Here is a 41149-nt window from a genome sequence, read left to right as displayed (position 1 = left end):
ACTAGGCGATAACGCAGCATAAATGCCAAACATGTGCTGCCCTTCGGGTTCTGCCTAGGGGCGATAAACTCTTTGTTGCCTACATGGATGTGGGTAAGGGGCGTGATCAGGACGCGGAAGCTTTACTCGATTTTTACTTATTCTTACAGGGATGTAAGTCATTAGAATAACGCAGGAGCAGTTATCGAGCCCACTAGGTTACAAACCTCGCGCCGCGATTTAATCGCCCCTAGATTGAACAAATTTCAATCCGCAAAGTGCAACACGCCCTAATTTGGCCTTTTTGTTTTTTCAAAAAAACCGACAACTTACCTTGAATTTGCAGCTATTCGACACAAGATTGCAACTCGAGCGATCTAAACGTCTATAGCGGGCGTAAACTGTCATTTTAGTTGTTAACAACTTAGAATAACTTAGACAGTTTTTATCTTTGCACACAGGTAGTGCCTTCTATATTATGCGCTCCTTTGAAAAATCAATAGTCAGCAGCCCTTAAGGGAATCAACATCATGTTAAAGCAATTATCAGCCAAAAAAGTAGCACTTAGCCTGGCCGTTACCTCTGCGCTTGGCGCGTCTTATTCTCCTGCATTTGCTGCAGAACAAGACACTCAAGCACAAGAAAGTATTGAAGTGATTTCGGTTACCGGTACCCGCAGAAGCCTGCGCAGTATTGCCGAAAGTACCGTACCTGTAGATATTATTACCAGTGGTGATATGCAAAGCACGGGTCAGCTAGAAATTAGCCAAATACTGGCAAACCAAGTACCTAGCTTTAACTACCCAAGCGCCACCATGGGTGATGGTACAGACCACGCTAAACCTGCTGTATTACGTGGTTTAGCACCCGATCACACCCTAGTGCTTATTAATGGCAAACGCCGCCATGCTGGCGCGCTATTAAACTTAGCGGGTGTTGTTGGCCGTGGTTCTACCGCTGTTGACTTAAACATGATCCCAACTTCAGCCATTAAACGCGTAGAAGTACTACGTGATGGCGCAGCAGCGCAGTACGGCTCAGACGCCATTGCCGGTGTAATTAACATTGTACTTAAAGATGCCTCAGAAGGGGGCAGCGTAAGCGTAACCTACGGCGAGTACGACACCCAAATGGCTGGCGTACCTCAGCTAGAAAGCACCTACGCAGATGCCGATGGCAACCTTGCCTTTAATACCGGCGCCGACCGCGAAGTAAACGACGGTGCAAGTCGTACAATTAGCGCAAACTCTGGTTTTGAGCTTTTAGATAACGGCTTTGTAAACGTATCAATTGAGTATCGTGATAACGACTCTACGCAGCGCTCAGGCTTTGACCCGCGCGAGCAATACGACCGCCTAGAAGATGGCAGCCTAGACCCACGCGAATTTACCATCGACCGTTACAACCACCGCTTTGGTAAAGCAGAGCTTGAAGACTACGCACTGTTTTACAACATGGGTTACGACTTTGATAACGGCTATAACCTGTACTCGTTTGGTAGCTACTCAAAACGCGAAGGTAACTCAGGTGGTTTTTACCGCCGTGCAAAAGACAGCCGCAACGTGTTAGAAGTGTACCCAGACGGCTTTTTACCGCAAATTGAAACCGACGTACAAGATTACTCATTTGCCCTAGGCCTGCAAGGCGAAACAGGCGAATGGACCTGGGATGTAAGTACCAACTACGGCCGTAACGACTTTGGTTTCGGCGTTGTAAATAGTATAAATACATCTCTAGGTGCCGACAGCCCAACCGAATTTGACAACGGGGCATTGGTTTACGATCAGTTTTTAGTAAACGCTACGGCAAATACAGTGCTAGATTTTGGCTTGCCAGATGACGTATTTTTCACTGTAGGTGCAGAATACCGCCACGAAAGCTACAAAATTGAGCAAGGCGAAGAAGCCTCTTACATTACCGCTTTAGATAGCGATGGCAATCCAATTGCTGCCGGTGGCGCACAAGTATTAGCTGGTTTTGGCCCAGAAAGCGTAACCGACGAAAGCCGCCATAACGTAGCGGTATTTGTTGAGTTTGATACTTACCTAACAGAAGACTGGAACCTTGTTTTAGCGGGTCGCTACGAAGATTACACCGACTTTGGCGATACGTTTACATCAAAGCTTGCGTCGCGTTACAGCATTAACGAAAACCTATCATTGCGTGGTGCAATTAGCACAGGTTTCCGTGCTCCATCACTTGCGCAAAGCTCGTACCGCCAAATCTCTACCGTGCTTGAGAACAACCAACCGTTTGAAGTAGGTTTATTCCCTACCGATTCAGCGGCAGCGCAAGCGCTAGGTGCTGAACAACTAGATGCCGAAGAGTCAGTCAACGTAACGGCTGGCTTTATGTACACACAAGGCAGCTTTAGCCTAACTGTAGATGCCTACCGTATTGATATTGATGACCGTATTGTATTGTCTGAAAACCTAGAGGGCGATGCCGTAGTAGAAATACTGCAAAATGCCGGCGAGCTAAACACAGAAAGCGTACGTTACTTTACTAACGCTATCGACTCGCGCACGCAAGGTGTTGATATTGTTGCTACCTACAACTTAGATTTAAGCGATTTAGGTGACTTACGCTTAAACGTAGCGGCTAACTTTAACGATACCGAAGTAACGCACGTAGACGACAACCCAAGCGAGCTAAATTCACTAGGCGATGACTATGTTGTATTTGCACGCCGCGAAGTAGGCCGATTTGAAGAAGGCACGCCAGATAGCAAATGGAACCTATCAGCAGTGTGGAACTTTAACGAATGGCAAACCACCCTTCGTGCAACGCGCTACGGTGAAGTGGCTGATATTTCAACTACCGCCGATCGCGATGAGTACATAGACCCTAAATGGATCACCGACCTAGAAGTAGCCTACCGCCCAGATGAATACTGGAAATTTGCAGTAGGTGCAAACAACTTGTTTGATCAGTACCCGCAAGCAACGGTAGATAACATTGGTTACTCTGACTTTGGCCAAATATTTCCGTACACGCCATATGCACCGTACGGATTAGACGGGCGTTTCCTATACGGTAATATTACTTACAGCTTTTAATAAATAACCTAAAAGCAAAGACTTAAAAAGGATGCCATGTGCATCCTTTTTTAATTACTTCTTAGTGTATTTAACCACTTATTAGTAAATCCACTTTTCATAAACACATCCCACCCCAATAAAATCAATAACTTACAGTTGGTCTTGTTTTTGCTCTACTACGCTTATACAAAACAAGCATAAATAACAAACACAAAGGACTAAACATGAGTTCATCAACTGTATCAGGCATTACAAAACCACTTTCACTTATTGGCGGCATTTTATTATTAAGCGGCTGTGTGTTTCATATATCGCCAAGCGTTGCCTCAGTAAAACAAACTCAGCAGTTATCACTGCCAAGTAATAACCTAGAATACTTAAACGTATTAAGCGGTGCAGGCTCTCTTGAAATAAAAGGCTCGCCCAATGCCACCAGCATAAGTGTAGATGCCACAATTTTTACCGCCGACATTGAAGACGAATACACACTCACCCTTGAGCAAAATGGCAAACAAGCTACCCTAGTTGCAAACAACAATACTGCCAGCGGTATGCGTTTTTACAGCGGCCAATCGCCACACATTGATTTAGTGGTTACTGTGCCAAGTAATTTAATGCTCGATATTGATGATGGCTCTGGCGACATTGCAATAAGCGCCATGCAAAATAACATTAACGTAGAAGACGGCTCTGGCAGCTTATCTATCAACAGTGCTAAAAACCTTACTATTGAAGATGGCTCAGGCGATATTACTCTTGAAAACATCACCGGTAACTTAGCGCTTACCGATGGTTCTGGCAGCGTAAATATTAATAATGTTAGCGGCAACGCCGTAGTTGATGATGGTTCGGGCGATATGCGCATTAGTAATGTGCGCGGCACCTTAACTGTTGAAGACGGCTCAGGCAGCATTGCTATTAACAATATTAATGGCGCAGTAGATGTAGACGATAACTCTGGCGATTTAGTCATTGAGCACGTGCAAGCAAGCGTAACCATTGAAGATGGCTCGGGCAATATTCGTGTAAACCACGCTAAGGGGCTTACCATTACCGAATCGGGCTCTGGCGATGTAAGCATTGATAACATTAACGGCCCTGTAAAAGTAGCCGATTAATTATGACTAAATGATCCATTTTCAGCCACATGACCCATTGTATTTTTAAAGCCACTAAGCCATGCTAAAAGCCTTGATACTATTAGGATATACGCGTGTTAGAAATAGCTTTAATTTACTTAGCGGCGGCCATAGTGGCTGTACCTATTGCCAAGCGAGTGGGACTTGGCTCGGTACTTGGTTATTTAATTGCGGGCATACTAATTGGCCCTTACGCCCTGGGTATTGTGGGCGATCAAACAGATGTAATGCACTTCGCCGAATTTGGCGTAGTGATGATGCTGTTTTTAGTTGGCCTTGAGCTACAACCAGCCCGTTTATGGAAGCTTCGCCATTCAATATTAGGGCTTGGCGGCTTACAGGTCGTACTTACCGCCGCGGCTATTTTTGCGTTTTGTTATTGGGTTTTTACCATGCATTGGCAAACCGCCCTCGCCATTGGCTTAATGCTGGCGCTGTCATCAACCGCTATTGTACTGCAAAGCCTTGAAGAAAAAGGCTGGCTAAAGCAAGAAGCCGGGCAAAACGCATTCTCGGTTTTGCTGTTTCAAGACATCGCCATTATTCCTATTTTAGCGCTCCTGCCACTACTGGCTTTTGCACCGCAAAGTAGCTCCAAAGAAATTAGCGACTCCATTATTGCAAGCTGGCCGGTATGGCAACAAGTTGGCGTATCGGTAGCGGTTATCGCCGCTATTATTGCCGGCGGAAAATATGTGTCGGCCCCGTTATTTAGATACATAGCGCAAACCCACATGCGTGAAATATTTACTATTTTTGCGCTATTTTTAGTGGTGGCTATTGCCCTTGTAATGCAAAGTATTGGCTTATCACCGGCACTCGGTACATTTTTAGCCGGTGTAGTCCTTGCCGAAAGCGAGTTTAGACACGAGCTAGAAGCCGATATAGAACCCTTTAAAGGCCTACTGTTAGGGCTGTTTTTTATCACTGTTGGTGCATCAATCAACTTTGAATTATTAGCGGATGAATTTACAACCGTTATTGCACTCGTTGCGCTGCTTATTGTAGTAAAAGCCTGCATTTTGTTTGCCCTTGCAATCACCTTTAATATTAGTAAAAAGCAGCGTTTACTGTTTGCACTAGCGCTGGCACAAGGCGGCGAATTTGCCTTTGTACTTTTAAGCGTAACCACTACATTAAGCATATTAACGCCAGAGCAAACAAGCTTAGTCACGTTAGTGGTGGCTGTTTCAATGTTGGTTGCGCCACTGTTATTAATGGCTTACGAGCAGCTACAAAAACGTACCAGTAACAGCGCGCCCGAGTTTGATAAGCCCGAGCAAATTAGCAGCGCTAAACACGTTATAATTGCAGGCTACGGTCGCTTTGGGCAAATTATGGGTCGCTTATTACACGCCCAAGGCTACGAAATTACTGTACTTGATCACAGCCCAAGCCAAATAGAACTCCTACGCCGCTTTGGCAATACCGTATTTTATGGTGATGCTGCCCGCCAAGAGCTGCTAGAAGCCGCAGGCGCGCACACCGCGCAAATGCTAATTGTGGCAATAGATGATGCAGACAAAACCCTCGAAATTATTAAGCTTGCACATAAAAACTACCCGCAGCTCAAAATTGTTGCCCGCGCTATCGACCGCCGCCACGCGTATCAATTACTTAATTTAAAAGTAGATGCCTTTAACCGCGAAACGGTCGACTCGGCCATTAACCTAGCGGTAGATGCATTAGAGTTATTAGGAAACAATAAAGAAGATGCCCAGCGCGCCGGAAAACTATTTAGAGACCACGACCGCGCTGCTGTATTGCAACTTGCCGAACTGTGGGGCGACGACGCCAGCTACGGCGTAGCCGTGCGCCAACGTATGGAAGATTTAAAACAAGTACTGCAACAAGACAAGCAGGCACAAAGTGATTTAAATACCTGCGACAGCGGCGACTGTGAAGACGGCCTAACAGAGCTAGCTGATAGACCTAAAAAGCCTGATGATTCTCATCTTGAGTAGTGTCAAATAGTTAGAATTAAGATAATAGCAGATCACGGTATTGCCTCGCTAAGGGGCAATAAGATGAGCAGCATAAAATATAGCTAACTGTTTTGTTAAGTTTAAAGATTTTGTTAAATGTCAAACATATCATTTTGTGGAGGTTTTAAAATGGATATATCTGATTCAGTGACACATTTAATAGCATGCCCATATAAACTAAAGTTACTTATTTCGAGCGGAGGAACATTCATAAAACTAGATCGGTTATTAGATTTAATTTGATCTCTTAGTTGCATCAATAATCTACCTAATGCATTTACACCTACATAAATACCCCTTTCCACAGGCTTTGCTCCCCAAAAATCATCTTTATCAGAAAGCTCAACTATTGGCATATTGTTACTTTCAATTAAGACTGAAGAGAAACGATTCCAATTTTGCGCAAGTTTTACACGTAAAGACCACTTCATAATTAAAATTTTCACCTCATCCCAGTCAGCACGAGAACTTTCTCGATAGGGCTTACTAACCATTTTTGCTGTCATAGGGCTGCCTTGAGATAGTATTTTTTCTTGTACATCAGGTAGATGAGGAAAACGACAAGCTTGGTATAATGCCTCAATACTTTTTATTGGAACTCCATTAACAGCAACAGGGAATCCACCAGCCATATTTGATAGCTCGCCCCATTTCTCTCTCGTTCTTTTAAATGCAGCGCAATGTTTAATATCATATTGCCTGCTTTCATAGCTCATAGCTTATCCATATGTTTTTCTTTGCATTAATGGGTACCACTTTGAAAATGGATGAAAAGGTGACGCAGTAGGATCACCCTACCAAAAGGCGAGAGGGTTGTTATTTGGACAATTTCTGAAACTAAAAACAGTTGAGCCAAATCCTAACCCTCGATAAATATCATACCCCAGAGGCTTTACAACAGAGCTATTTTGTACGGAAAACGAAAGTATTTTCAAACCATATTTCAGCATTATTTTCTCATACTCCTCACGACGAGAACGAGAAAATACTGGGTTTTCAACTCCTACAGGAGCCCTGTATGGGAAATCGCAGTTTTGTCTCTGTAAGAACTCGATCGCTTCAGGTAACTCTTTGATAATAGAAGTAGGCCAAAAGACTGTCGAATAATCCTTCCGATACAATCTATTTTCCAGCCTGTATTTACTAAATGAAGCAAATACTAAATGAATATCTTTTCCTAAACTTTTAGCAAAAGCTTTTAACCTTTTCTCTGTTTTGTATTGTCCATAAACATACCAACCGATAGTAATGACACACACCCTAGCTTTTAGCGGGGCGTCATTACGAATCCAAGACTCCATATCTGAAGTTAAACGGTTGCCTGAAAAAATAAAGTCATCTAGATAAATATACTCTTCTGATTGCTGACCTATTATATTGGGCATACCATATAATAGGTTAAGTTTACCTTGAAGAATTGCATTTAACTCCTTTTGACTATTCCCGTTCGCTTGGATATCAAGCAGAGATACTCTATTCCAATACGAATCCTTGTTCTCAACATATATATCTGGTGACTGGATAAGAGTGTCAATAAACTCTAAAAACAAGTTATAGCTTATAAAGTTTTTCTTTAAAATTCGATTTGTTTCTTCCAAAACAATTTGTTTTTCAAAATCTTCAAATTGCGATATCCAACGACTAACATGCACGGCATCATATTCGCCAAACTCTTTATTTCTATAACCATTAATTACATTAGAAATACTTTGGCAAAGTTCTTCATTCGTCACTTATCTACTCCAACTGACATTAATATCACGGGCATTTAACAGCTCTATCAGAGGACACTTCCATCTTTCTACACAATGTCCCTATAGTATGAACATCTATTAATATCAAATAGAGTAAATTATTACCAACTATAAATAATTTTACGTTGATGATCTGCTTTATAAAAATGGGAAAGTGTTTGCGGTATTGCTTGGGCGGGAATGGCTTAAATTAATCTACTTTTTGAATACTAGCTTGTAGCTCATAGCCTGTCATTCTTCCAGCTATGAGCTACTACATTTAAAAACGCTAAAATCTAGTGATGGTGCCCACCTTGAATCGCTTTACCTTGCTGGTTATAAAACCCCGTTGCGCTGTGCTCTATAAAACCAAGATTGATCATTTTTGCTAAAAACGGGTCGTTTTCGTTATCGCCAATGTCGGCGTAGTCGGTGGTTTGAAAGCGATCCCACTTGGCAAACTGTGCGGTTATTTCTGCTTTATTACTGTTTACCTCGTTAAGGCTTAGCAAAGTATGGGTATCGCTTTTTTTATTGGTTACGCTAAAGCTTTTAACCAAGTTTGATTTGGTAAATAAAGCGAGTTTAAATTGATTGTCGCCCTCAGAAAGTGTGTAGTTTTTTACCTCATCGCAGCCGTTGCCTTGGGTGTTAACTAGGGTCATTTTTTCGATTAAATGCGTATCCACCAGCTGATTTTTAGCGCTCCAACTTTGTACACCGCGTACCTCAGATGGCTGATACTCAATACCGCGTTGCTGAGCATTAAAATAACGAATTGGGCGAATTTGCTTATTAGCTAAGTGCTGCCAAAGCTCGGTAATAACCTCACGTTGGTGCGCAACTTGTGAGTTGTTTCGCCAAAGCGTAAGTGACTGCGTGCTTTGCTCGTTTTTATGAGTATTGGTAATTTTATAGTCGGCTTTTAAATGCGCGCTATCAATATTACATTGCTGCGCTAGGGTGCTGGTACTGGCAAGTGTTGCCATTAAAAATAATGCTAGTTTCATTAAATTATCTCTTATTTAAACGTCACTGTAATAGGCATTACCATACCCATTTACAGTGGCATTTTTATGACATAAAAAAACAACTCGCACAGCGTACGAGTTGTTTTTAAATACCTCATTTTTAATACGTACTTTATGTGCTGAGCGTACGTATTAAATTACTTATGGCGTTACTTTTTTATCAGCGGTAGTTACTAAGTCTGCTGCAAAGTCCATTACATGGAATAAAAAGCTTTGCTCGTTAGTGCCTGTCACTAAGTGAGCGCCTGGGCCCATTGCGTATACGCCAACATCTTCACCTGCGTGAGTTTCTGAGCCAAGTGGTACAAGTGCCTCTTGGTGAAAGCCCGGTGCAGTTGTTTCAACATCGGTTAAATCTACACGCCCTGTAACAGGTGCAAATGCATAACCTGCATCGGCATCGGTTTCATCGCCTAAATCTCTAAAGCCGCCACCGTTGGTGTAGCCAACTGTGGTGTATGGCATATCGTCGGCAGCTAGGCTTGGCTCGGTTTCGCCTACGGCAACAACTTTACCTAATATTGGGTTACCACGTTTAGGGTAGCCTGCAATAGTAAATACGTGACTGTGATCGGCAGTTACTACTATTAGCGTTTCTTCTGGGTTAGTGTTTTCCATTGCCACTTGCACAGCTTTTGCAAATTCTACTGTGTCGTTTAGGGCATTGTAGGCATTACCCGCATGGTGCGCGTGGTCAATACGCCCTGCTTCTACCGATAAGAAAAAGCCATTGTCGTTGTTATCTAGTACGTTAATTGCTTTTTCGGTCATTTCGCTAAGCGAAGGCTCGCCCGCTACATCGTTTGCGCGGTCGGCTTCGTATTGCATGTGCGATTCGTTAAATAAACCAAATACTTTAGTGGCATCGTCGCTGATTGCATCAAAACCGGTTTGGTCCATAACGTAAGTGCCGCTTGGGTAAGTTGTTTGCCACTCGGTTACTAGGTTGCGGCCATCAGTACGGTCGCCTTCTACGGCGCTTACTGCATCGGCTGAGTTTGCTGCTTCATCTTTTGGTAAAAAGTGACGACGTCCGCCGCCCATTACAACATCAATGCCATCTACATCAATACCTGCATAACGCGACTCTAAGTTGGCTTCAAAGTTTACTAGTTGCGATGCAATATCTTCACAGGCTTCAGTGCCCTCTGGCATATCTGAGTTATCTTCCCAGTTACGGTCAGCCGATTTAGCATACGTTGCTGCAGGTGTTGCATGGGTAATACGTGCGGTTGAAATAAGGCCGGTTGCTTTACCCGCTATTTCAGCAAGCTCTAACGAGGTAACCAGTTCGTTGCCTGTTACCGTGGCACAGTCGCCGCGTTCAATGTCTTCATCTACGCCAATTACGCCCACATCGGTTTTAACACCTGATACCATTGCCGTCATTGTGCCTGCTGAATCCGGCGTTTGTGCATCTACGTTGTAAGTTTTAACAAAACCTGAGTACGGCATTTTTTCAAAGCTTAACTGGTAGTCTTCACCTAAACCGCCTTCAAGCTGGCCTGCTAAAATACGTGCAGCTGTTACGGTAGAAATACCCATGCCGTCGCCAACAAATAATATAACGTTTTTCGCTTTGCCAGATTCAGTAACCACTTCGCTATTAGCTTGCTGTGTTGCCGCAAGCTTTGTTTGTGCATCGCCATACCATGCGTTAGTCGTTAGGGTGGCAAGTTGCTCGCTGGTAAGTGACGTAGCTGGTGCATTACACACTAAGTTAGAAGAGGTAACTTCGTCGCTATCTAGCACGCCGTTGCCGTTTGTATCTACGCCAGTTTGGGTTTCTACGCCGCCATTAACACATTGCTCAGAGCCTACTGCAATGGTGTTATCTACCGCGAGAATATTATTTTCGTCTTTGTCGTCGTCACTACAACCTGCTAGCGCGACCATTACTGCTAAAGAAAGTACTGTTAATTTGTTCATGTTAGCCGCCATTATTGCTGAGTTAGTTCAAGAGCTTGATTAATTAAATGAAATACTACGTTTTGCTCAATTACGCCTTGAGCTAGCTGTGCGCCAGGGCCTTTTGCATGCAGCGAAATATCTTCACCAGCATGAGTTTCTGAGCCAAGAGGGACAGTGGTTTCTTGGTGAAAGCCAACATTGGTAGTATCAACGCCTGTTAGCTCTACACGTCCAGCAACTGGGCCAGTTGTATACGCTGCATCGGCATCTGTTTCATCAACTAAGTTTCTAAACCCTAAACCATTTGCATAGCCTACTGTGGTGTAAGGCATATCGTCGGCAGCAAGGCTTGGTGTGGTTTCACCTACGGCAACTACTTGGCCTAAAATTGGGTTACCGCGTTTAGGGTAGCCAGCAATAGTGAATACGTGGCTGTGATCGGCGGTTACTAAAATAAGGGTTTCTTCTGGGTTGGTATTATCTACCGCAGCTTGCACGGCTTTAGCAAATTCAATGGTGTCGTTAAGTGCGTTGTAGGCATTACCCGCGTGGTGTGCGTGGTCAATACGGCCCGACTCAACGGTTAAGAAAAAGCCGTTTTCGTTTTTACCTAATACATCAATTGCTTTGCTGGTCATTTCGCTCAGCGATGGCTCGCCGGCAATATCGTTTGCGCGGTCTGCTTCGTATTGCATGTGCGATTCGTTAAATAAGCCAAACACTTTAGTGGCATCATCAGCAATGGCATCAAAGCCTGCTTGGTCCATAACATAAGTACCTTGTGGGTATTGTGTTTGCCACTCAGTAACTAAGTTACGCTCATCAGTACGATCGCCCTCTACAGCGCTAAGTGCATCTGCTGAGTTAGCTGCTTCATCTTTTGGTAAAAAGTGACGACGTCCGCCACCCATTACAAAATCAAGACCGTCTACGTCGGTACCTACAAAACGTGCTTCTAGGTTTTTCTCAAAATTAACTAATTGCGAGGCAATGTCTTCACATGCAGTTTCGGTTTCTGGCATGTCTGAGATATCTTCCCAGTTACGGTCTGCCGATTTTGCATAGGTTGCCGCTGGCGTTGCATGGGTAATACGCGCTGTTGAAATAACACCGGTTGCTAGGCCTTTAATTTCAGCCAGTTCTGTTGCTGTTAAAAGCTCATTACCCGATACAGTTGAACACACACCGCGTTCTATGTCTTCGTCTACACCAATAACGCCTACATCGGTTTTAACCCCTGAGATCATCGCGGTCATTGTGCCTGCAGAATCTGGTGTTTGAGCATCTACGTTGTATGTTTTTACTTGTGCTGAGTACGGGAACTCTTCAAAGCTTAAATAACCTTCTTCACCTAAATCGCCCGCTCTTTGTCCTTTTAAGATACGTGCTGCGGTAAGGGTAGATACACCCATGCCGTCGCCTACAAACAAAATAACGTTTTTAGCTTTTGTTGTTTGCTGGCTTTGTGCAAGCGCAGTTTTTGTGGCGAGTGTGGTTTGGGCATTTGTATACCAGTCATTGTCTGTTTGGCTTTGTGGTAATACATCGGCATGACTTGCAGCACTTAACATAAACGTTAAGCCAACTGCCGCAGCAACTTTTTTAATTTTCATCCTTTATTATTCCCATTGTGTAGTGGTTATTTTTTGCTTGAAGCGTAAACCTCAAATAAGTAACCGCTGCACTATAGAAAATAGATGTGACCTCTAAGAGTACTTTTAATTAAAAAACAATGACTAAACCATGACAAAATTAAGACACAAAAAAGCGCAGCGGTTAAACGCTGCGCTTAGCACAATTTTCACAGGGATGTATTTATAAAATTAAAAACGCGCCTTAAACGATACGCCAAAGTAGCGCTCTGCATCACGCGGAATTTGGTAACGGAAGTTGTCGCCACTGTAGGTGGTTACGTAGCTTTCGTCGGTTAAGTTTTTAGCAATAAGCGATACTCTAAATGCATCATCTTTAAACGATAAACCCACACTTGCGTTTAAAATACCGTAATCTGGCAGTAACGCTGCTGGGTTAAACTCGCCTACATTGTTTGGTAGGTCTGAGTATTGCTCGTCGGTGTAAATGTAAGAGCCGTTTATATGAATATTAAAGTCGTGCTCTGTTTCAATAAAGTAATCAGCACTTAGTGAGTATTTTAAATCTGGCGAAAACGGGACATCTAAGCCAGAGCGGTCAGTACATGAGCCTGCTTCTACTTCTGCCGGACAATTAAACTCGTCAATTTCGGCCTGAATGTACGCAATACCACCGGTTAAAGTAAGTGAGTCGGTAGCCGCCCACATAAAGTCAACCTCAGCACCTTGTGTACTTACATCACCGGCATTGGTTAAACGGGTAATACAGGTACCGTCTGAACAGTCAAAGTTATTGGCTTGAAAGCCTTCAATTTCGGTTCTAAATACGGCAAAGTTAAATACAAAGTCGCGGCTTGCGTATTTGTAGCCTAACTCGTATGCGTCTGACTCTTCTGGCGATATTTCGCGGCTATCGTTATCTGGATTAAAGTTGTAGTACACGTTAAAACCAGGGCCTTTATAGCCTTGCGAGTAAGTACCGTAAACCATTTGGCCATCGCCTAGGTCGTATTGCATACCTAAACGACCCGACACATTGGTTTCTTCTGCACTGCCTGATTCGTCAGTATTTAGTGCTGCTGAGCGTACACCTACACCGGTGCGGCCAAATTCGTCATTGCTTACGCGGCGGTGTGTGTACGACACTTCATCGTCGGTATAACGAATACCAAACAGTACACGTAAGTCTTCAGATAAATCGTAAGTACCATCGGCAAAGGCTGCCCAGTTGTTAAACTCGGTGCTCATGTACGCGGTTGCCGATACAATATCGTTAGCATTACAGCTTACACCTAAGCTTTGTGTGTAGCCGTCTAAGTCCGCCAATGCGGCATCAAGCTCTGCACCGGTTAAGTTATTTTGTGCGTAATACGCCATTGCAGCGTCTAGTTGGCCACCGTTATTTTGACAACTTGCGTCACGGGTAAAGTTACGTTGCGAGTCCATGTTCCAGTAAAATAAGCCAGCCACATAGTTAAACGGACCCGCTAGGTTTGAAGTAACTCTAAATTCTTGCGAAAACTGATCCCACTGCTGAGCACCTAAATCGTGTAATTGAAAGGGCGCGCCAAATACAGGTTCGTTACTGTCGCCAGCAATTGAGGTAAAGTCGCCTTCGCGGTATTCGGTGTTATCCCACGAGCGCTGCGCAGTAATAGAGGTGTATGTGTAGTCGCCAATAGTTTTATCAACCTGTACCGAAAACGCGCTGTGTTCGTCAATAGTGCGCGACTCATAGTCGTGATCAACTTTGCGCTGGTCTAGGTCAATATCGGCCACACCATCAACAATACCGTTGCTGTTAGGGGCTGCGTCTGAATCTGGGTTACGGCCACTTGGCAGGGCTTCTAAATCGGCACAACAGTCGTCGTCGGCGTTATAAAATTCGGCAATAAATTTAACGTTTAAGTCATCGCTTGGCTCGTATTTAAATACAGCACGTGCGCCTTCACGGTCGTAACCGTTTACTTTTTCGTTGTTGTAAACGTTATCAATGTAGCCATCAAACTTACCTTTAAACACGGTTAAGCTTGCTGCTAAGTCGTCGGTTAAGCCGCCGCTTACCACGCCCTTAAAGCGGTATTCGTTGTCTTGATAAAACGAGGTTTCTACGCTGCCGGTGGTATCGTACGAAGGATCTTTGGTTGTAATGTTTACCACACCCGCCGAAGCATTTTTACCAAATAGTGTACCTTGTGGGCCGCGTAGTACTTCAATGCGAGATACATCGTATAAATCGGCAAAGGCTTGACCAGAGCGACCTAGCACCACGCCATCAACTACGGTTGCCACACTTGGCTCAGCAGCAATACTAAACGAAATAGTACCAATACCACGCACTGTTAGCGCTGAGTTACGGGTTGTGGTGCCTTTTCTAAAACTCACCGAAGGTACAAGTGACTGCAGGCCTTCCATATTATTAGCAAACGCCGAATCAATCTGGTCGCTATTAAGCACAGACACCGCAAGCGGTACTTCGTTTAGGCTTTGCGTTCGTTTTTGTGAGGTAACAACAATTTTTTCAAACTGGTCGTTATTGTTTTGCTCTGCTTGTTGCTCCGTTTGCTCTTGCTGCGCATGTGCTTGCGTGCTTAGTGCTAAACCCGTTGTCATTGCTAACGTGACTGCCAAGCTTAAGACGGACTTTTTAGCTCTCATGTCATTCTCCAAATTGTGCGTGTGTGCTGTTAAATTACCGCGCTAGCAAGTGTGTGGGTTGCTAAAAAGCGGTGCCAGAGTGTTGTAGTTATTTTCCTTATATCTCTTATGTCTTATATAAGAGATATAAACTTAAACAAACTTATGTTCTATTGCAAACATTATGTGAATAAAATGTGATTTAAAATTTGTATAAAGAATATAACGCCGCGTTATACGACCTTAGCAACGCCAATATGCGCCAAGCTACTTGTATAGCGTGTATGCCATCGGCGTACGCTCCACCAGCTAAGCACAAAGGCGCTAGTCCAAACAGCAATTAAGCTTGGTACAAAGTACACGCTGGTGCCACCCACCAATCCAAGCGGAGAAAACAGTATGTACAAGCTTATAATTAAGCTCACTAATACAATCGCGCAAGGCAGTGCGTATTTCCATGGGCTTAGGTTTACCTCGGCTTTGCGGGTAAAGTTCCATGGTGTGGCAAGAGGTTTGTAGTAGCCAATACCTAACATAATGGCCAGCTCAATAAAGAATAATATGGCGTAAATATGGATAAAGTTAATATCTACATCCCACACAAATTTAAGCAAAGTGTAGGCAATAACATGAAAAACAATAGCCACTTTAGCGCCCAGTGCAGGCACTTTGCGAGTAAATAACCCCACGAGCACAATTGTGATGACCGGAATGTTGTAAAATCCGGTAAATACACGAATTATGTGCCATAAACCTTCTGGCGCAAACATCAGTAATGGCGCGGTAATAAACGATAAAACAGCAATTACAATACTGGTAATTTTGGCCACTTTAATCAGCTTTTCGTCGCTTACTTTGTCTTTTTTCATGGGTTTGTATACATCTAAACAAAACAACGTGGCGGCACTATTTAACAGCGAATTAAACGAGCTAAATACCGCACCTAATAACACCGCTAAAAAGAACCCAGATAAGTACTGAGGCAGTACATCTTTAACTAAATGTGGGTAAGCTAAATCTATGGTTTGTAAGCTTTCGTGCTTATAAAGGTGATACGCAATTACGCCTGGGATCATCATCATAAAGGGCACTAGCACTTTAAAGTACCCTGAAAACAACACGCCCTTTTGGCCTTCTACTAAGTTTTTAGCGCCCAGTGTACGCTGGATCACGTACTGATTGGTGCCCCAATAAAATAAATTAGCGAGGATCATACCGGTAAAAATGGTGCCAAATGGCACGGGTTCGTCACTGCTACCAATGGCGTTGAGCTTTTCGGTATCGGTGTTTACCAGTGTGCTTAGTCCATCGGCAAAATTGCCATCGCCAAGGGCAATTAGGCCAAGGGTAGGCACTAAAATACCAATAATTAATAACCCAACACCGTTAATGGTATCTGATACTGCAACTGCCTTTAAACCGCCGAATACCGCGTAAATAGCGCCCACAGAGCCCACAATAATAATGGTGACAATTAAGCTTGCTTGATAGCTTAAGTTTAATAAGGTGGGCACATCAAACAGACTAAGAACGGCGATTGATCCTGAGTACAAAACAGAAGGGATCGTTATAAAACAATACCCTACCATAAATAAGATCACCGTCATGCGGCGTACGGTATCGTCAAAACGATCCCGTAAAAATTCAGGCAAGGTAGAAAACGCGCCGGCTAAATACCGAGGTAAAAAGATCAACGCCATTATAATGGTTGATATCCCAGCTGTTACTTCCCACGCCATTGAACTTAGGTTGTAACCATACGCTGAGCCATTTAGGCCAATAAGTTGCTCGGCCGATAAGTTAGTGAGGATCATCGACCCCGCTATAAATGTACCTGTTAAACCACGCCCTGCTAAAAAGTAGCCGTCTTGGGTGTTAACTTCCCCTTTGGTTTTTTGGTACGAGATATATCCTACCAACGCCATAAACGCCAAGCACGATAGCAGTGTCATGGTAATGTTCATACCTTCCATCTTGCGCCCCTTTTAGCTTACTTTACTCGGTAAAAAGTAAGCTAATATCTTTATTATTGTGTGTGTTACGTGTGTTGTGTGTGTGTTTGCTATTAACCGAGTTTTATTTTGGCCATGCTGTTAGCTGGCTCATGTCTTGCTCTGTGTGTTGAACCTCTGGGCCTAGCTTGAGCGTATCGCCTTTACGAACAAATACGGCCATTTGTGTAAGCTCAAGTGTTTCTTCGTAATACTTGCCGCCTTGGTACGCCTGCCCATCAGGGAATCGCACCCACTCGCCTTGTGGTAAATAAAATTTAACTTTACCGTTTGGTACAACACATGGCACAACAAGGAGTTTTTCGCCGCACATAAATTGCTGATCAAAACTATGTGCCAGTACGTCATCAGGAAACGCCAGTGCCATAGCACGCTGAATAGGCAGCCCTGTTTGCTGCGCTTGCTCTGCACATTCTTGTAAGTACGGAATTAACTGATAGCGTAATTTAAGCGCTGCAAATACTGCGTCACTTGCTTGCTCGGTGTATGACCACGGTTCGCGTGGGCCAATGCCATGTAAACGCATGTGCGCACTAAATACCGACGCTTGCGCCCAGCGAACATAAAGCTCTGCATCGCGCGTATCTTTATAAAAACCACCAATGTCGGTTGCAAAAAATGGCCCGCCCGACATGCCCCACGCTAAGCTGCCGCGAATACTCGCCGCTAAGCCTTGCCAATCGGCTTGTGGGTCGCCACCCCATTGTGCAGGGAAGCGTTGGCTGCCAGTCCATGCTGAGCGGCTAAACAAAAATGGCCCTGTTTTACAGTATTTTTCGGCGGCTTCATAAACGCAGCGGTTATACAGCATGCTATAAACATTGTGTAGTCTTATGCCGCTGTCGCCACTGTGCGATACCATGTTTTCGTCTTCTAGCTGTTCGCCAAAGTCTGCTTTTATCATATCTACGCCAAGCTCAAACAATGGCTTGTGCGACTCCAGCCAGTATTCGTAAGCATCGGGGTGAGTAAAATCTAAAATACCCGACTCTGGTAATGGCGTAAGTACTTCGCCAAAGGGGCTTAAATCCCACTCGTATTGATACGCTTTACCTGTGCGTTTGTCTTTTATTAGCCAGCCGTTCTCGGCCGCTTTAGCAAATAATGGGTTGTTTACCGAGATCATTGGGTATTCCCACACGCAAATTTTAAAATCCATGGCTTTTAGTTCATCAAGCACAGGTTTTGGGTCGGCGTAACGTGTTGGGTCCCATTCAAAGGCAAAGCGGGTGTCGGTGTCTTGCCATGCGCGGCCATCAAGGGTAATTACATCACACGGCATGTTTTTAGCGCGTACTTCGCGGGCGACACTTAATAGCTCGTCGGCATCTTTGTAGTACGCTTTTGATAAAATAACACCCAAGCTCCACTGCGGTGGCACCGGTGCAAAACCAGTTAGCTCGCAGTAGCGATTTATACTTTGTGCAGGCGTTTGCTCTTGGTATAAAAATACATCTAATGCGTCGTCTTCTACTAAACACACATAAGCACGTTGCGACCAAAGTGCGTAGCCTACGCCATGTGTAACGGGCGCCGGCGTGTGTACAAATAAATTCCAGCCCTCTGGGCTCCAAGCGTATGGCGTATTTTTATAAGACTTTTCGGCGTTTACGCCCAGCGCATCGTGGTTGTATGAGCGAATAAGCTGGCCGCGTTTATCAAGCTTGCCCCATTTTTCGCCAAGGCCGTATACGGCTTCGTCATAATTAAGCTCTAAGCTTAAAATCCAGCCGTTATCGGTTTTCGCCAGTGGCGGTAAGCGGTGCTGGCGCACAAAGTGGCCATCAGTTGCTGATTGCTGTACTAATTTATCGTTTTTATAAAGCTTAAAGTAAAACGGGTCGCTGTAAAATTCTAAGCGGTACTCACCGGCGGTGGCTGCAAAGCCTTGGTCTAATTTATTAAGTGATAGCGGTAAGTTTGAAGGGGTGGTGGTTAATATTTTAAACGTCTCGTCATGCGTGGAGCCTGCATTTAAACGTAAACCAAACTGGCTTATGGTAACGCTGACCTCGCCAAATTGAGTTGGTAAAACTAGCACATGGCCTTGTAATTTAGGCTCTGCAGTTAAGCGTGCTGGCTCTATTGCGTTCCAGTCTGGCTCACGTAATTCAAATGCATTCATGGGAGTTCCTTAACCAATTATTAGTCTTGTATAAGATACAAGTTAAATAATTGTAATCCCCATGTCAATGTAAATAACCCTAAGATGAATTATTTACATCGATACTTTTAAAATATGCCCGGTGCCGATGTTGCCACCAGCGAAACGCCGCTTAGGCCAAGCAATGCAATTGCTATTATACGAATCCATTTTGCATCAACGTAAGGCGTTAATTTACGAGCAAATTGCGTTACTAATAATACCAGCGGTATGGCCGCTGCAATTAAAAACATAATGTCGAGCTCGGGTAAGGTGCCAAATAAGGCAATACCAACACGGACTAAGCCACCAATGGTAAATACCGCAAGTAAAGTGCTACGAATGGCCTCAATAGACCAAGCTTGTTTATAGCACTGAAACACCAGCGGCGGCCCCGACGTTGAAAACAGCCCGCCCAGCAAGCCACTTACGCCGCCGGCAATTAAAAACGAGCCACGCCCGCTTTGCTTATTTGCTCTATCACGGCCAATTAGCATTAAGCCACAACATAGCAAAATACTAATGCCTAAAATAAAGTTTAAGAACTGCGTTAAATGCGCCGACATATATTCAAGCAATATAAAACCTAACAGCATTAGCGGAATACCGGTATACAACATAAGTTTAAGCTCGGGCACTTTTACTGTACTGCGATTTTTAACCACCACAGTGGTTGAGTTAACTAAACCCAATAAACTCACTAAAAAGGTGGTGGCAGTGAGCGGTAAAACATCTAGCAACGTAAAGCTTGCAACCACCAGCAACCCAAAGCCAAACCCGCTAAGCGTTTGCATTATGGTGGCAAGGCTTAGGCACAATGCCATAAGCAAGATGAGTTCTAACGAAATACTGAGCACTTTAAATATCCTACGTGTGCGCTATTGTAGTGTAACGATTTGTTTTTAGGCATAATGTAAAAACAAACTACACGGCAATAGTTCACAATTAATTGAGCTTGCGCAAAACTGCGCAAAAAGTTTCACCTATGATATAAATACAGGTGGATTAAATTTAATGGTAAATAACAATGAGTAACTCTATGTTTGATCACAAATTAAGTGGCCCAAGCTTGGCTTTTCAACCACTTTACTTACAAGTGGCTGATTATATTAAACAGCTCATTGTTGAAAGACGCTGGGTACCTGGCGAAGTATTACCGAGCGAGTTTCGCCTTGCTGAAGAGTTTAACGTAAGCCAAGGCACTGTGCGTAAAGCGCTTAATTTATTAACCGACGATAAAATAGTTACTCGCCGCCAAGGTGTTGGTACGTTTGTATCTGAGCATACCGCGCAAGATGCCCTGTTTAGGTTTTTTCCGCTACAGGCCGACGGTAAAGGCGCCGACCTACCTAAAGCCGAGCTATTGTCGGTTGAGCTTTGCCCTGCACCACAAGATGTTATTGATGCGCTGCAACTTAATAAAAAAGACAAAGTCACTAAGCTTGTACGCAGACGCATTCTCGATAACGAATTTTGTATGAGCGAAACTATATATCTACCACAAAGTTTCTTTCCTGATATACATCAAAGTAGTGATATTCCGCACACATTGTATCATTACTACCAAACCAAATTTAACCAAACCGTGCATAAAACCCAAGACAGCATTAAAGCCGTTTTAGCAGATGAAACCGACGCTAAAATGCTCGCTATTAAAGCCGGTGACCCTTTATTGTTGGTATCGCGCATTACCGAATCAATCGAAGGTAAACGCATTGAATACCGTTTAAGCAAATGCCGTAGCGATCATTACCACTACCAAATAGAACTTGATTAATTAACCGCGCTTTAGCCGCGAGTAAGTTATATTAGCGCATACTTATTAAATATTTTTTAAAGGCAGCAAACGCTGCCTTTTTGCTGCCTGTAGGTTTTTTAACACCTTTCATTTATTGCCTTGCGGTTAACACAGTGTTGACACTGTTAGATTCGTATAATAACTTATGTCTTATACAAGACCAAAGTCATTATGCAATTTTAACAGGAATTCCCAATGAGTTCATTAAATAACATCCCGCCAGTCGGGTTCGGTTTATGGAAAGTAGCACAAGAAGATTGCGCGCAAACGGTGTACCAAGCTATTAAAGCAGGTTACCGCCATCTTGATTGCGCATCAGACTACGGTAACGAAGAACAAGTAGGCGATGGCATTGCTCAAGCAATAAAAGACGGCCTATGTACCCGCGAAGAATTATGGGTAACATCAAAACTATGGAACACCTTTCATGCGCCAGAGCATGTAGAGCTTGCCATTGATAAAACCTTGAGCGATTTAAAGCTCGACTACCTCGACTTATACTTAATTCACTTTCCGATTGCGCAAACGTTTGTACCAATCGAAACGCGCTACCCACCAGAGTGGTTTGTAGACCCAGATGCACAAAACCCACAAATGGAGCTGGCAAAAGTGCCACTGCACTTAACGTGGCAAGCAATGGAAGAGCAAGTACATAACAACAAAGCAAAACGCATTGGTGTGTGTAACTACTCAAGCGCGCTTATTCACGATTTAATGACCTACGCCACAATTAAACCCGCCATGCTGCAAATTGAGTCGCACCCTTATTTAACTCAAGAGCGACTAGTAAGGCTTGCCAAACAGTACGATATTCCGGTTACGGCGTTTTCGCCGCTCGGTGCACTTTCGTACCTTGAGCTTGAAATGGCCGATCAAACTGAGTCGGTGCTTGAGCAAAGCGTAGTAAAAGCTGCAGCGCAAAATCATGGCAAAACACCAGCACAAGTTGTACTGCGCTGGGGTGTGCAACGCGGCACCGCCATTATTCCTAAAACCTCTAAATTTGAACGCATGAAAGAAAACCTCGCACTGTTCGACTTTGAATTAACAGAGCAAGAAATGGCGCAAATTTCTGCGCTTAATAGCAACCGCCGTTTTAACGACCCTGGGCACTTTTGTGAAGCTGCCTTTAACCGTTTTCACCCTATTTACGATTAGGATAATAAAATGTCAGCTACCGAACTTAACTATGCCCAAGTGCCTACTCAATTAACGTTTGATGACTCGGTTTTTCCGTGCATTGTAGTTAATAACAATAACGCCAGCACCGTTGAAGAAGCGGTAGCTTTTATTCGCGCTAACAAAAGCGAGTTGGCTAAAAAACTACGCAGCTCAGGCGCTGTATTGTTTAGAGGCTTTCCTGTTGATAGCGCCGAAACCTTTGATACGTTTTCAGCGGGGTTTGATTACGACAACTTTACGTACCAAGAGTCGCTATCTAACGCGGTACGTATTAACTTTACCGAGCGTGTATTTACCGCTAACGAAGCCCCCAAAGATGTTGAAATTTACCTTCATCACGAAATGGCACAAACGCCTATTTCGCCAAGTAAGCTGTTCTTTTTTTGTAAATCGGCAGCTGAGGAAGGCGGCGCGACACCGCTTTGCCGCTCAGATAAATTATTTAGCGCATTAAAGCAGTTTGATAGCCAATTAGCCGATGACTTTGAGCAAAAAGGCTTAAAGTACACCACTTACATGCCCGCAGCCGACGATGCGACATCGGGTCAAGGTCGCAGCTGGAAAAGCACCCTAAGCGTTGAAACCAAAGAAGAAGCACACAGCAAACTTACCGAGCTAGGTTACGAGTGGGAGTGGCTAGAAGATGGCTCTTTAAAAGCAATTACTCCGGTTTTACCTGCGGTAGTTACGCTTGAAAACGGCGTACAGGTTTTTTATAACCAACTTATTGCCGCTTACATGGGCTGGAAAGGCGTTCGCGAAAACCCATCGGTTGCTATTACCTTTGGCGATGGTAGTGCCATTCCTAAACAAGGGCTTGAAAAAATTGTTGAGCTATCAAAAGAATTTACTTTTGATTTAGCGTGGCAAGATGGCGATGTAGCCTTAGTTGATAACGAAATGGCTATGCATGGCCGCCGCCCATTTACTGGCGAGCGTAAACGCCAAGTGCTTGTTGCACTGACAGCAGCTAACGCCTAATGCAAAGCTTAACCGGTGCACTAAAGGTAAAAGTTTCCCCGTTATGGCAAGGGGCCAGCATTGCTGCAATGACTGGTCTTGCTGCCTTATTTTTAAGTGAACACTATGGCGCGCCCGCTATGTTGTTTGCTTTATTATTGGGGATGGCGGTGTCGTTTTTATATCAAAGCGACAGCCCGTGCGCTAAAGGCATAGACTTTACCGGTACCACGGTTTTACGTGTAGGCATTGTTTTACTTGGCACCCGTATAGCGCTGGGCGATTTAATTACACTGGGCTGGCAAACAGCGCTAATGTTAGCTGGCGCTATATTTACCACCATTATTTTAGGCGTTGTACTTGCCCGAGTATTTGGGTTACAAAAACGCTTTGGCGCACTCACCGGTGGCTCAGTTGCTATTTGTGGTGCATCGGCAGCACTAGCTATTTCATCTATTATGCCAAACAGCGAGCATAAAGAGCGCGATACCTTACTTACCGTAATTGGCGTAACGGCCATGTCGACCATTGCAATGATTTTATACCCTATTGTGGTTAACTACCTTGAATTTGATGCACATAACGCCGGGGTATTTTTAGGTGGCACCATACACGATGTAGCCCAAGTAGTGGGTGCCGGTTATTCGGTATCACCCGAAACTGGCGATATAGCAACACTTACCAAACTAGTACGCGTGGCTATGCTGTTGCCTGTAGTACTTATTATGATGGTGGTTATTAATCGCTCAAATAAAGGTAACCATGGCGAGTTGCCAAAAGTACCGGGGTTTTTAATTGGCTTTGTAATTTTAATGATTATAAACAGCACCTTTAACCTACCCGCTATTGTGCTTGAAACCACAAATGAGCTTTCTCGGTTCTTTTTAATTGCCGCTATAGCCGCCATTGGTATGAAAACAAACCTAGGCAAACTCACCGATGTAGGCTTAAAACCAATAATTATGATTGTTGCTGAAACCATTTGGATAGCACTGTTAATACTTGGCTTTGTATTGTGTAGCTAAGTTGGGTAGCTAAGCATTAAACCTTGAGCGTATTGAGTGGATTGCCTACAATAGCGCATCACTTTTTAATAAAGATTAAAACCATGACCGATTCAACAAAACCAGCATTACCTGATCAGCTTTCTATTAACCCACGTAGCAAGCATTACGTAGAAGAAGTGTTTGAACACGAAATTGGCGTAAGCTTAAATGGCAAAGAACGCTTTGACGTAGAAGAGTACTGCATTAGCGAAGGTTGGATTAAAATTGCCGCGCCTAAAGCGCTAGACCGCCGCGGCCAACCTTTACTTATGAAAGTAAAAGGCACGGTAGACGTATTTTATAAGTAAGGTTTAGCCTACTTAAATAAGCGACTCTCTTGCGAGATGTCGCTTTTTTTATGCCTGTAAAAAAGCATTGAGCTTTTTTCATGTTAAAGGTGACGAAGTTTCATTATGAATCTAAAAAAATTATGGTTGAATAGCGCCATATTGTTTAGTTGTATAGAAATCCTTTATGAATAAAGTAACTATTTTAGATGGCGGCATGGGGCGCGAGCTTAAACGCATTGGCGCACCATTTACCCAGCCACTGTGGAGTGCACAAGCACTAATAGAAGCCCCACATTTTGTAACGCAGGCTCACCAAGGTTTTATAGATGCAGGCGCTGAAATAATTACCGTTAATAGTTATGCCTGTGTGCCCTTTCATTTAGGTGAAGCGCTATACCAAGCTCAAGGTGCAGCCCTTGCACAGCAAGCGGCCGTTATTGCAAAAGATGTAGCTCAAAACGCAAAACAAAATGTATTAGTAGCAGGCTCATTACCACCCGCATTTGGCTCTTACCGCCCAGAGCTATTTGAGAGCGAACGCGCTTTTACTATTTTAGATACGCTATACAAGGCGCAAGACGAGCACGTAGATGTATGGATTGGCGAAACCATATCGAGTATTGAAGAAGCGCACGTTATGGCAAATGTACTTAAAGGCTCAAATAAGCCATGTTATTACGCATTTACCTTAAATGATGTGGTAAGCGAGCAAGCGACTCTTCGCTCTGGTGAGCTGGTAAGTGACGCTGTAGCGGCTTTGCTTGAAAAAAATGTTACTGGTATTTTCTTTAACTGCTCAATCCCTGAGGTTATAGAGCAAGCCTTTAGCGATACCAACGCTGTATTAGCTAAACAAAATAAAAGCGTTGTTTTAGGCGCGTTTGCTAATGGCTTTACACCTATCGCAAGCGATTACAAAGCCAACGAAGGCTCACAAGCGTATCGTGATATTTCACCTGCAGAATACCTAGATTTTGCAAAAACGTGGTACAGCCAAGGCGCAAGCATTATTGGCGGCTGCTGTGGTATAGGCCCAGAGTTTATTGAAGTATTAGTAAACTGGAAACAGGAACTTGAAAGCGCTTAAGCTTTTAGTGCCTTTTAGGGCTTGTTTGCTGTTACCCAATCAAGCCCTTGTATAGCTGTAGTAGGAAAAGCGGTTGCATGGCTCGCCCCTTCAACAACAACGCTTTTTAATTCAATATTGTCACTGCTAAGTGCATTAATTTTTTGCGTTAATTGCTTTGCCCCTGCCACCATATTTTGCCCTTCACCAAAGCGTGGCGTTTCCTTTGCTCCCACCGATATATAAACCTTTGTAGGCACTTTAGGCTTATGTGCTTGTAGCGCTAAAATCGCATTGTTATTAAACCAAACCGATGGACTGCCAATAATATAATTGTTAAATAAATCAGGCATCGTAAATAAAATAGTCACGCCAAATAACCCGCCTAAAGAGTTACCTATATAAGTTTTTTGTGTGCTACTTGCTCGGTAGTTATTTTCTATATATGGCAGTACAGTATTTTTTAAAAACAGCGCATGGTTTTGCGCGTTACCTGTTTGTTTTTTCCAGCTTTGCGCCTTATTTGGTGTGTAGTCTCTAATTCGGCTATTAGACCCTCTAGAGCCTTTTTCGTAACTAATGGCCACAATAATAGCCTGTTGCATTTTACCGCTATTCATAGGAAACCGTGTAGCACCCGCCACAATAGGGAACGTATACGGTGCATCGGTTAAATAAATAACTGGATATATTTTTTTAGGATGCTTTTTATATGACTTAGGGAGCTGAATAAAAACAGGATATACCCGATTGGTCACGGGCTCAGTGAGCTCTATAACGCTGCTCCTAGGGATTTGGTACGGGGTATTTGCGCTTAATTTAAAACACATTAAAGCGCAAAGTAACAGCAGGGATTTTAAAGCCGTATTCATTAGGGCGTGTTGATCCTTGATGGTTGAATTTGCAGCAGTATGTTTGGTTTTTAGGCAAGGCAGAGCCTATGAAGTGTGGTTACTCCCCATAAATAGGCGATAACGCAGCATAAATGCCAAACATGCGCTGCCCTTCGGGTTCTGCCTAGGGGCGATAAACTCTTTGTTGCCTACATGGATGTAGGTAAGGGGCGTGAGCAGGACGCGGAAGCTTTACTCGGTTTTTACTTAGCCCACTAGGTTGCAAACCTCGCGCCGCGATTTAATCGCCCCTAGATTGAACAAATTTCAATCCGCAAAGATCTGCACGCCCTAACCTAAGCCAAGCGTAATAAACCAATATTGGATGATTACTTTAACTCACTTTTAGCTTTAGGTTATTAAAAAATTTAAACACTAGGGGATTAATTTAAAGTGCTACATGTTAGCTATTTGTAGCACTGATAACACTAAGCTACCTGATCAGATTCGGTGCTTGAACACGGGCACTTTTCGTCATTATGTTTAATACATTGCTGGTAATTAAACCAATGAGCCACAGCAATAAAAGCCGACCCAATTAAAGTAAACGCTTTTTCGGCAACCTCATGCCCTAGCAATACCGCACATATCATAAAGGCTAACCCAATAACGCCGCAGGCCATATAACGTAAACGCTTATGCTTTTTACAGCCTAAGCTTAATGCCAATAAACTTGTTGGCAGTACCGCCGCAAGAATCCATAAATGAAATTGTTCACTATCTATTTGCAGTACAGCAAAGCTTGGCAATAGCGCTAAAATAACCGGGGTTGCAAAACAATGTACAGTGCACATTAACGATAACCCAATCGCCATACGATCCATAACACTTTGACTCAACTTCATTACTTCCTCTACTAAATTAGTGCCTCTACTCAAAAGCGTTACTTTTAAGGAGACATTTTAGTAACAACAGTTAATCACTATTGATACATTATAACATTTCTCGCATAATTGATATAATATAACATCCAACAGGGTAGTTAAATGAAACGTAGATCACAATTAGCTGTGCTCATTGCAGCTTTATTACCTGCAAGTGTGCTTGCATCCACAATTGAAGGCGTTGTTCTAAACAACAAAGGTAAAGTAGTTACCAATGCAACCATAGAAGTTGAAGGCTCAGACCTTAAAGTCACCACCAATGAAAACGGTAAATTTGTAATAACCGAGCTAAACAATGGCTTAAAAGAGCTACATGTTGTGGCGCCAGGTTATGCCCACCTTCATCGCGATATAACAATAACGAATGATGAAAACCAATCGGTTACGTTTAATTTAAAGCGCTCGCCTATTGAAGTTATTGATATTGAAGCAACCCCTATTCATATGTCGGCAATGGAATCTGCATCACCTGTTAGTGTTTTATCTGGCGAACAACTAAGACGACAACAAGCTGCAACCCTTGGCGACAGCCTTGAAAAACTTCCAGGCGTTAATACTAACTTTCACGGGAAGGTAGCCAGTACACCAATTATTCGTGGTTTAAGCGGCCCTCGTGTACTTATTACTCAAAATGGCCTTGATGTAAGTGATGTGTCGCGCGTTGGCCCTGATCACTCTGTTGCATCAGAGGCGTCTACCGCACAACAAATTGAAGTATTACGCGGCCCTGCAACACTATTTTATGGCAGTGGCGCCATTGGTGGCGTAGTAAATGTAGTAGATAACCGCGTACCAACCGACAGCACAACACGCGGCGAGTGGAACCTAGAACATAACTCTGCTGATAACCAAAAAGTAGCCTCGTTTAATGCCACCACAGGCACTGACTCGGTGGCTTTTTACGCCGATGCATTTTGGCGTGAGGCCGACGACTACGAGGTGCCTGTAGCTGCCGATATAGATAGCGATGGTGAAGAGCATCGCGGCGATTACAAAGTTGAAAACAGTAATGAAGAGTCTGATGGTTTTACTGTTGGCGCTAGCTATTTAATGGATAACGGCTTTATTGGCTTAGCAGTAGAGCAATTTAATCGTCAATACGGTATTCCGGGCCATACGCACGGCGAGGAGGAAGAGGAAGAACACAGCGACGAAGAAGAAAGCGTATTTGCTGATTTAGAGCAAACTAAAGTGCAATTATTAGGTGAGTACAACCTAGATAATAAATGGCTAAACAAAGTAAACCTTCGCGTTGGCCACACCGACTACGAACACGCTGAAATTGAAGGTGGCGCTGTAGGCACCACATTTAAAAACGAAACAAACGAATTACGCATAGACCTACTACATAACCAATTTAGCGAGTGGAATGGCGGCATTAGCTTTCATTACAAACAAAGCGATGTTGAAGCACAAGGTGAAGAGGCCTTTACCCCTCCATCAGAAACCGAAAGCTTTGCTGTAGCGTTAATGGAAGAAAGGCACTTTGGTGATTTTTTAGTGCAGTTAGGTGGGCGTATTGAGCGTGTAACCATTGAAGCAGGCGACGTATTACTGCCAAATATTGACGCTCACGCACACGATGAAGCAGAAGAAATCGACGAGCATGATCACGACCACGAAGAAAGCGCAGAGACCACTCGTGTATTTGACGTAGAGCATGAATTTACGCCAATCAGTTTATCTGCAGGCGTAGTGTGGGATTTTACACCTAACTATAATTTAGGGCTTTCTGTATCGCGCTCTGAACGTGCGCCTTCTGCTTCTGAGTTGTTATCGTTTGGGCCGCACATTGGTACTGGTACCTACGAAGTAGGCGCACTGTTTGATTTAGATGAAGACGGCCATTTAGGTTTATCTAGTCAAACAATTGACCTAGAAACAGCTAATAATATCGATTTAACCCTGCGTAAAACCCAAGGTGATGTTGGCTTTATTTTAAATGCATTTTACAACCAAGTAGATAATTACTATTACCAAATAGACACCGGTTTATTCGCCGAAAGTGGCCACGACCATGGCGATGAAGAAGAAGGCGCTGACGAACACGACCATTCATCAGAACTGCCGGTTTATTTATTTAAAACAGACGACGTAATTTTACACGGGTTTGAAGCGCAAATTGCGTGGCAGTTAACCGATGAATTTAAAGTAGATTTATTCTCAGATTACGTTCGTGCACGCCTTAAAGACGGCGGCGATTTACCCCGTACTCCACCGCTTCGTTTTGGCAGCGAGCTAAGCTATAAAACAGATAAACTCAGTGCACATATTCACGTTACTCGCTATCAAAAGCAAGACCGCACAGCCCCACAAGAAACAGCAACTGACGGCTACACATTGGTTGATGCAAGCATCTCTTACGACCTTTCAGTATTAAACCAAGATATGTCTGTGTACCTGCGAGGCACCAACTTAACAGATACAGAAGCACGCGTGCACAGCTCGTTTGTAAAAGATATAGCACCACGTCCAGGACGTAGTTTTGCGCTAGGTATTCGCGGTTATTTTTAAGCGTTAAAAAATTATAATTAAAGGAAATAAACATGAAAAAACTATACAAATTAAAGCTTATTGCACTGGCTATTAGCACTACATTTATTACAGCCTGTGGCGATGCCCAGACCAATATTGTAGAAAAAGACCCTATTGTTGTAGAAGATGAGCACGATCATGACGATGATGATCACGACCATGATGATGGCTACACAATTGATTCATTAGGCAGATTAGCTGTGCTTGCAGGCGATAGCAACGAAGCTAGCTTTTATGACCTAGATGACAACGCTTTACTTGAAACATTTACCCTGACGAACGATTCAAACACGCTATCGTCATCACCTGATTTTCGTTATGCCGTTATTGCAAGCCGCGCACAAGATTACTTAGGCTTTATTGATGGTGGTTTATGGCGTGAAGACCATGGCGAGCATTTACACGACTATGAGCAAAGCCCAGCAGCTAGCAGTTATGAGCTAACAAGTGGCAGCCGCCCTACTCACCTTGTAAAACATGACGGCCAATTAGCTGTTTTTTATGATGGTGATGCAGACTCAGGCACGGTTGCCTCTGTTGAAGTATTAACAGATAACGACATAACAAGCGCAACAGCAACACTACCTGGTATTAGCTACGATATGAATATGCACGGTGTAGCAGAGCCTCGCGGTGAGCATTTATTATCAACACTTCGCCGTGATGACAGCGAAAGCACATCGGTTGCTAAAGTACTGCCAGACCAAGTAGGTGTTTATCATTTTCATGATGGTGAATATGAGCTTGAACAAACCTTAGACCTTACGTGCCCTGATTTACACGGCGCGGCACAAAACCACGACTACGTAGTATTTGGTTGTAGCGATGGCGTGTTATTAGCCCACCAGCACGAAGATGAATACGAAGCTGAAAAAATAGCGAATATTGCAGCCGTTGGCGATTTACGTATTGGTAGTATTTATGGCCACGAAGATAGCGAGACCTTTATTGGCGTAGCATCTGGCCATGGTGGCGGCGAAGCCGTAATTGTAACTATTAACCCAGCAACAGCACAAATGGAAGAACTAGAATGGCAACTAGCCGATGGCGCAAGTGCTGTGTCGTACTCTTTTTCTGCCCATGGCGAGCACTTTTTAATATTAGACAGCTTAGGCTTTTTAAATGTATTTAGTGCACACGACCATGATGGCGAAATGCATTGGGAGCTTGAAGGCCAAGTTGATATTACCGAGCAAGATGTATCAACCATGCCAGAGGGCATGAGCTTTAGCATGACAGTGGCGCAAAATGGTCAGTTTGCTTATGTAGCCGACCCTATTGCTCAGCAGGTTGTGCAAGTACACCTTGAAGACTTAGAAATTGAAAGTGAGGTTGAGCTTACTTTTGCTCCTAGTGCAATTACTTGGCTTGGTATTGCGCAAGAGGAAGAAGACGACCACGACCACTAATTTCACTCTTTAAAAAGAGTACTCCCTTGAAGGTTGGCGTTTTAATGCCAACCTTTTTTTATTCACATTTTGTAACAGACCTTTTATCGCAAGTGCATCGCTATTTATAACCTTATTGTTATGATGTAACAGCTATTAATATAGGATGTAATCCCATGAAAAAATTAACAACATTGGCGCTTGCCTTGGCTGCGGTTATTGCACCGAGCGTATCGGCCTATGAAACTAAAGACACTCGCTTACTACGCTTTCCTGATATTCATAACCAAAACGTGACCTTTGTTTACAGCGGCGATATTTATATTGCTAATACACAAACCGGCGAAAGCAAACGCTTAACCGACCATATTGGTTTTGAAACATTTCCTAAGTTTTCTCCTGATGGTAAGCGCATTGCGTTTTCGGCTGAGTATAACGGCAGCCGCCAAGTATATGTGATCAACAGCGATGGTTCAGGCCTAAAGCAGCTTACATACTACAACGATGTTGGCCCAATGCCGCCGCGTGGTGGTTTTGATTACCGCGTTTTAGATTGGACCGCCGATGGTAAAAATGTGGTGTTTAGAGCAAACCGCACACCATGGGGCAAACGTATGGGTCGCCCTTATATGGTCCCTGCCGAGGGTGGCCTTGAGCAACCTTTAGCTATTCCAGAAACAGGCGGCGGTATGCTCTCACCTGATGGTAGCAAGTATGTTTACACACCCATTGACCGTGAGTTTCGTACCTGGAAACGCACCCGTGGCGGCCGTGCGCAAGACGTATGGATTTACGATTTAGAAAATAACACTTCAGAGCAACTTACCACTAACCGTGCAACCGACCAGCAACCTACCTGGGTTGGCGACAATATTTATTTTGTATCTGATCGTGATTACACACTAAACCTTTACCAATATCGCAAAGGCAGTGAGCCTAAAAAGCTCACTAATTATAAAAACTTTGACGTACTTTGGCCCTCAGCAGGCCCTAATGCGATTGTGTTCGAAAACGGCGGTTACTTATATCGCTTTGACGCAAAAACACAAAAAAGCACTAAGCTGAGCATTAACATTGCAGGTGTGCGCCAATACGCTATGCCTTACAGCAAAAATGTGAGCGACTTTATTGATTCTATGTCGATTTCTCACGATGGCAAACGTGCTGTATTTACAGCCCGTGGCGAGCTATTTAGTGTACCTGTTAAACAAGGCCCTACGCGTAACTTATCGTACACAGATAAGAGCCGTGAAATAGACGCAAGCTGGTCGCCAAATGGGCGTTACATTGCTTACATGAGCGATGAAAGCGGCGAGTACGAAATTTACTTAAAAGATCGCAGTAAAAATAATGCCATTAAACAACTCACTAGTAATGGCACTATTTGGCGCTTTACGCCTATTTGGTCACCCGATAGCACTAAGCTGTTGTTTGCAGATAAAAACCACACACTTTGGTGGTTAGATGCAAAATCGGGCAAGCAACACAAAATTGATACCGGCATTTACGACGAAGACGGCATTACTCAATATACGTGGTCGCCTAACAGCCAAGACATTGTGTATGTTAAAAATAACGAAAATCGTTATGCCTCACTGTGGCACTACAACCTTAAAAAAGAAAAGGTGACGCGCCTAACAGACGAAATGAGTAACGAGCAAAACCCAACTTTTTCGCCAGATGGCCAATACCTTTACTTTAGCTCTGAGCGCGACTTTAACCTTGCGTTTAGCAGCTACGAATTTGACTACATGTTTAACCGCGCCACCCGTATTTATGCGGCTGCAGTAAACGACAGTGTTAAACCGCTTATTGCCTTACAAAGTGACGAAACCACGATTGTAAAAGATAAAGAAGACGAAAAAGAAGACGACAAAAAAGTTAAAAACGCACTGCAAAGCAGCGACTTTATGCAGCGTGTTACCGCACTTAACGCGCCTGCGGGCGATTACCGTGGCTTAACCGCAGTAAAAGACGGCGTGCTTACACTTGCCAATGGCGGATTACAACTTATAGGCACCGAACACGATAGCGAGCTAGAAACCGTGGCTAAAGGCGTTAGCCATTACACTATATCGAGCAATAGCGAGCACCTGCTTGTACATACAAGCGGCAGTTACAGCTTAATTGAGCCTAAACCAAAGCAAGACTTAGACGCCAACAAGCTCGATTTAAGTAAAATGACACTTAAAATTAACCCGCAAGCTGAGTGGCAACAAATGTACGTAGAAGGCTGGCGCACACTGCGTGACTGGTTCTACGACGAAAACCACCACGGACAAGATTGGGATGCTATTTTAGCTAAATACCAGCCTATGGCTGATGCTATTAGCCACCGTAGCGACCTTGATTACGTACTTAGCGAAATTGCTGGCGAAATTAACTCCGGCCATATTTACGTGCAATCGGGTGATATGCCAAAAGCCGAGCGTAAAAACCACGGTTTATTAGGCGCTAAGCTTGCAAGCGATCCATCGGGTTACGTAAAAATAGAGCAAATTTTCAAAGGTGAAAACTGGCATGACGATTTCCGCTCACCGCTGGGGACTACTGGTGTAAAAGCACATAACGGCGATTATATTATTGCGGTAAATGGCCGCTCGGTTAAAGACGTGGCTAACTTTTACGAACTCCTTGAAAACACCCAAGGCGAGCAAGTAGAGCTAGTGCTAAACAGCAAACCGCGTAGCAAAGGTGCGTGGCAAGTAACAGTAAAACCGGTAGCCAGTGAGCAAGGCCTACGTTATTTAGATTGGGTTAACTCGCGTGCAGCCTACGTTAATAAGCTATCAAACGGGCGTATTGGCTACGTGCACCTGCCAAATACCGCATATGAAGGTAACCGCGCCATGTTTAAAAATTACATGCCGCAAACCACCAAAGACGCCATGATTATTGATGACCGTTACAATGGCGGTGGCTATATTCCTGAGCACATGATCACCTGGCTTGCACGTAAACCACTTAACTATTGGAAACGCCGAGGCACCGAGCCGACTAAAACGCCACAGTTTGCGCACGACGGTCCTAAAGCAATGCTAATAAACGGCTATTCAAGCTCAGGCGGTGATGCAATTCCTTACTACTTCCGCCAAGCGGGTTTAGGTAAGCTAATTGGTACGCGTACATGGGGTGGCTTAATTGGTATTTCTGGCAACCCTGCTCTTGTAGATGGCGGGCAAGTAATTGCTGCTACATTCCGTATTTTAGATACTCAAGGTAACTGGATTATAGAAAACGAAGGCGTTGCACCTGATATTAAAGTGGTTGATCGCCCAGAGCTTATTTATAAAGGCCAAGATCCATCAATAGAACGTGCTGTACAAGAGTTATTAAAGGAGCTTAAAGAAAACCCTAAGCAACCTTTAGTAGTGCCACCAGCACCGTCTAAGTTTTAATTTGCTGCATAGCTAAACAATCTAATACCAATAAAAAAAACCCTGCATAATTTGCAGGGTTTTTATTAATTCGAGTTTAATAACTTATATGTATTAAGGCTTATCTTTTTCTCCAGCCGCTCCATACGTCATCTTCTTGGTTGGATTTTTTCTTCTTTTTCTTACCTGTGCCTTCAGGCTTTGCCATTGGCTTTTCGTTTTTAAGTGCTTGTGCTGCATCAAGGTTTGCTTGGTTTACCGCAAAACCCGTTACTTCCTCACGCTCTAAACGCAGTTTGTTTTTCTTTTCGATTATTTTAAAGTGATGAAAGTCTTCGTAATCAATTAACGATAACGCTAGGCCAACTTCACCGGCACGGCCGCTTCGGCCAATACGGTGCATGTAATCAGCGGGGCTGCGCGGTAAGTTAAAGTTAATAACAACAGGCAGTTTGGCAATATCTAAACCTCGGGCTGCTATATCGGTGGCTATAAGTACTTCTATTTCGCCCGCTTTAAATTTTTCAATTACGCGAGTACGCTCACTTTGGCCTTTATCACCATGAAATACCTGTGCGTTAATACCACGCTTTTCAAGCTTACCTGCTAAGTGCTCACAGTCTTTTTTAGCGTTTACAAAAATAAGCGCTTGGCGCCATTTATGCTCTTTAATTAAATGCGCTAAAACCGTGGTTTTTTCGCCTTTATTAACCGTAAATACGCGCTGTACTAAGGTACTTTCGTCTTTACTTTGAACTTGTATTTCAACAGGGTTGGTTAACAGCTCTTGCGTTAATTGTGTGACTTGCTCTGGGAAGGTTGCTGAAAACAACATAGTTTGTTTTTTAGCAGGCATTAACGCTAATAACTCAGCAAGCTCTTCGGTAAAGCCAAGGCTTAACATGCGGTCGGCTTCATCAAGCACTAAGGTAGTTACTTTATCGAGCTTAATAGCATTGCTTGAGATTAAATCGAGCAAACGCCCTGGTGTTGCCACGATAATATCGGCGCCGCCGCGTAGAGCCTGCATTTGTGTATTAACCGACACACCACCAAATACCGCCACCGTTTTAATGGCGCCATTAAAGTTTGCAGAGTACGATTTAACACTATCGGCCACCTGCGTAGCAAGCTCGCGCGTAGGTACCAAAATAAGCCCAGTGACAAAATTACCTTTGCTCGCTGCTTTTTTAGCGCCTTGCTCTAAAAATAACTTTTGTAGCATAGGTAAAGCAAACGTTGCAGTTTTACCTGAGCCGGTATTTGCCCCCGCAATTAAATCGCTACCAGCAAGTACACTTGGAATCGCCTTAGCTTGAATTGGCGTAGGTTGGCTATATTCCAAATCGGTTAAACGAGCTTGTAGCTCTGGAATAAGGCCAAGATCGTTAAAGGTACTAGGGCTTGTTGCTGAGGTCATGAATATTACGGGCTCATTGCTAAAAAAGTAGCCTGTAATTTTAGCGTATTTAGCACTTATTAAGTAGGGATTAGTGATTTTAATGTGGTTTAAGTAATGGCTGCGAGCGTCGAGCTACAAGCTTCGAGGAAATTTGACTGTCACCCTGAACACTCCAAACTTAAAGAGGCTTTCATAAAAAGCCAACAACTAAGTTAGCAATATTATTAGTTCTTGCTAAGTTCTGCTTGTAACCTAGCTTTTGTTTCTCTTAAATAATTTATATAAGGATATGAGTCATTTGTAATGGCTAAAGCAGACTCCATCTGTTCAAGCGCTTGACGAGTATCGCCTTGCATTTCATAGCCATAAGATAAGGCTGAAAACGCATCGACTGATTTTGGGTGGTTTTTTATATTGTACTTAAACACTTTAATAGCACGGGTAAATTGCTTGCTGCCCGTTAAATTATAACCGAGTGATCTAACAGCGCGATCCGGTGGCGCAATCTGCTCCCCCCATTGCTGAGATAACTTTTGATAATAAGCATCAATAGAGGTTACATCATCAGTTAAATCACTTATAGGCATTTGTTTAGGCAAAAATAAGTTGTGATAGGCACTAAATGAACCAGCAACCGAAGTCAGGTTATGCGAGACACTATCAAACGCGTCACTAAAGAAGCGTAGACTTGGCAAGCTATTGGATTCTAAAGCTTGTTGCAGCTCATTATATCGCTCACGCATTATGCCTGCTTCTTCGCCTATATTAATGTAAACATAGTTATTTAGGTTTTTTGATTTATTAATAAAGGTCTTAGTTGCTTTTACCGATGCACCATAGTTCCACCAAACAGCAGGGCTATACGCAATATGCGCTTGGAAAAGCTCAGGGTTAGCTTGCATTGTATAAAGTGAAAACACGCCTGCTGCAGAGGCTCCTGCAATCACATTATAATTATGCGTACGATAACTTTTATTAATCAAGGGCATAAGCTCTTGCTCAATAAATGCTAAAAACTTTGCTGCACCACCGCCTTCACCTACCGGGCCTTGTGGTTCTTTATTCACTGTAGGATAAAAATCTCTGAGTCGATTAGTGTTTTCAATAGCGACAATAATAACTTCAGGCGCACGATTATCATTTTGTAAACGCTCCATCACTGCACTTATAAGTGGTATGTTACCCGCGCCATCAAGGCGATAAATGACCGGATAAACTTTGTTTGGATTAGCTTGATAACTCTTTGGAAGCTGGACTACAACTGTGCGCTCTTCGTTTAAAACGGCTGAATTAATAGTATGTGTTTGTTGCGTATAGCTAATGGTTTGCTGTTTTAAATCAGGCTCTGCAAGTGTGCTACTAGAATAAAATATAAATAAACTACATATAAAAACAGCGGTTAATATACGCATGACTAATCCTTTAGAAAATAGTGTGTTATTTAATCTAACAGGCTTTGAGGTACAAAAAAAGGCGCATTAAGCGCCTTTTTATCTTTAACAGGTAATTACCAACCTATTGATTTTACTCAACAGTAACCGATTTAGCTAAGTTACGTGGTTGGTCAACGTCGGTACCTTTAATTACCGCTACGTAGTACGACAGTAACTGTAATGGCAGTGTGTAAACAATTGGCGCAATAATGTCGTCAGTGTGGTTTACGTTGATTACACGCATTGTGTCGTCTGACTCAAAGTGTGAATCTTTATCTGCGAATACGTAAATAATGCCGCCACGTGCGCGTACTTCTTCTACGTTTGATTTAAGCTTTTCTAATAGCTCATTGTTTGGCGCTACAACAATAATTGGCATATCGGCATCAATAAGTGCAAGTGGCCCATGTTTTAGCTCGCCCGCTGCGTAGGCTTCTGCGTGAATGTACGAAATTTCTTTAAGTTTAAGCGCACCTTCCATTGCGATTGGGTATTGCGAGCCACGACCTAAAAACAGTGAGTGATGCTTGTCGGCAAATTCTTCTGCAAGGTCTGCAATGCCATCTGCCAGTAGTAATGTTTCTTCAAGCTTAGCAGGAAGTACTTTAATTGCATTTACAATAGCACTTTGATTAAGCTGTTTTTCTTGCGCTATAGACGCAGTAAGCATTAACAAACCAACTAATTGCGTTGTAAATGCTTTAGTTGAAGCTACACCAATTTCAGCGCCCGCTTTAGTCATAAAGGCTAGGTCTGATTCGCGTACAAGCGATGAACCCGGTACGTTACAAATGGTCATTGATGCCATGTAACCTTGCTCTTTAGCTAAGCGTAATGCAGCTAGCGTATCGGCAGTTTCACCCGATTGAGAAATAGTAACAAGTAGGCTGTTTTCATGAACAAACGACTGGCGGTATCTAAACTCAGAAGCTATTTCTACATTACAGCTAACACCCGCAAATTGCTCAAGCCAGTAACGTGCAACCATACCTGAATGGTATGACGTACCACAGGCAATAATTTGTACGTGTTTTACGTCTTTAAATATTTGCTGAGCGCTGTCGCCAAAGGCATCAATTGCTACACGGTCGTCGTTTAAACGCCCTTCAAGGGTATTGCGTACCGCAAGTGGTTGCTCGTAGATTTCTTTTAGCATGTAGTGGCGGTAATCGCCTTTGCCTGAAGCATCTTGCGTGATGTTTGATTCAACCACTTCACGCTCTACAGCATCGCCATTTTCATCAAAAATTTCTATTGTATCACGCGTAATGCGGGCTACGTCGCCTTCTTCTAAAAAGATAAAGCTACGGGTAACTGGTAATAGTGCTAGCTGATCAGAGGCAATAAAGTTCTCGCCAAGGCCTAAACCTATAACAAGTGGGCTACCTGAACGCGCTACAATGATTTCGTTGTCGTTTGCTTTATCAAATACAACTGTACCAAATGCACCTTCAAATTGCTTAACCGCTGCTTGAACAGATGCAAGTAACGTAGTGTGTTGCTTACGAAGCTTATGAATTAAGTGCACCATTACTTCGGTATCGGTTTCAGATAAGAACTCGTAGCCTTCTTCTTTAAGCGATGCGCGTAGGCTTGCGTGGTTTTCAATAATACCGTTATGCACAAGTGCTAGCTGGTTATTTGATACATGCGGGTGAGCGTTTTCTTCAGTAACGCTACCGTGTGTTGCCCAGCGTGTGTGTGCAATACCTGTATGACCGCTAACGCCTGCTTTCTCAAGTGCAGCTTCTACGTTAACTACTTTACCTACTGCTTTTACAGTATTTAGCGTAGAGCCTTCTAAAAGTGCTACACCGGCAGAGTCGTAGCCACGGTATTCAAGACGTTTAAGGCCTTCAACTAAAATTTTGTTTACTGGACGTTCTGCAACCGCCCCAACTATTCCACACATAGTGTCTCCATTAATTTTTTAATTCTAGTAACTCGCTTTGTAGTTACTATTCAATAATCTCTGCACAAATTAGTTTTACACCACACGCCTCAATCGCTTTGCGTTTATCATCTGCTAAGCCAGTATCGGTTATTAAAGTGGTTACTATTTTCCACGGTAATTCTAAATTTGGTATTTTTCGGCCAATCTTATCTGATTCAACCATAACGATTACTTCACGGGCGGCTTTTGCCATAACTTGGCTTAAACCGACTAACTCATTAAAGGTAGTCGTGCCGCGTTTTACATCTATGCCGTCAGCACCAATAAATAGCTGATCAAAGTCATAAGAGCATAATACGTTTTCGGCAACTTGCCCCTGAAACGACTCAGAATGCGGATCCCAAGTACCGCCAGTCATTAAAAGTGTTGGCTCGTTTTCAAGTGATAGTAAACGGCTCGCCACTTTAATCGCGTTAGTCATTACAACTAACCCGTGCTTATTTGCAAGCTCTGGGATCATAGCGGCCGTAGTACGCCCGCTATCAATAATAATACGGTTATGATCTTTTATAAGTGCAGCAGCAGCCTTTGCTATTGCTACTTTGCGCTTAGAGTCTATTTCGTCGGTGACGATTTCTTTTGGCAGTGCGATAGCACCGCCGTAACGGCGCAGTAATAAGCCACTTTTTTCAAGCGCGGTTAAATCTTTACGAATGGTTACTTCAGATGTTTGAAACTGCTCCGCAAGCTTTTCAACAGCCACTTCACCTAGCTCATTTACCTGAGTAAGTATTAAATGACGGCGTTGCTGGGTGTTTCGTTTAGTCATAAAGCTCGTAGATTAAGTTTCGTTTCGAAAGATGTGCAATTCTAAACGAAACTAATTAAATGGCAAGTGAACGAGCAAAAATAAAGCAGCTTTCAACGAGTAATAATAAAGGTAAAATAGTCACAGCATCTCTTAACTAAACAAAGAAACCTTAATGCAGCCATTTAATAGCTTAAACAAAGAGCTTTTAGCCCTACGTAAACAAACAGGCGAAATATGCCGACTCTTCAATAAAAGCCCGAGTAAAGGTAATTTAAAACGCATTAAAGAGCTATTCGCTCAATGCGGTGAAGGCGTAATTATAGAATCAGGTTTTCATTGCGATTATGGTAATCAAATAGCTATTGGTGATCGTAGCTTCATAAACATTAACTGTACGGTATTAGATGCCCCAATTAGTGAAGGAGCTATCAGCATTGGTGATGACTGCTTAATTGGCCCCAATGTTCAGCTATTGACTGTATCCCATGCTGTTAACCCTACACAGCGACTGAATAAAGAAAACTTTGCTGCTCCTATTACAATAGGCAACAACGTATGGATTGGCGCAGGTGCAATTATTTTAGCGGGCGTATGCATTGGGGATAACAGTATTATTGGTGCGGGATCGGTCGTCACTAAAAATGTAGAGGCGGATACTGTTGTTGCTGGTAATCCAGCTCGTGAGATAAGAACCCTATAATTATAATCGATGTTTTTTAGCGTCGGGAGTCGCTTTACTCGCCCGACCTACATTCTAGAAGTAGATTAGTGTGCATTAATTGTCCGCATTTCACCTTTCTGCAGACGTGTAAAAAAGCCCGGCTCTTTCGAGTCGGGCTTTCTTGTATTTGGAGCCTGGCAATGTCGTGGTGCCCACAGCGGTAGAGAGTCACATAGCAAATGCTACACTATCGTTGGCCCGGCTCGCCTTCGAGCTGTTTTACTTCTCTGATGAGTTAGCCATGGGTCTCCATATTTACTAAAACC

28 protein-coding genes are annotated in these 41149 nt (G+C 43.4%); 13 read left to right on the top strand and 15 right to left on the bottom strand.

Annotated features, from left to right (window positions below; all coding sequences use genetic code 11):
- The first annotated feature begins 509 nt into the window (after positions 1-509).
- The 3 genes from CWC04_RS17120 (at position 510) to CWC04_RS17110 (ending at position 6123) form a co-directional block, all read left to right on the top strand.
- Complete coding sequence (locus CWC04_RS17120) at positions 510-3038, top strand: TonB-dependent receptor plug domain-containing protein (RefSeq protein ID WP_054983880.1); 2529 nt, start codon at positions 510-512, stop codon at positions 3036-3038.
- Between the two features lie 206 nt (positions 3039-3244).
- Positions 3245-4138, top strand: a complete 894-nt coding sequence (locus CWC04_RS17115; protein WP_126008639.1) for a DUF4097 family beta strand repeat-containing protein — start codon at positions 3245-3247, stop codon at positions 4136-4138.
- Positions 4139-4233: 95 nt separating this feature from the next.
- Positions 4234-6123 carry a monovalent cation:proton antiporter-2 (CPA2) family protein gene (locus CWC04_RS17110; protein WP_138685983.1) on the top strand — a complete coding sequence of 630 codons (1890 nt, stop codon included), beginning with the start codon at positions 4234-4236 and terminating at the stop codon, positions 6121-6123.
- A gap of 113 nt (positions 6124-6236) precedes the next feature.
- Here the strand turns inward: CWC04_RS17110 and CWC04_RS17105 are convergent, their stop codons facing one another.
- The 9 genes from CWC04_RS17105 to CWC04_RS17065 all read right to left on the bottom strand — a co-directional run bounded on the left by CWC04_RS17105 (position 6237) and on the right by CWC04_RS17065 (position 20060).
- Positions 6237-6860 (bottom strand): NADAR family anti-phage protein, encoded by a 624-nt coding sequence (locus CWC04_RS17105; protein ID WP_138685982.1) that lies wholly within the window; start codon positions 6858-6860, stop codon positions 6237-6239.
- A gap of 78 nt (positions 6861-6938) precedes the next feature.
- A complete protein-coding gene (locus tag CWC04_RS17100) occupies positions 6939-7877 on the bottom strand; it encodes a phosphoribosyltransferase-like anti-phage protein (protein WP_138685981.1) in 939 nt (312 codons plus the stop codon).
- Positions 7878-8173: 296 nt separating this feature from the next.
- Positions 8174-8887, bottom strand: coding sequence for a hypothetical protein (locus tag CWC04_RS17095; protein ID WP_138685980.1), 714 nt, complete (start codon positions 8885-8887; stop codon positions 8174-8176).
- A 162-nt stretch (positions 8888-9049) separates the two neighbouring features.
- Positions 9050-10837 (bottom strand): alkaline phosphatase, encoded by a 1788-nt coding sequence (locus tag CWC04_RS17090; protein ID WP_138685979.1) that lies wholly within the window; start codon positions 10835-10837, stop codon positions 9050-9052.
- 11 nt (positions 10838-10848) lie between these two features.
- Positions 10849-12432 (bottom strand): alkaline phosphatase, encoded by a 1584-nt coding sequence (locus CWC04_RS17085; RefSeq protein ID WP_055255433.1) that lies wholly within the window; start codon positions 12430-12432, stop codon positions 10849-10851.
- Between the two features lie 210 nt (positions 12433-12642).
- Positions 12643-15069, bottom strand: coding sequence for a TonB-dependent receptor (locus CWC04_RS17080; RefSeq protein WP_054983875.1), 2427 nt, complete (start codon positions 15067-15069; stop codon positions 12643-12645).
- 212 nt (positions 15070-15281) lie between these two features.
- On the bottom strand, positions 15282-17021 hold the full coding sequence (locus CWC04_RS17075; protein WP_171038593.1) for a solute:sodium symporter family transporter: 1740 nt from the start codon (positions 17019-17021) through the stop codon (positions 15282-15284).
- A 103-nt stretch (positions 17022-17124) separates the two neighbouring features.
- The gene (locus CWC04_RS17070; RefSeq protein WP_138685978.1) at positions 17125-19185 is read right to left on the bottom strand and encodes a glycoside hydrolase family 31 protein; all 2061 of its coding nucleotides are present in this window, start codon (positions 19183-19185) and stop codon (positions 17125-17127) included.
- A gap of 107 nt (positions 19186-19292) precedes the next feature.
- A complete protein-coding gene (locus CWC04_RS17065) occupies positions 19293-20060 on the bottom strand; it encodes a sulfite exporter TauE/SafE family protein (protein ID WP_004586028.1) in 768 nt (255 codons plus the stop codon).
- Positions 20061-20230: 170 nt separating this feature from the next.
- On the opposite strand from CWC04_RS17065, the gene CWC04_RS17060 reads away from it, so the two are divergent.
- The 6 genes from CWC04_RS17060 (at position 20231) to CWC04_RS17035 (ending at position 25566) form a co-directional block, all read left to right on the top strand.
- Positions 20231-20980 (top strand): GntR family transcriptional regulator, encoded by a 750-nt coding sequence (locus CWC04_RS17060; RefSeq protein WP_004586029.1) that lies wholly within the window; start codon positions 20231-20233, stop codon positions 20978-20980.
- Between the two features lie 216 nt (positions 20981-21196).
- On the top strand, positions 21197-22159 hold the full coding sequence (locus CWC04_RS17055) for an aldo/keto reductase (protein ID WP_029773103.1): 963 nt from the start codon (positions 21197-21199) through the stop codon (positions 22157-22159).
- A 9-nt stretch (positions 22160-22168) separates the two neighbouring features.
- Positions 22169-23164 (top strand): TauD/TfdA family dioxygenase, encoded by a 996-nt coding sequence (locus tag CWC04_RS17050; RefSeq protein WP_004586031.1) that lies wholly within the window; start codon positions 22169-22171, stop codon positions 23162-23164.
- Positions 23164-24168, top strand: a complete 1005-nt coding sequence (locus tag CWC04_RS17045; protein ID WP_138685977.1) for a YeiH family protein — start codon at positions 23164-23166, stop codon at positions 24166-24168. The genes CWC04_RS17050 and CWC04_RS17045 overlap by 1 nt, the downstream gene beginning before the upstream one ends.
- An 83-nt stretch (positions 24169-24251) precedes the next feature.
- Positions 24252-24497, top strand: a complete 246-nt coding sequence (locus CWC04_RS17040; protein WP_024034014.1) for a DUF3297 family protein — start codon at positions 24252-24254, stop codon at positions 24495-24497.
- Positions 24498-24663: 166 nt separating this feature from the next.
- Positions 24664-25566: a homocysteine S-methyltransferase family protein gene (locus tag CWC04_RS17035; protein WP_138685976.1), complete on the top strand. Its 903-nt coding sequence runs from the start codon at positions 24664-24666 to the stop codon at positions 25564-25566.
- 14 nt (positions 25567-25580) lie between these two features.
- Here CWC04_RS17035 and CWC04_RS17030 read toward each other — a convergent pair whose 3' ends face one another.
- Entirely contained in the window at positions 25581-26417 is an 837-nt protein-coding gene (locus CWC04_RS17030) for an alpha/beta hydrolase (RefSeq protein WP_138685975.1), read from the bottom strand.
- Positions 26418-26866: 449 nt separating this feature from the next.
- Positions 26867-27283: a MerC domain-containing protein gene (locus tag CWC04_RS17025; RefSeq protein WP_138685974.1), complete on the bottom strand. Its 417-nt coding sequence runs from the start codon at positions 27281-27283 to the stop codon at positions 26867-26869.
- Positions 27284-27424: 141 nt separating this feature from the next.
- Here CWC04_RS17025 and CWC04_RS17020 point away from each other — a divergent pair, with 141 nt between their 5' ends.
- The 3 genes from CWC04_RS17020 to CWC04_RS17010 all read left to right on the top strand — a co-directional run bounded on the left by CWC04_RS17020 (position 27425) and on the right by CWC04_RS17010 (position 34643).
- On the top strand, positions 27425-29836 hold the full coding sequence (locus tag CWC04_RS17020; RefSeq protein ID WP_138685973.1) for a TonB-dependent receptor: 2412 nt from the start codon (positions 27425-27427) through the stop codon (positions 29834-29836).
- 32 nt (positions 29837-29868) lie between these two features.
- Positions 29869-31266, top strand: a complete 1398-nt coding sequence (locus tag CWC04_RS17015) for a 5-methyltetrahydrofolate--homocysteine methyltransferase (RefSeq protein ID WP_138685972.1) — start codon at positions 29869-29871, stop codon at positions 31264-31266.
- Positions 31267-31421: 155 nt separating this feature from the next.
- Entirely contained in the window at positions 31422-34643 is a 3222-nt protein-coding gene (locus CWC04_RS17010; RefSeq protein ID WP_138685971.1) for a S41 family peptidase, read from the top strand.
- A gap of 100 nt (positions 34644-34743) precedes the next feature.
- Here CWC04_RS17010 and CWC04_RS17005 read toward each other — a convergent pair whose 3' ends face one another.
- The 4 genes from CWC04_RS17005 to CWC04_RS16990 form a co-directional block, all read right to left on the bottom strand.
- Positions 34744-36042, bottom strand: a complete 1299-nt coding sequence (locus tag CWC04_RS17005; RefSeq protein WP_138685970.1) for a DEAD/DEAH box helicase — start codon at positions 36040-36042, stop codon at positions 34744-34746.
- A gap of 206 nt (positions 36043-36248) precedes the next feature.
- Entirely contained in the window at positions 36249-37436 is a 1188-nt protein-coding gene (locus CWC04_RS17000) for an alpha/beta hydrolase-fold protein (protein WP_138685969.1), read from the bottom strand.
- 112 nt (positions 37437-37548) lie between these two features.
- Positions 37549-39369 (bottom strand): glutamine--fructose-6-phosphate transaminase (isomerizing), encoded by a 1821-nt coding sequence (gene glmS, locus CWC04_RS16995; protein ID WP_138685968.1) that lies wholly within the window; start codon positions 39367-39369, stop codon positions 37549-37551.
- 46 nt (positions 39370-39415) lie between these two features.
- Positions 39416-40180, bottom strand: a complete 765-nt coding sequence (locus CWC04_RS16990; RefSeq protein ID WP_138685967.1) for a DeoR/GlpR family DNA-binding transcription regulator — start codon at positions 40178-40180, stop codon at positions 39416-39418.
- Positions 40181-40334: 154 nt separating this feature from the next.
- On the opposite strand from CWC04_RS16990, the gene CWC04_RS16985 reads away from it, so the two are divergent.
- Entirely contained in the window at positions 40335-40862 is a 528-nt protein-coding gene (locus CWC04_RS16985) for a sugar O-acetyltransferase (protein ID WP_138685966.1), read from the top strand.
- The last annotated feature ends 287 nt before the right edge of the window (positions 40863-41149 follow it).

The organism is Pseudoalteromonas sp. S2893 (assembly GCF_005887105.1).
Classification (GTDB): Bacteria; Pseudomonadota; Gammaproteobacteria; order Enterobacterales; family Alteromonadaceae; genus Pseudoalteromonas; species Pseudoalteromonas atlantica.
This window is presented reverse-complemented; position numbering and strand designations above follow the sequence as displayed.

What these genes read in the sequence shown, in the direction of transcription:
- CWC04_RS17000 (WP_138685969.1), bottom strand. Translation starts at nt 37,436, where the DNA reads ATGCGTATATTAACCGCTGTTTTTATATGTAGTTTATTTATATTTTAT.
- CWC04_RS17040 (WP_024034014.1), top strand. Translation starts at nt 24,252, where the DNA reads ATGACCGATTCAACAAAACCAGCATTACCTGATCAGCTTTCTATTAAC.
- glmS (WP_138685968.1), bottom strand. Translation starts at nt 39,369, where the DNA reads ATGTGTGGAATAGTTGGGGCGGTTGCAGAACGTCCAGTAAACAAAATT.
- CWC04_RS17075 (WP_171038593.1), bottom strand. Translation starts at nt 17,021, where the DNA reads ATGGAAGGTATGAACATTACCATGACACTGCTATCGTGCTTGGCGTTT.
- CWC04_RS17020 (WP_138685973.1), top strand. Translation starts at nt 27,425, where the DNA reads ATGAAACGTAGATCACAATTAGCTGTGCTCATTGCAGCTTTATTACCT.
- CWC04_RS17045 (WP_138685977.1), top strand. Translation starts at nt 23,164, where the DNA reads ATGCAAAGCTTAACCGGTGCACTAAAGGTAAAAGTTTCCCCGTTATGG.
- CWC04_RS17010 (WP_138685971.1), top strand. Translation starts at nt 31,422, where the DNA reads ATGAAAAAATTAACAACATTGGCGCTTGCCTTGGCTGCGGTTATTGCA.
- CWC04_RS17080 (WP_054983875.1), bottom strand. Translation starts at nt 15,069, where the DNA reads ATGAGAGCTAAAAAGTCCGTCTTAAGCTTGGCAGTCACGTTAGCAATG.
- CWC04_RS17015 (WP_138685972.1), top strand. Translation starts at nt 29,869, where the DNA reads ATGAAAAAACTATACAAATTAAAGCTTATTGCACTGGCTATTAGCACT.
- CWC04_RS17115 (WP_126008639.1), top strand. Translation starts at nt 3,245, where the DNA reads ATGAGTTCATCAACTGTATCAGGCATTACAAAACCACTTTCACTTATT.
- CWC04_RS17030 (WP_138685975.1), bottom strand. Translation starts at nt 26,417, where the DNA reads ATGAATACGGCTTTAAAATCCCTGCTGTTACTTTGCGCTTTAATGTGT.
- CWC04_RS16990 (WP_138685967.1), bottom strand. Translation starts at nt 40,180, where the DNA reads ATGACTAAACGAAACACCCAGCAACGCCGTCATTTAATACTTACTCAG.
- CWC04_RS17085 (WP_055255433.1), bottom strand. Translation starts at nt 12,432, where the DNA reads ATGAAAATTAAAAAAGTTGCTGCGGCAGTTGGCTTAACGTTTATGTTA.
- CWC04_RS17050 (WP_004586031.1), top strand. Translation starts at nt 22,169, where the DNA reads ATGTCAGCTACCGAACTTAACTATGCCCAAGTGCCTACTCAATTAACG.
- CWC04_RS16985 (WP_138685966.1), top strand. Translation starts at nt 40,335, where the DNA reads ATGCAGCCATTTAATAGCTTAAACAAAGAGCTTTTAGCCCTACGTAAA.
- CWC04_RS17105 (WP_138685982.1), bottom strand. Translation starts at nt 6,860, where the DNA reads ATGAGCTATGAAAGCAGGCAATATGATATTAAACATTGCGCTGCATTT.
- CWC04_RS17005 (WP_138685970.1), bottom strand. Translation starts at nt 36,042, where the DNA reads ATGACCTCAGCAACAAGCCCTAGTACCTTTAACGATCTTGGCCTTATT.
- CWC04_RS17055 (WP_029773103.1), top strand. Translation starts at nt 21,197, where the DNA reads ATGAGTTCATTAAATAACATCCCGCCAGTCGGGTTCGGTTTATGGAAA.
- CWC04_RS17070 (WP_138685978.1), bottom strand. Translation starts at nt 19,185, where the DNA reads ATGAATGCATTTGAATTACGTGAGCCAGACTGGAACGCAATAGAGCCA.
- CWC04_RS17060 (WP_004586029.1), top strand. Translation starts at nt 20,231, where the DNA reads ATGAGTAACTCTATGTTTGATCACAAATTAAGTGGCCCAAGCTTGGCT.
- CWC04_RS17025 (WP_138685974.1), bottom strand. Translation starts at nt 27,283, where the DNA reads ATGAAGTTGAGTCAAAGTGTTATGGATCGTATGGCGATTGGGTTATCG.
- CWC04_RS17095 (WP_138685980.1), bottom strand. Translation starts at nt 8,887, where the DNA reads ATGAAACTAGCATTATTTTTAATGGCAACACTTGCCAGTACCAGCACC.
- CWC04_RS17035 (WP_138685976.1), top strand. Translation starts at nt 24,664, where the DNA reads ATGAATAAAGTAACTATTTTAGATGGCGGCATGGGGCGCGAGCTTAAA.
- CWC04_RS17120 (WP_054983880.1), top strand. Translation starts at nt 510, where the DNA reads ATGTTAAAGCAATTATCAGCCAAAAAAGTAGCACTTAGCCTGGCCGTT.
- CWC04_RS17090 (WP_138685979.1), bottom strand. Translation starts at nt 10,837, where the DNA reads ATGAACAAATTAACAGTACTTTCTTTAGCAGTAATGGTCGCGCTAGCA.